Annotated in this window: 49 protein-coding genes (2 of these 49 running past the window's edge); 19 read left to right on the top strand and 30 right to left on the bottom strand. The window is 59.8% G+C overall.

The genetic code is table 11. The features are described 5' to 3' along the window. Together CXQ94_RS00755 and CXQ94_RS00750 are read left to right on the top strand one after the other, a co-directional pair. Nucleotides 1–261, top strand: partial view of a GNAT family N-acetyltransferase gene (locus tag CXQ94_RS00755; protein WP_104086317.1) — the 3' end only. The gene continues 456 nt to the left of window position 1, outside the view; only the last 261 of its 717 coding nucleotides appear in the window; the start codon falls outside the window, past its left edge; its stop codon occupies nucleotides 259–261. A 40-nt stretch (nucleotides 262–301) separates the two neighbouring features. Continuing rightward, complete coding sequence (locus CXQ94_RS00750) at nucleotides 302–2,629, top strand: DEAD/DEAH box helicase (protein WP_104086316.1); 2,328 nt, start codon at nucleotides 302–304, stop codon at nucleotides 2,627–2,629. 25 nt (nucleotides 2,630–2,654) lie between these two features. On the opposite strand, the gene CXQ94_RS00745 is transcribed toward CXQ94_RS00750, so the two are convergent. Genes CXQ94_RS00745 through CXQ94_RS00735 form a run of 3 tightly spaced genes read right to left on the bottom strand, consistent with a single transcriptional unit; the run spans nucleotide 2,655 to nucleotide 3,820 of the window. Continuing rightward, complete coding sequence (locus CXQ94_RS00745; RefSeq protein WP_104086315.1) at nucleotides 2,655–3,059, bottom strand: Rv3654c family TadE-like protein; 405 nt, start codon at nucleotides 3,057–3,059, stop codon at nucleotides 2,655–2,657. Further along, the gene (locus CXQ94_RS22370) at nucleotides 3,052–3,534 is read right to left on the bottom strand and encodes a TadE family type IV pilus minor pilin (protein ID WP_181034016.1); all 483 of its coding nucleotides are present in this window, start codon (nucleotides 3,532–3,534) and stop codon (nucleotides 3,052–3,054) included. The genes CXQ94_RS00745 and CXQ94_RS22370 overlap by 8 nt, the downstream gene beginning before the upstream one ends. 52 nt (nucleotides 3,535–3,586) lie before the next feature. Further along, nucleotides 3,587–3,820, bottom strand: a complete 234-nt coding sequence (locus CXQ94_RS00735; RefSeq protein ID WP_104086770.1) for a DUF4244 domain-containing protein — start codon at nucleotides 3,818–3,820, stop codon at nucleotides 3,587–3,589. Between CXQ94_RS00735 and CXQ94_RS00730 the strand changes: the two genes are divergently transcribed. The 3 genes from CXQ94_RS00730 (at nucleotide 3,728) to CXQ94_RS00720 (ending at nucleotide 6,980) form a co-directional block, all read left to right on the top strand. Next, complete coding sequence (locus tag CXQ94_RS00730) at nucleotides 3,728–5,227, top strand: recombinase family protein (RefSeq protein ID WP_104086314.1); 1,500 nt, start codon at nucleotides 3,728–3,730, stop codon at nucleotides 5,225–5,227. The genes CXQ94_RS00735 and CXQ94_RS00730 overlap by 93 nt on opposite strands. Nucleotides 5,228–5,421: 194 nt before the next feature. Beyond that, nucleotides 5,422–5,676: a hypothetical protein gene (locus tag CXQ94_RS00725; protein WP_104086313.1), complete on the top strand. Its 255-nt coding sequence runs from the start codon at nucleotides 5,422–5,424 to the stop codon at nucleotides 5,674–5,676. A 128-nt stretch (nucleotides 5,677–5,804) separates the two neighbouring features. Further along, entirely contained in the window at nucleotides 5,805–6,980 is a 1,176-nt protein-coding gene (locus CXQ94_RS00720; RefSeq protein WP_104086312.1) for an ATP-binding protein, read from the top strand. Between the two features lie 92 nt (nucleotides 6,981–7,072). Here the strand turns inward: CXQ94_RS00720 and CXQ94_RS00715 are convergent, their stop codons facing one another. From CXQ94_RS00715 to CXQ94_RS00695, 5 genes are all read right to left on the bottom strand, one after another. Then, nucleotides 7,073–7,294, bottom strand: coding sequence for a hypothetical protein (locus tag CXQ94_RS00715; RefSeq protein ID WP_104086311.1), 222 nt, complete (start codon nucleotides 7,292–7,294; stop codon nucleotides 7,073–7,075). Further along, a complete protein-coding gene (locus CXQ94_RS00710) occupies nucleotides 7,294–13,473 on the bottom strand; it encodes an RHS repeat-associated core domain-containing protein (RefSeq protein ID WP_104086310.1) in 6,180 nt (2,059 codons plus the stop codon). The genes CXQ94_RS00715 and CXQ94_RS00710 overlap by 1 nt, the downstream gene beginning before the upstream one ends. Further along, a complete protein-coding gene (locus CXQ94_RS00705; RefSeq protein WP_104086309.1) occupies nucleotides 13,470–16,322 on the bottom strand; it encodes a LamG-like jellyroll fold domain-containing protein in 2,853 nt (950 codons plus the stop codon). The genes CXQ94_RS00710 and CXQ94_RS00705 overlap by 4 nt, the downstream gene beginning before the upstream one ends. A 399-nt stretch (nucleotides 16,323–16,721) precedes the next feature. Next, nucleotides 16,722–19,316, bottom strand: coding sequence for a DEAD/DEAH box helicase (locus tag CXQ94_RS00700; RefSeq protein WP_104086308.1), 2,595 nt, complete (start codon nucleotides 19,314–19,316; stop codon nucleotides 16,722–16,724). Beyond that, nucleotides 19,313–21,307 (bottom strand): site-specific DNA-methyltransferase, encoded by a 1,995-nt coding sequence (locus tag CXQ94_RS00695; RefSeq protein ID WP_104086307.1) that lies wholly within the window; start codon nucleotides 21,305–21,307, stop codon nucleotides 19,313–19,315. Before CXQ94_RS00695 ends, CXQ94_RS00700 begins: the two co-directional genes overlap by 4 nt. A gap of 312 nt (nucleotides 21,308–21,619) precedes the next feature. Here CXQ94_RS00695 and CXQ94_RS00690 point away from each other — a divergent pair, with 312 nt between their 5' ends. From CXQ94_RS00690 to CXQ94_RS00680, 3 genes are all read left to right on the top strand, one after another. Next, nucleotides 21,620–22,267, top strand: a complete 648-nt coding sequence (locus tag CXQ94_RS00690; RefSeq protein WP_104086306.1) for a helicase associated domain-containing protein — start codon at nucleotides 21,620–21,622, stop codon at nucleotides 22,265–22,267. A gap of 229 nt (nucleotides 22,268–22,496) precedes the next feature. Beyond that, on the top strand, nucleotides 22,497–23,204 hold the full coding sequence (locus tag CXQ94_RS00685) for a hypothetical protein (protein WP_104086305.1): 708 nt from the start codon (nucleotides 22,497–22,499) through the stop codon (nucleotides 23,202–23,204). A gap of 18 nt (nucleotides 23,205–23,222) precedes the next feature. After that, entirely contained in the window at nucleotides 23,223–24,092 is an 870-nt protein-coding gene (locus tag CXQ94_RS00680; protein ID WP_104086304.1) for a GIY-YIG nuclease family protein, read from the top strand. 411 nt (nucleotides 24,093–24,503) lie between these two features. On the opposite strand, the gene CXQ94_RS00675 is transcribed toward CXQ94_RS00680, so the two are convergent. Then, nucleotides 24,504–25,301, bottom strand: a complete 798-nt coding sequence (locus CXQ94_RS00675; protein WP_104086303.1) for a hypothetical protein — start codon at nucleotides 25,299–25,301, stop codon at nucleotides 24,504–24,506. A 322-nt stretch (nucleotides 25,302–25,623) separates the two neighbouring features. Here CXQ94_RS00675 and CXQ94_RS00670 point away from each other — a divergent pair, with 322 nt between their 5' ends. Further along, on the top strand, nucleotides 25,624–25,842 hold the full coding sequence (locus tag CXQ94_RS00670; RefSeq protein ID WP_104086302.1) for a type II toxin-antitoxin system Phd/YefM family antitoxin: 219 nt from the start codon (nucleotides 25,624–25,626) through the stop codon (nucleotides 25,840–25,842). Between the two features lie 103 nt (nucleotides 25,843–25,945). Here CXQ94_RS00670 and CXQ94_RS00665 read toward each other — a convergent pair whose 3' ends face one another. The 3 genes from CXQ94_RS00665 to CXQ94_RS00655 form a co-directional block, all read right to left on the bottom strand. Next, a complete protein-coding gene (locus tag CXQ94_RS00665) occupies nucleotides 25,946–26,242 on the bottom strand; it encodes a hypothetical protein (RefSeq protein WP_104086301.1) in 297 nt (98 codons plus the stop codon). 92 nt (nucleotides 26,243–26,334) lie between these two features. Next, entirely contained in the window at nucleotides 26,335–26,766 is a 432-nt protein-coding gene (locus tag CXQ94_RS23005; RefSeq protein ID WP_258066523.1) for a helix-turn-helix transcriptional regulator, read from the bottom strand. Nucleotides 26,767–26,912: 146 nt separating this feature from the next. Continuing rightward, nucleotides 26,913–27,764: a hypothetical protein gene (locus CXQ94_RS00655; RefSeq protein WP_146070193.1), complete on the bottom strand. Its 852-nt coding sequence runs from the start codon at nucleotides 27,762–27,764 to the stop codon at nucleotides 26,913–26,915. 570 nt (nucleotides 27,765–28,334) lie between these two features. On the opposite strand from CXQ94_RS00655, the gene CXQ94_RS22365 reads away from it, so the two are divergent. The 4 genes from CXQ94_RS22365 (at nucleotide 28,335) to CXQ94_RS22360 (ending at nucleotide 31,087) form a co-directional block, all read left to right on the top strand. Then, nucleotides 28,335–29,528, top strand: coding sequence for a hypothetical protein (locus CXQ94_RS22365; RefSeq protein ID WP_219816965.1), 1,194 nt, complete (start codon nucleotides 28,335–28,337; stop codon nucleotides 29,526–29,528). 225 nt (nucleotides 29,529–29,753) lie between these two features. Then, nucleotides 29,754–30,116, top strand: a complete 363-nt coding sequence (locus tag CXQ94_RS00645) for a hypothetical protein (RefSeq protein WP_104086299.1) — start codon at nucleotides 29,754–29,756, stop codon at nucleotides 30,114–30,116. A 51-nt stretch (nucleotides 30,117–30,167) separates the two neighbouring features. Continuing rightward, entirely contained in the window at nucleotides 30,168–30,755 is a 588-nt protein-coding gene (locus CXQ94_RS00640; RefSeq protein ID WP_104086298.1) for a hypothetical protein, read from the top strand. A gap of 185 nt (nucleotides 30,756–30,940) precedes the next feature. Further along, nucleotides 30,941–31,087 (top strand): hypothetical protein, encoded by a 147-nt coding sequence (locus CXQ94_RS22360; RefSeq protein ID WP_181034014.1) that lies wholly within the window; start codon nucleotides 30,941–30,943, stop codon nucleotides 31,085–31,087. A 105-nt stretch (nucleotides 31,088–31,192) separates the two neighbouring features. On the opposite strand, the gene CXQ94_RS00635 is transcribed toward CXQ94_RS22360, so the two are convergent. The 11 genes from CXQ94_RS00635 to ssd form a co-directional block, all read right to left on the bottom strand. Continuing rightward, complete coding sequence (locus CXQ94_RS00635) at nucleotides 31,193–32,749, bottom strand: toll/interleukin-1 receptor domain-containing protein (protein WP_181034013.1); 1,557 nt, start codon at nucleotides 32,747–32,749, stop codon at nucleotides 31,193–31,195. Between the two features lie 888 nt (nucleotides 32,750–33,637). Further along, nucleotides 33,638–34,975, bottom strand: coding sequence for a relaxase/mobilization nuclease domain-containing protein (locus tag CXQ94_RS00630; RefSeq protein ID WP_181034012.1), 1,338 nt, complete (start codon nucleotides 34,973–34,975; stop codon nucleotides 33,638–33,640). Continuing rightward, nucleotides 34,966–35,418, bottom strand: a complete 453-nt coding sequence (locus CXQ94_RS00625) for a hypothetical protein (protein ID WP_146070191.1) — start codon at nucleotides 35,416–35,418, stop codon at nucleotides 34,966–34,968. Before CXQ94_RS00625 ends, CXQ94_RS00630 begins: the two co-directional genes overlap by 10 nt. A gap of 186 nt (nucleotides 35,419–35,604) precedes the next feature. Continuing rightward, a complete protein-coding gene (locus tag CXQ94_RS00620; RefSeq protein WP_104086294.1) occupies nucleotides 35,605–35,898 on the bottom strand; it encodes a hypothetical protein in 294 nt (97 codons plus the stop codon). A gap of 65 nt (nucleotides 35,899–35,963) precedes the next feature. Next, the gene (locus CXQ94_RS00615; RefSeq protein WP_104086293.1) at nucleotides 35,964–37,508 is read right to left on the bottom strand and encodes a phage/plasmid primase, P4 family; all 1,545 of its coding nucleotides are present in this window, start codon (nucleotides 37,506–37,508) and stop codon (nucleotides 35,964–35,966) included. Beyond that, nucleotides 37,505–37,876 (bottom strand): AlpA family transcriptional regulator, encoded by a 372-nt coding sequence (locus CXQ94_RS00610; RefSeq protein WP_104086292.1) that lies wholly within the window; start codon nucleotides 37,874–37,876, stop codon nucleotides 37,505–37,507. Before CXQ94_RS00610 ends, CXQ94_RS00615 begins: the two co-directional genes overlap by 4 nt. A 211-nt stretch (nucleotides 37,877–38,087) precedes the next feature. Continuing rightward, on the bottom strand, nucleotides 38,088–38,309 hold the full coding sequence (locus tag CXQ94_RS00605; RefSeq protein WP_104086291.1) for a DUF4244 domain-containing protein: 222 nt from the start codon (nucleotides 38,307–38,309) through the stop codon (nucleotides 38,088–38,090). 218 nt (nucleotides 38,310–38,527) lie between these two features. After that, nucleotides 38,528–39,106: a type II secretion system F family protein gene (locus CXQ94_RS00600; protein ID WP_104086290.1), complete on the bottom strand. Its 579-nt coding sequence runs from the start codon at nucleotides 39,104–39,106 to the stop codon at nucleotides 38,528–38,530. Beyond that, nucleotides 39,106–39,816: a type II secretion system F family protein gene (locus tag CXQ94_RS00595; RefSeq protein WP_181034011.1), complete on the bottom strand. Its 711-nt coding sequence runs from the start codon at nucleotides 39,814–39,816 to the stop codon at nucleotides 39,106–39,108. The genes CXQ94_RS00600 and CXQ94_RS00595 overlap by 1 nt, the downstream gene beginning before the upstream one ends. A 158-nt stretch (nucleotides 39,817–39,974) precedes the next feature. After that, nucleotides 39,975–41,237 (bottom strand): TadA family conjugal transfer-associated ATPase, encoded by a 1,263-nt coding sequence (locus tag CXQ94_RS00590; protein ID WP_258066521.1) that lies wholly within the window; start codon nucleotides 41,235–41,237, stop codon nucleotides 39,975–39,977. Then, nucleotides 41,234–42,403 (bottom strand): septum site-determining protein Ssd, encoded by a 1,170-nt coding sequence (gene ssd, locus CXQ94_RS00585; protein WP_181034010.1) that lies wholly within the window; start codon nucleotides 42,401–42,403, stop codon nucleotides 41,234–41,236. The genes CXQ94_RS00590 and ssd overlap by 4 nt, the downstream gene beginning before the upstream one ends. Nucleotides 42,404–42,594: 191 nt before the next feature. Here ssd and CXQ94_RS00580 point away from each other — a divergent pair, with 191 nt between their 5' ends. Together CXQ94_RS00580 and CXQ94_RS00575 are read left to right on the top strand one after the other, a co-directional pair. Continuing rightward, on the top strand, nucleotides 42,595–44,283 hold the full coding sequence (locus CXQ94_RS00580) for a bifunctional 3'-5' exonuclease/DNA polymerase (RefSeq protein WP_104086286.1): 1,689 nt from the start codon (nucleotides 42,595–42,597) through the stop codon (nucleotides 44,281–44,283). A gap of 27 nt (nucleotides 44,284–44,310) precedes the next feature. Then, nucleotides 44,311–45,993: an amidohydrolase gene (locus CXQ94_RS00575; RefSeq protein ID WP_219816964.1), complete on the top strand. Its 1,683-nt coding sequence runs from the start codon at nucleotides 44,311–44,313 to the stop codon at nucleotides 45,991–45,993. Here the strand turns inward: CXQ94_RS00575 and CXQ94_RS00570 are convergent. From CXQ94_RS00570 to CXQ94_RS00560, 3 genes are read right to left on the bottom strand one after another with little or no spacing between them, the layout of a single operon-like run. After that, nucleotides 45,990–46,670 carry a CoA pyrophosphatase gene (locus CXQ94_RS00570; protein ID WP_104086285.1) on the bottom strand — a complete coding sequence of 227 codons (681 nt, stop codon included), beginning with the start codon at nucleotides 46,668–46,670 and terminating at the stop codon, nucleotides 45,990–45,992. The two genes, CXQ94_RS00575 and CXQ94_RS00570, sit on opposite strands and share 4 nt — an antisense overlap. Then, complete coding sequence (gene nth / locus CXQ94_RS00565) at nucleotides 46,667–47,503, bottom strand: endonuclease III (RefSeq protein WP_258066519.1); 837 nt, start codon at nucleotides 47,501–47,503, stop codon at nucleotides 46,667–46,669. Before nth ends, CXQ94_RS00570 begins: the two co-directional genes overlap by 4 nt. 12 nt (nucleotides 47,504–47,515) lie before the next feature. Beyond that, nucleotides 47,516–48,757: a hypothetical protein gene (locus CXQ94_RS00560; protein WP_104086283.1), complete on the bottom strand. Its 1,242-nt coding sequence runs from the start codon at nucleotides 48,755–48,757 to the stop codon at nucleotides 47,516–47,518. Nucleotides 48,758–49,075: 318 nt separating this feature from the next. Here CXQ94_RS00560 and acs point away from each other — a divergent pair, with 318 nt between their 5' ends. Next, nucleotides 49,076–51,052, top strand: a complete 1,977-nt coding sequence (acs, locus tag CXQ94_RS00555; RefSeq protein WP_181034009.1) for an acetate--CoA ligase — start codon at nucleotides 49,076–49,078, stop codon at nucleotides 51,050–51,052. Nucleotides 51,053–51,200: 148 nt separating this feature from the next. Continuing rightward, nucleotides 51,201–51,662 carry a type II 3-dehydroquinate dehydratase gene (aroQ, locus tag CXQ94_RS00550; RefSeq protein WP_104086281.1) on the top strand — a complete coding sequence of 154 codons (462 nt, stop codon included), beginning with the start codon at nucleotides 51,201–51,203 and terminating at the stop codon, nucleotides 51,660–51,662. Nucleotides 51,663–51,693: 31 nt separating this feature from the next. Here aroQ and CXQ94_RS00545 read toward each other — a convergent pair whose 3' ends face one another. Next, entirely contained in the window at nucleotides 51,694–52,878 is a 1,185-nt protein-coding gene (locus tag CXQ94_RS00545) for a MarP family serine protease (protein ID WP_104086280.1), read from the bottom strand. A 222-nt stretch (nucleotides 52,879–53,100) separates the two neighbouring features. Here CXQ94_RS00545 and CXQ94_RS00540 point away from each other — a divergent pair, with 222 nt between their 5' ends. Next, nucleotides 53,101–53,778 (top strand): Crp/Fnr family transcriptional regulator, encoded by a 678-nt coding sequence (locus tag CXQ94_RS00540; RefSeq protein ID WP_104086279.1) that lies wholly within the window; start codon nucleotides 53,101–53,103, stop codon nucleotides 53,776–53,778. A gap of 302 nt (nucleotides 53,779–54,080) precedes the next feature. Continuing rightward, nucleotides 54,081–55,865 (top strand): Ig-like domain-containing protein, encoded by a 1,785-nt coding sequence (locus CXQ94_RS00535; protein ID WP_104086278.1) that lies wholly within the window; start codon nucleotides 54,081–54,083, stop codon nucleotides 55,863–55,865. Between the two features lie 331 nt (nucleotides 55,866–56,196). Here the strand turns inward: CXQ94_RS00535 and CXQ94_RS00530 are convergent, their stop codons facing one another. The 3 genes in view from CXQ94_RS00530 to CXQ94_RS22110 are tightly spaced (at most 2 nt apart) and all read right to left on the bottom strand, a layout consistent with a single transcriptional unit that may run on beyond the window. Then, entirely contained in the window at nucleotides 56,197–57,141 is a 945-nt protein-coding gene (locus CXQ94_RS00530) for an NUDIX hydrolase (protein WP_258066518.1), read from the bottom strand. Next, complete coding sequence (locus CXQ94_RS00525; protein WP_104086277.1) at nucleotides 57,125–57,610, bottom strand: RidA family protein; 486 nt, start codon at nucleotides 57,608–57,610, stop codon at nucleotides 57,125–57,127. Before CXQ94_RS00525 ends, CXQ94_RS00530 begins: the two co-directional genes overlap by 17 nt. A 2-nt stretch (nucleotides 57,611–57,612) precedes the next feature. After that, nucleotides 57,613–57,671: the 3' end of a DUF4177 domain-containing protein gene (locus CXQ94_RS22110; protein ID WP_107503899.1), read on the bottom strand. It continues 97 nt past the right edge of the window; 59 of the gene's 156 nt are visible here — the last part of the coding sequence; its start codon lies beyond the right edge, outside the window — the gene reads right to left on this strand; its stop codon occupies nucleotides 57,613–57,615.

The raw sequence follows: 57,671 nt of genomic DNA, 5'->3' as shown, positions 1-57,671 counted from the left end.
AGCGGCAAGGTCGCCGTCTATGGCGACTACGCAATTTTTGACCAGATAGAAACCCATGCCGAGCATCGGCGCCGCGGGTACGGCAAGCTCCTCATGCAGTCATTGACGGCCCGCGCCAAGGAATTCCCTGTCACCACAGGACTGTTGCTGGCAAGCACCGACGGGCAACGGCTCTACTACAAGATGGGTTGGCGCAGCATCAGCGCTGTCACCGTCCTGGTGCCCCGGGCACAGCTGGAACGCACCCTCACGAGGCAGTGACCCGGCCAGCAATACTGGCGTGCGGTGGCACAATGATGAAGTGTCCGCCAACAATTCGCTGATTTCCCTGCTGGGCCGGGGAGAGCACCCCGCCCAGCTGCAGCACGTCCACCACATCCCCGCCCGGAAGTCGGTGCCGGTGTCATGGCCGGACTGGGTCCACCCCGATCTGATCCAGTCGTACTCCCTGCTGGGCGTGCACACCCCGTGGCGTCACCAAATTGTCGGCGCCAACCTTGCCCACAACGGCAACCATGTGGTGATAGCCACCGGAACTGCATCTGGAAAATCCTTGGCCTATCAGCTGCCAGCCGTGGACGCCGTGCACCGTGCCGAGCTGCGGGTGCTGGAAAATCCGGGGAAACTTGAGCACGAAGGCGCCGTGGCCCTCTACCTCTCACCGACGAAGGCCCTTGCCGCCGATCAGCTCGCAGCCCTGGCCTCCCTTCATTTGCCCACCTTGCGTGCAGCAACGTACGACGGCGATACCGCACCGGGAGACCGTCGTTGGATCCGTGACCATGCCAATTTCATCCTCTGCAATCCGGACATGCTCCACTTCGGTGTGCTGCCCAACCATACGTGGTGGGCCAAGTTCTTCCGCCGGCTCAAGTATGTGATCATCGATGAGGCTCACAGCTACCGTGGCGTTTTTGGCTCCCATGTGGCCGTCTTGCTGCGCCGGCTTCGACGCATCTGCGCCCACTACGGATCGGATCCCATCTTCATCGGGGCATCCGCCACCTCCAGCGACCCAGCGATCTCCTTTTCCCGGCTGATCGGCGCCGAAGCCGCCACTGTCACCGAAGACAGCTCCCCGCACGGAGCCACTACCGTGGCGTTCTGGGAGCCGGAACTCACCGATTTCAAGGGCGAGAACGGGGCACCGTCCAGGCGAACGGCCATCGCTGAAACCTCCGATCTGTTGGCAAATCTTGTTTCTGCCCGAGTGCGCACTATTGCCTTTATCAAGTCCCGGCGGGGTGCCGAAACCATTGCCAGCGTGACCCGGCGCCTGCTTGACGACGTGGACCCCAGCCTGCCGGCACGCGTTGCTGCCTACCGTTCGGGCTATTTGCCCGAGGAACGGCGAGCACTGGAAAAATCCCTGCGCTCGGGGGAGCTCTTGGGCGTTTCGAGCACATCGGCGCTGGAACTGGGGATCGACATTTCGGGTTTGGATGCCGTGCTCGTGGCAGGGTGGCCGGGCACCCGGGCCTCCTTGTTTCAGCAAATTGGCCGTGCGGGGCGGGCAGGTCAGGACGCCTTAGCCGCCTTCGTGGCCAGCGATGACCCCCTGGACACTTACCTGGTGCATCATCCCGAAGCTATTTTTGGTGTCCCGGTTGAAGCCACCGTGTTTGACCCCTCCAACCCTTACGTGTTGGGACCCCACCTATGTGCGGCGGCTGCGGAGTTGCCGCTCAAGAACGAGGACTTGGCCCTGTTTCCCGAGAACACCTTGTCGTTGTTGCAACAGCTCGTTTCCGACGGGTATCTGCGACGACGCCCGGCCGGATGGTTTTGGACGCACCCGCAAAGCGCCGCAGCCATGGTCAACCTGCGCTCCGATGGTGGTGGACCCATCAACATCATCGACGCCGACACGGGGGCGCTTCTCGGCACAATGGATTCCCCGCAGTCTCACTACCAAGCCCACCAAGGCGCGGTTTACGTCCACCAGGGCGAACCTTATGTAGTGGTTGAGCTCAATGAGACCGACCACTGCGCCATTGTTCGCCGCGGAAACCCGGACTACTACACGACCGCTCGCGACGTCACACAAATCGCCGTGCTCGAATCGACGCGACACGAGCTTTGGGGGCCCGTGGAGATGCACTTTGGCGAGGTTCAAGTAACCACTCAAGTTGTGTCCTTCCAGCGCAAGGCCTTCATCTCCAATGAGGTGCTGGGTGAAGAACCTCTGGAGCTCGGCGCCCGGGATCTTTTCACTAAGGCAGTTTGGTTCACCATGGACAACCAGACATTGCTCTCCGGCGGTCTGGTGGAACCACAATTTCCCGGCGCCTTGCATGCTGCCGAACACGCAGCGATAGGGTTGCTGCCCTTGGTGGCTTCCAGCGACCGGTGGGATGTGGGCGGAGTTTCCACCGCCATTCATGCCGACACCGGCCAGCCAACCATTTTTGTCTACGACGGCCACCCGGGTGGTGCCGGCTTTGCCGAGCGAGGTTTTGCCATGGCCCGGGTGTGGCTTGCGGCAACCCGGGATGCCGTCAGTGCCTGCGAATGTGAATCCGGGTGCCCTTCTTGTGTGCAATCCCCGAAGTGCGGCAACAAGAACAACCCTCTGGACAAGGCCGGCGCACTCACCTTGCTCACGATCTTGCTCAACCACGCCAACTAGCCAGCTTCAGTTTCCCCACCGGCACCTAGGGCGCCACGCTGTCGGGTGGCGGGCCCGCCCGTGACTTCCCGTACGCAGGCCACGGCAGGCCGGTCCGCACGGAGACTTCGATCTGAACAGTGTCAGCGTTTTTGCCGACGACTTCACAAGAAACGAGAACACCGCCCTGCCTGCCCACCAAGTCTGCTGCGATCGGGCATGGTTCACCGGCGGTGAGCCCGCGGGCGGCATCAGCTGCTGCGAGCGCGGCAAGATCTGCCGAAGTTGCTGCCTTGGCAGCCATGTTTACCGCCTGACCGAGCCACATCAAGCCGATGAGGAGCGTGAGCAAGACCATGGCCAGTCCCGCTGCCAAGACAGTCCCCGCCCCCTCTTCGCGGCCCAGACAGGAGGGCTTCGCCGACCTGAACTGGGCCACTCCTTCACCCATGACGCAGCCGTAATTGTGTCTCGCCCGGATCGGGCGCCCGGACGGACCCCACTGCGGAATCGTAGTTCTCCACCCTAGAGACAGCGCGGGCAGACTGTTGCCAGGCCAGCACGGCCGACAGCGGCCCTTGCACCCGACCAATCACCGTCACGGTTGCATAGCTCCCGGAGAGGTCCACCACAATGGAGGTGTTTGAGCCCGTAAGTCGGCTGGCAGTCTCGACAGCTTGTGACATGCTCTCACCGCGCGCCATAGCCCTAGCGCCTGCCCGAGCCCCCTCTTCCAATCGGAGCTGGAGCATCCCGGCGCTGACACCAAGCAAAAGCAGCGCCAATAACACTGTGACTGCTGGCAGGACCACGGCGAATTCCGCTGTGATACTCCCCCGCGCACGCCGCGACTGTCCCTGGGCGGACTTGAAGCGGCTGTTTCTCCTCGCGCCCGTCACCGGATCCATGCTCGACTTCCGTGCCATCGGACCATCACTTCCTAACCGACCTTGGCTTTGCACACCTCTGTGTCGTACCTCAAAAACTCAAGGCACTTCGAATGATGTTCAGCAAGAAACCACGCACCTCATCGCTCTTGAGGATGACGACCAAGAGCCCGGCAAATCCGACCGCGGCCACCGTAGGGAGGCAATGACAGACTTGAACTAGAGTGGATCTATGAAGCTCCACAACCCTGATGACAGCCCACGGATTGCAATCTATGCCCGCCAGTCGGCAGACGAGTCGCAGGGCATCAGACAGCAGATCCATGACTGCCGCGCCGAGGCCAAGTACAGGGGCTGGCAGGTATTAGAAGAGTATTGCGACAATGACACCAGTGCCAGCAAGCTGCGCGGTTCCGGTACCCAGTGGGCGGCAATGCTCAAGGGCTTTGATGCCGGTGAGTTCGATGCCGTGCTGGCCAACGACGTGGACCGTCTCACCCGCAACCTAGGTGACGTGCTTGAGCTCAGCACACCGCGCCGCAACATCCGGGTGCTTACTGTTCGCGGGGGGATTGATACGGCGATCGATGACTTCATGTTCAAGCAACTGGTGTTGCTGGCCGAGCGTGAGGTAAAATTGAAAGCTGTTCGCGCGCAACGCTATGCGCTGGAGCGGCGGGCGGCAGGTCACCCAACGCCAGGAATGTCGCCGCATGGGTACAAGTGGGTTGCTAGACAGGACCGGGACGAGAAAGGCACCCGATACGTAATTGACCCCAACGAGGCCCCGGCCGTGAAGCAGATCTTCAACGAGTTTCTGGCCGGTGCGCCCCTTGGGCAAATTGCCAGAGACCTCAACGCTGAGGGGAGATTGACCCGGAAGGGCACGCTGTGGAGGTCTTCCACCACGCGGCGGATTCTGCTCAACCCGAACTACGCTGCCTTGCTGGCTCCAGCTCAGGCAAGCGGTCAGTACGACCCGACGACGATCAACATTGAGTCTTGTGTTCCTGGCGCCTGGGAACCGCTGGTGGACGTGGATCAGCTACTTGCCGCCCGTGGCAGGCTCATTGGCGTCAAGCCGAACCACGACGGCACGGCCAGGAAATGGCTACTCGCGGGGCTGGCTGTCTGCGGGGTCTGCCGTGCGCCAGTGCGGTCGGCCAGGGGTGAGACGCATCCGACAGCCAAGAAAGACGGCTCCGGCAAAGCGCCCAGCTTGCGCTACCACGCCTATCGGTGTGTCAAAGGGCATTTCATGAGGAACGGGGACCTCATCGACAGCTTCATAGCTGAGGTCTGTATCGAGCGGCTGTCACAGCCAGATGCTCTGGCGCTGATTGCGCCGCCCGCTGATACCGCGGACATCGCTGTGCTTCATTCACGCCGGGTCGAGCTCCAAGGCAGAGACACAGCCATTGCTGGACTCATCGCCTCCGGCAAGATGAGTCCGATGGCGGCGGAGCAAGCGCTTGATGACCTTGCCAATGAGCTGCGCACCGTGAACGCACAGATTGCCAAGGCCATCGTTCGGAACCCGCTAGCTGAACTGGCGGGCGTGGAAGACGTTCGGGCCTGGTGGGAGAAATCAACTCTTGCCCGTCGCCGTGCCATCGTTGACTTGTTGATGGTGGTTGTGATTAATCGTGTTGGCTACGGCCGCCGGGTCACCACACTCGATACTGCCGCTGCGACGATTGGTGTCGAGTGGCGAGATGCCCTCCGGGCCTGAGAGGCTATTGTCGGCTGCACGGCGTACAGTGATTCCACTCACCGCTGACTTCCCTCGAAAGGCCCAACCTTGATCCACTACTCGGAAGCGACCGGCAGGCACAAGGCGGCCTAAAGTGCTCTGAACAACCGTGTCGAGGCTTATGCCGTGAACGACGTCTTGCGTAATTACCTGATAAACGTGCCGGCTTGCGCATGGACGTGACCCTGGGCCTGCGCTGCCGGCAACTTAATCTGGATATCAAGCCTGGAGACGACATTTTGGTGAGCAGTACTGACGGCGATCGGAGCATTACACTGTTGGTTATCGACGCTGAGCAAGATCAGTGGCTGTGCCTGCGTGCCGGGCTTGACGGTGGCCCCGACAATATAGAAGCGGACAGCATGCGAATCCAGGCTACGTTCGGTGAAGACATCAGCACGCTAGAGGTAACTAAGCTGTTCGCTTAAGAGCCAAAGCCTAGTCCCGTTCGGTTAAGGTTCAGGAGCCAATCTGCAGGTCGTTCCGTATCGTCCAAAAGCGACAGCATAATTTCAAAATTTGAAATATGCGAAGATTCTTTGGTTAGTATGGATTCATGGAACCCGCACTAAACCCATTTGCTCCCGGATCAGGTGTCATGCCGCCAGCCCTCGTCGGGCGCCAGACAGAGATCGACGCGTTCGACCTGCTCATCGCCCGGGCCAAGGCCAACGCGGCCGGAGACCGGGGAATCCTCCTGACGGGGTTGCGTGGCGTAGGAAAAACGGTCTTGCTCAACATGTTCGCCGAACAGGCACGCCGGAACGGATGGCTGGTTGCCCAATTCGAAGCCCAGCCCGGGGCAGAGGGGCCTAAAATCGTTCGCAAAAAGCTCGCCCGCGAACTCCAGCTAGGGGCTCGGCGGCTCAAGCAGTCATCCGCCTGGAGCCACCTACGCACACAGGGCCTAGGCAGCATCTCCAACATTTCGCTGGGGCTGGGTCTCCAGGGACTCACGGCCGACATGAAATTCACCCCCGGGCGTGCCGATTCACAGGACATCGACATTGACCTGGAAGAAATGGTGGAAGATGTATCGCTGTCGATGCGCAAGGCCCGGGCGGGGTTCGCTTTGGTGATCGATGAGATGCAGGACCTCGATGACGACCTGCTAGGCGCGCTCCTGACTGTGCAGCACACCGCCGGCCAACGCAACTGGCCGTTTTATATCATCGGCGGTGGGCTGCCATCATTGCCGGGCAAGGTGAGTGAGGCACGGTCCTACGCTGAGCGACTCTTCCACTATCGAATGATCGGAAAGCTGAGTCATTCCGCGGCGTCAGAGGCCCTGACGACGCCGATCAGTCGCCTTGGCGGAATCTTGGGCGGCCAGGCACTTGATCTGGTCCTAGAGGCCGCCGGACAATACCCCTATTTCCTGCAAGCCTATGGACACTCCTTGTGGGAGGCCGCGTCTGGCAAGGAAATCTCCATAGGGGACGCCCGTCTTGCCGTGCAACTAGGCACGGAAGCCTTGGACCAAGGTTTCTTTGTTGCGCGATGGCAGCGCGCGACGGGTGCTGAGAGGAGCTATCTGCGGGCGATGAGCCAGGACGGCGAAGGCCCCACCAACACGGCGGACCTCGGGGACCGACTCGGAAAGAATCACAGTTCCCTGACCAGCCAGCGAGGGCGCCTGATTGAGAAAGGGATCATCTTCGCCCCTGAACATGGCCAAATTCAGTTCACCGTGCCCGGCATGGGCGCATTTATCTCCCGCCAAACCGACTAGACGATCCAGGTTACGCCCCGTGGAGTGGCGTACCGCTGGCCGGTAACTGAGGCGATTCAGGGTTCTGGGACGGCTCAATACAATGCAGCCCTTTAGGGGTACCACGTGATCTGATCTTCCGGAGGAAGTTCTCTCATCACTCTCCTCAGCTCCTCATGAAGAGCTTGTGCCGCACTCGCCGTACCTGTCGTTCTGGCAGGGAATTCCCAATCATCAACGTAGGCTAGCGCCTCATTAATGCAATTTGCGATCAAATAAATGTCACGAGCCATAACAGTCAGCTTTACTTCATTTCCAGTAACTTCAAATTCCATTAATCCAACCTCATGAATGTATCGAAAGCGGAGTTTGGCGGCCTGTAGGCGCTACCAAAACCGCCCCTAGGATCGTTGATTACAATTGTATCTTCATAGAGGTAACCTGTCCTTCCGCGTACCAAATTCCTCTTCATGCCGTTTTTGACTACATTGTCGATCAAGTTGGCGTATTGCCCTTTAGTCTTGATGCCCGGAAATTCTCCTTTTTCTGTCACGTGTTTTCTGAATGAGTGCCTATTGTTGGCGATATTCTGACCAATACTTGAATCGTCATCATCTGGGTTCCCTAACCCAGTTTTGGCTGGAGGCCGACCGCCACCAGAACCTCCGGATGCCTGTGTGGCCAGGTTTTCCACTCCGGTTTTGTCGACAGCTGCCTGGGACTCAGCACGCATCTTGGCATTCATGGCTGCCAGGCTAGGGGTATATTGGCCGCCACTGCCTGCCATCTGCCCAGCGATGCCAGCACCGTAGCCAGCGTTAACTCCCGGTCCGGAGCCTCCGCCGGGTGCGCCAGCGAACCCACCTGGAGTGAAGCTGAAGTTCATTCCATTAATTTGCCTGATCAGGGCTTCAATGCCACTGATTGTTCGATTAATAGAATCCATCAGGGAATGGAATCCAGCAACCATTAGGGCGGTCCCCGAAGGTCCCCAGCTCGGATATCCGTTAGGCACTTTAATTTGACTCAGGCCATAGAGACCAAGCCCCGCGGCACCAAACATGCCCAAGCCCAAGAGCGCTCCTCCGCCTCCGATACTGGACACTACTGGGGCCAAGACCGGCGCGCATACTGCGTAGCATCCTGGATCCAGAAACAATCCTGAAGGGTCGCTGTTATTGATGGGATCGGCATTCGAGTATTGATATGGGCTGAAATTTGCAGGGGTTCCGGTATCGAGGATCGGGTCCGGGCTAGTGAAGGCTCCCAGGACGGGGTCGAGGTCGCGGGCGCCGAGGTGAGTGAGGTTGCTGATGGCGTCGGCGAGTCCGCCGATGTATCCGTTGGTGGCGCCAAATCCTGAGGGGTTCGCGGCGTTGGTGCCATTACCGAGCGCTGCCAGTGGCGCGGTGGAGTAACTCCCCGTTCCGGTGGCTGTTTGGGTTGCTCCGCGGCTTAGCCCCATGGGGTCGGTGTAGCGGGTAATGGCTGTGGTGTTGGTGTTTCCGTTGGCGGGTTGCAGGATGGTTTGTGCTGTATCTACGCCGTCGCTGACTACGAAGGTGAGTTTGGTTGTCCCGGCGGTTGCTGTGCGTTGGGCGACAGTCTTCCCGGCAAAGGTGTAGGCGCAGGTTGCGGTGACTGTGGCCGTGTTTTTGGCGTTGTGAGCGGTGGTGTTGCCCAGGGTCACTGTCGTGCCAGTACCATCAACCAGGGCGACGAGGGTCCCTGCGCTGTCATAGAAGCGCTCACTGCTACTACCGGCCACGCCGGAGGCTGGGGCGGGGGGTGTTCCTTGGCCCGCGGACGGGTTCGGGTTGGCAGGCAGGTTGGATGTCCCGGTACTGGTGGCTAGGTGCCCGTCTGGGGAGTAGTTGAGTGTTTCCCCGGCACGGTTGGTCATTTGTCCGGCGGTGTCCCACACGAAGGTGGAGGTGATCGGGTTTCCGGTGGCGGGGGTTGAGATCAAGGACTGCAGTTGGTGGGGGCCTGCCTGGCCTGCTGGCTTGTAGTTGTAATCCTCCGTGAGGGCCAGGGTGCCGGTGGCTGTGAAGCGTTTGACCTGTGAGCGGTCCCCGGCTGCCGTGTAGCTGTAGGTCTGGGCATAGGGGGCTGGCCCGCCAAGCCCGGCAATACTCGTTGCAGCGGTGGTCGGTACTGTGGCGCAGTTCTTAGCCGATGGCGTCCATACTGCGGTCAGGCGGGAGGCGTAATCGTAGTCGTAGCATTGGTAGTCAGTGGGCGCACTTGGCTTGTTGGCGAAGGTGAGGGCCCTTGAAATGAGTTTCCCGCTCGGCGTGTATTCGTAGCTGGTCTTGCCCAGATCCGATACAACGGACTTGGCGGTGTTGGTGCTCCATTGGTTAGTGAGTCGGCCCGTGGTCGCGTCCCAGGTGAAGAACGTCTGGTTTGCGCCGGTGGTGTTCAGGGTTGGGCTGGAGGCGTTGCTATCGAATTGTTGGAATGTTGAGAGCTGGCCGAGGTGCGTGTATTGGGTGTTACCAGCTATGGTGTCGAAGTTCTGGTTGGCTAGTGAAGAAGGCCTGTCGAACCCTTCGTAGCCGTAGTACAGGGTCTCAGCGGGTAGTCCGCCGATGGCCGGGGTGATTTCCTTACTCAAGAGCCCCGTTTTTGTATACGTCCTGGTTGTTGTATAGCTCCCGGCCAGGGCGCCGATCACGGGGGGGAGGGTGACCTTGGTGGTTTTCGGGTTGTAGGATGCGTCGTATCCGGAAACATCGACCGTGACGGGCTGGTCATGATTGGCCCCGTTAAACCTGGTCGAGGATGAGAGCTGCCCCTTCTTTTCCCCGTCAAAGACAGTGGTTCTGATGACTTTTGTTGCTCCACCGGCTGGTGTCAGCGATTGGCTGATCACACGGTCCAGGGTGTCGTAGCTGCTGGTGCTGACCACGCCGAGGGCGTTCGTGGTCGAGGCGACCCGTCCGGAGTTGTCGTAGCTGATCGTGCTGGTGCCGCTGTCCGGATCACTTGCACTGCTTTGGCGCCCGGCCGGGTCATAGGACCATGACCAGGTATTTCCGGCGGTGTCAGTCATGGCCGTGTTGTGGCCGAGGGCATCGAAACCATAGCTGGTCGTTTCGGGGGTTCCAGTGGCAGTGGGGGCTTTGAATTGCAGGCGGGTGATGATGTTTCCATCGCTATTGACGACGACGCCGCGCGCTGCTTCCGCCCCTGGCCCGGTGGTCACAGTGGTGTCCGCACCGGTGTAGCTTGCCTGGGTGCTCCAGAGAGTTTGGTTGTCGTTGGCCAAGGCAGAGAACGTCGTCACCCGTCCGGCCCCGTCATAGTCATAGGTACTCGAAGACGGTACGGCAATGGTGGGGATCATCAACGTTCCGGCGGGTTCGGTACTCAGGAAGTAGTCGTTGTTGACCCGAGATTTCGCGCCGGCAGAGTTGTAGAAAGTGTCGGTGGCAATAGTACCGCCGCCGGGGGACATTTCCTGGGTTTGCCGCAATCGGCCCAGTCCGTCGTAAATTTCAAAGGATGTCAGTGCCTGGTTGCTTCCGTTGATGCCGGTCGTTTGCACCCACGATGGTGCACCTTGTTGGATCAGGTAGGCCGTGGCCTGGGTTGGCAGCGGGTTGGAAGCTGCCGGGCGCATGGGATCCCATACTCCGGTGACTCGTCCGGTGGCGTCATAACGGTACGTGGTGGTGCTGCCGTTGACGTCGACCTTGCTAAGGGTGCTGCCGCGGACGGTGTCCATGGTGATACTGGTGGCCCAGCCCAGTGGGTTGGTCGTGGTGGCCGTGGTGGGCACGCCGGTGGCAGGGGCGTAGCTTGTTGCCGTCACCCGGGGAGTCCCGGTGCTGCTATCGGTGGCGGAAATTACCCGGCCCAGTGCGTCATATTTTGTGTCAGGTCCGATCAACCACGACGTGACGTTACCATCAAGGACGCCAGTGGCCGTGTCTGTGCGTGTGAGATCGCCGAGGGTTGGGGCCGTGTAGCCACCGGTGCCCGGGGTGGTGCTGGTGGATGTGTCGTACAGGCTTCTGGTGTCGCGCATAATGCCCCCGTTGGAGCTGCCGTCACTGGCGCAGGCTCCAGAACGGGTTGTCGCGATTGCCGGGAGCGAGAGCAGGTTTACTGCTGTGTTGTCTGCATAGACCGTGGTGGTGCAAGTCGCCGGGTTACTACTCCCGGTCTCCGGGGATTCGGTGACCCCGACGATCCGACCGTTGGAATCGAAATAATTCGCTGTTGAGATGGTGCGGGTGCCGATGCTTTGGCCGCTGGTAAGGATCTTCGTTGACGATGCCGTTCCCAGGTGCCGGGCCTGGGCTGCCCCGGTCCCAGCCGTGCCGGTCGCCGTGGGTGCCGATGCCCAGGGTACGGTGATGGTGGTGTGGAGCCGGTTGGTGGTGTCACCGAGGAAGGCTTGGGTTTCAATCTGAGTGCCGGCTAGCCAGGGCGAGTCCGTGATCACGACTCCGTTGGATGCGGTGACCGTGGTGGCGTTTACTCCCCCGGTCTTGTTCGATGGTGTTCCGTCCAGGCCGCGTAGGTAAGTGGCCAGTGTGGTTTGATTGGCCCCGGCGGCGGCGTTGCCAACGATCGTTTTGGTTTGTGACCAGCCGGCCAGTGTCGACCAGGTGATCTGGGAACCGCCGCTGCCGGCGACATATTTCGGGCCAGCATATTTCCACCCCGGTGACCCGAGGTACTGGTAGTTCGTGACCAAGTCGGTGCTACCGGTCGCCCCCGGTCCGGCACTCGTGGCAACGGTGGCTACCGGGTAAATGTGGAAGTAGTCCATCCTGGCAGCTTGGGGTTGTGGAACCATGGGCGCCCACCACTGCGGGAAGCACCGCTTCGTATTCGATTCCGGGGAAGCCGGCAAGTTCGTTGGTGAACATTCCTGGGGCATGTAGACCACCGAGATCGTGGCCCCTGTAACGGTCTTGATCATGGAGAGCCGGTAGCGGTTCAGTTGGGCCAGACCGTCCAGGACCCATACCCTGTTTTGCAAGGCCTGACCCTTGAAAACAACGGGCGGATCACTAATCGCTCCACCGACACCGGTAAGCGTATTGGCGCCCTGGTGAGTGAGTGAATCAAGCCACAGCGCCGGGCTCAGCCCATCCCCAGGGTTGGGCATCGCATGCGCCAACGTCCACACATCAGCGTTCTGGTAGCTGCCGCTGACCAGGGTTTGGGTCGTAACACTCTGCAGTCGCTGATCGGTGAAGAACGTCGCCGAATAGGTCCCACACGTTCCGGTTCCGGCACAAGTGTAAGCGGTGGGGACATCGGTTCCAGCGGCACAATCAACCCCAGTACAGCGGCCCGTATAGGCGAAGGAAACCCGCAACGGGGCGGAGGAACCAAGCTCGGCACCCGCCCTCATCCCATAGTCGATCCGGGCCAAACGGCTCGCCCGTACATACGACTTCAGGGCACCTGTCCCGGCCTGGGATGAGTAGTTGTTCGTGTCCTGGGTGTAGTAGAAAGCCTGGGAATTCCCGTGCAGGTCCACCACATAGTCCAAGTTCCAGGCGTAGGCCTGCTGACACAAGGACGCAGCGAAGCTGCCGGCCGAGCACGGTTGCGAGGAGGTTGCCGCCCCCACCGGGACCGTGTTAGCTGAGTTCGTGGTGGCCTGACCCGCAGTCCACCCGGGTAGGCGGTTCTTCCCGAAGAAGTACTGAGTGCCGGAGCTGTCTGTGAGTTTCCAGTATCCGCCGTCAAAAGTCCCATTGGATCCAGTGGTGGTCAGGTATTCAATTTTGGTGTTGTCATCATTTTGCAGCTTGTAGACACCCGTGGCGGCGTCCTTGATGATCTTCCCGGACCGGCCGCCAAACGAAATCGTGGGTTCCTGCCCACCGGGGGCGCCGCATAGGTCGTAGGACCCGGTGATGCCCTGATCCATGCACGGGGTGAAGTTCTGTCGGATCGTCCCGGCACCTGCCAGCGACCACCCATCCCCCACCACTGAGGCCTGGTTGTTCGTTGAGCTGGTCAACCCATCCACCATGGATGAGTCATACGCCAACGCTACCGACGGCGTCCCCCCGGCAGGTGCCTCCCTCATCGTAAGCGGGTAACTCCACGTGAAAGAGCCCGTCTGACCGGAGACCCCCCACTCTCCCGAGGAAACCCCCGGCAGGGCGGCGAAATCACCAGAACCCTTGCCTCCACCGGCAGGGACAATACTCCTCAGCGACGCCGTCCTAACCTTGGCCGGATTTGCCTGCCCAACGGGGTTGCTCTCAACGGCAGTACCGCCGAGGGATTGTCCTGCAGAGCGCGGGGATTGCATTGCAGTCGTCCAGGGCACTGCCGGTACTTCGGTAATCTGGGCGGGGCGCTCCTTGGCCCACCTCATGTCAGTCTGAGGTGTGACGGCCAATGCCACCAAACCAGCAGAAGTCACGGCCAGGGATGCCGCAGTTGCCACTGCTATCGTGGTCGTGCGGACTCGTTCCCACCGCGGCGATTTCCGTGATCCGTCGGAGAGCGCAAGTCGATTCTGTTGGTTCATTTTTTGACTCCCATGACGGTGCCGAATTGTTCCTTGGCCTGAACGAACTGCAAATCGGTCAGGACACCTGCTGTGAGGATGGGGTTGAAGATCTGGCCCTTGAACTGCCCGACCCCGCCCGGACCGCTAGCACCGAGCAATACCGGTTGGGTTGTCGGTGAGGGAAGATGGGTGGCTGTATTGGTCGCTACCGTCCACGTCTGGACATAACCAGAGGTGGAGAGAGTGATGCGTAGTTGCCGGTTGATCCGATCCGAGACCGCAGCTACGTAGTACCAGGTCCCGGCCCCGACAGAATCGGCTGCACTCACTTTTTCCATCCCCGCACCATTGGCACCGGAGAATTGTGCCAACTCCGCCAACCCGCCAGCACCCAGACGCAACCCGGCACCGGGAGAGCCGTCACCGGCCATTTGCGTCACCACTGACTGGATTGTCCCGGCAGCCGGTGCCGTTGAGCAGAACCAGCCCGCCATCGAAAAGCTTTGCGAGGTATCCACCGCACCGGTGCCGGTCCGGGCATAGTCACCGGCACTACCGAGCTGCAGGGCCTGGCGAACATCAGGATCGGTACCGTCGCTATCCACGGACCCCGAACACCCATTAGATAAAGGTGTCCCGTTCGCGGTCTCAATATTCACAACCGTTGCACCACCGACCAACGACAGCGGCAGAACCGTGGAAGGCAGCATGGCTGGCTTCGCCGGAACATTGAAGGTAAAACTTACCGGCGCACTATGGACTTGGGTATTGACATTCATCGCTGTATCAAAAGCCCACACCGTCACAGTGCTCGTCTCCGCGACCGCCGCGACCGTGATCTGGGCACTACCACCACAGACCACCACGTATTCCTTCACCCGGGAATCACAGGCCAGATTCGCCGGATACGTCGGCGTTGAGGACGCCGGTGTCACCGCATACACAAAACCCTTCACATCATAAGAACCAGCACCCTTCCCCAACGAAAACGTATACGGAGTCTCCCCCACCACACCCGCCACATCCGTATGCGAGGGATTATTGATACTCCCCGTCACCGCAGAAACAACCGGAGCCGGAGGCGGCGTCGTATCCACCGTAAAATCAAAACGCATCACCCCCGACGTGGAGTTTTGTTGATCGGCGGTCTGTCCTTCTAGGAAGTATTTTCCATCGGGCAAATAGCTAGGTTTCCACATCACGTGCCCGCCAGATCCTGCCGTCCACAACGGTGAAACGGTGTAGTCCATTGCAGTGCCGGAGAGGTTGCGCACGGTGAGGTAAACCTTGATCGCCCCGCCAGCATCACCGTCAGGATCTCCGGCGATAATATCGAAAGTCGGCTGGTTGATCCGGGTCACGAACTCTGAATTCCAGGGGGTACCAGTCCAAAGGGCATTGGTTACGCTCCAGACGCCTGGAGCATTTGGTGGCGTGTTATAGGTGACGCTCAGGGTTGCATCGTTGCCGAAGCGCTTCCACCCGAGCGGATCGTATTCATTGCCAGCGGTGAGAGCCACAGCCCACTGCGAGGACCCGGACAACCATGAGGTCGCCGACCCCATATCGAAGCCTACGGTCCCGGCCGCGCAGCCCGGGTAGCCCATGGCTACAGTTTTCACATCAACGTTTGCCAGCAGACCAGGCTGGTTGTTCCAGGTGGTTCCTGAGTTGATGCCGCCGGTAACCCAAGCCTTAACTGGGGTGGGTGTGCATGAGGATGCCCAGGACTCCCATACGTTCATCCTTGCCGAAAGAATAACCTTGCCGACCACCGGTTGCGTATTGAATTGGTAGTAGGTGCGGGTGATGTGGTTCATCCCATCCCCTGACCATGACGATGGAAGGTAGCCGACATGACCGGTCGTATCGGTGTATTGGCCGTTCCAGTACGAGGTATTTGGATACCCGGAATCCACATACAAATACGACACCCGTGCAGTGGACCAATCCGGATCAACATAGATCGGAAACACCAGATCTGGTGAGGAAAGAATCTCACCCATCCCGAAAACCTGGGTCTGCTTCCCTGCCTCAGAGCCGAGACTAAGTGTGAAGGGGCGGGTCAGACCCGGCCCGCCCGAATCCAGGGCCGAGGCCCCTGTCTGGGAGGAATCCCACCACTGACCGGCGGCAGTGCGCAGTTCCGTTTCCCCGGAATCCTTACCCCTGGCCTCAAGCCCGCCAGCACCAGTGTCATGCACGGTCGTGTTGGCAGAATCAAGGAAAATCCGCATCCGCACCACCCGAGGATCATGCGCCACATCAGCGGACGCGATCTTCAACACCTGGGAAACACCAGACTTATGCGCGATCTGGATCAAATCCACACCCGGAAGCACCGAGCGGTACGTTGCAGTGTTGTCTTTGATCACCGGGACCGGTAAGTTCCCGAAGGGCCAGGACTGGTGCAGGACATGCCCGGCTTTGTCATCCAGACTCGACATTACCGAGGACCCTCCACCCCCCAGAGTCACTCCGACCGGGACCATCTCCGGCCGAATCACCTTCACACCATTCTCAACCGAGGTGACAAGATCGGTGGAGATCTCCTGCCACCCCGTGGCCGTTTCCATCCTCACCGGCTCAGTGTTGACGGTCTTTGTGAAGGTCCCGTCGGGATGAGCAACCGTCCGCTCCGTCGGAGAAGTCACCGCCTCAACAACAACATCCCGCCCCGTCTCAGCCGCCTTGGCCCCCGCCACCGCCTCAGACACCGGCGCGTCAGGCGCGGCAGTGGAATCTTCGGAGCTGGGAGCGGTCGGTGCCGTCGCTCCTGCAGGTGCCAGTCCCGCACCCACAATCAGGCCAAGGCTCAAGAGGAGGGGAACAAGAAAACGGCCAAAAAGACCCGCAGAAGCCCGCATAGGGTAGCTCTCTTCCAAGAAAAGGATTCAGCCCTATCAAGGAAAAAGTAAGCACTGCCCCCAATAGCCTGACTTATTGAGAAAAACATACCCGCGAACTGAGATTTTACCTAGGGAACAAACAGAAAAACCGAAATATGAACACAACCCAACCCACAACTAGATGGGCCCGTCCCGGTTTGACTTGCAAGGTGTGCGAGCAAGTGCTCTTGGAAGGGCGGTGGACATGCCTAGGACCTTCCAAACAATGCACTTCATGTGGACAATTGGCAGCGTGGTCCATGAGCTACCGTCCCACACCATAACGGACATTATGGTGTGGATTTGCGCCGTGCTGGGAAGTTTCAAATTTGCAGGTTGAACGCATCCTCGTCCTAGCCGACGTGCCATGGTTCCTAACTAGTAAGCTCCGCCCACTTCACGGAAAAGCTGTTCGATGGCTTCCCTAGAGGTTGCTGCAGCCAGCTTCTTTTCCAGGCTGTCATCAACCTGCCCAGAAAGCTGAATAGCCAGCAGTGCACCGGAGGTTTCTTTGATGACGATCGCAGCACGGCGGAAGTCACCGTCATGGTCGCGGACGTACTTGGCCAGAGCCGCCCATTTCGGTGCCGTGTCGGCGTAAGAATGGTTGTGTGGGTCCACTAGGTCTGTGGCCACACCGCCGTCGCCGTCATCGTGGAAGAACAGGAAGTCGGGGTAGAGGTTCTTGGACACCTGGGCGTCCAGATAGTGCACTGAAAGTGCATGGCTGCCGCCGACGGGGTTCCTGTACCAGCCCAGCAGCGTGCCAGAGTCCTGCTCTGCGGTGAGGACGTCCTCTTCCCAGCTGGTGAAATCGTCAGGAAACTGCTGGCTCTCCGGCAGGGCGTAAAGATGCCCGGCGTACAGCGGCAGCGCCTCGATGTCCCCGGTGACCTTGTTGATGACTTCGGTCTTCTGAGAAATAGCCTCAGGCATCACCAACAGGCTGGACAGGGCAGAACCGATGGGGGCGAAAATGGCTTCAAAGTCCTGGCGCTGGGTTGGCTTCAGCCGTGCCACTGAGCCGGCTGTGCTGCGCCGCCACGACTCCACCCGCGCGCCGCACTGGGCCTCCAGTGCTTCACGGGCCTCTGTTGCTCGGGCCACTGCCGCAGTCCGGGCAATGACTTCATCCCAGTCCAGCTCACCGGCAACCACCAGTGCGGTACTGTACCACGCTGCAGCGGCGTCGGGCAGTCGGCGCTTGGCTTCCTCCAGCAGCTGGCGCATGTTCTTCTGGCTCGTCGCTACTGACTTGGAGACATTGCTGGTTTCTTTGCCGCTGTACTGGTCATAGCTGGCCGTCGCAAAGCTGACCTCCAGCAGCGACTTTGCCACCGTGTTCAAGGCCACCCTGTTCTGGCTGTACACGGAGGCGAGAGTGTCCACCACAACGTCACGGGACTCCTGCACATAGGAGGAGCCTCCCGGGTGCTCGAAGCCGGCGTTGTCCAGCAGCCCGCCGAGGCGCACCAGTCGGTTCACGTTGGAGCTGAAGCGCCTGACGGGTTTCTGCTCCCGTGTCAGGGCGCTGATGGCGTCCCAGACAGACTCAGGGACATTGGGGTTCCTGGTCATGCGCTTCGGGTTGATCTGTACCGGCACTTCGACGTCGGCCGCGTCCATGAAGGACTTCACCACCTGAGCGACTTCGTCTTTGTTGAAGTGCGGCAGGTAGAGGTCCACGGCGTTCAGCTCGTCGAATTCGGGCTCTTCGATCTTTTTGGCCAAGGGGTTGCGCACCATGCGGCCGATGAGCTGGGCAATCTGTGTGTGCTCCCTGGCTGTGCGCAGTGAGACCATCACTTCGGCGCGGGGGCAGTCCCAGCCTGTGGTCAGCGCCTGCTTGAAAATCACCGCACGGATGTCTCCCGACTGCGAAATGGACGCCGGGGCAATGTACTGGATGATGCGGGGCATCTCCACACCGCTGAACCACGTCGTCGTGGTGATCGGCGCGTGCTCACCAAAAGCATGGGCCACAGAGTCAGCATGGTCGAAGGCCTCTGAAGCATCAGCCAGGGTCTGGACGATCTCGCCGATCTTTGCATCAGTGGTCATGTCCTGAACTTGGATGACCAGCAACGGCGACGGACGGTACGAGGCGCCAGTAGCTCTAGCCCACTGATCCCACTGCCTGTCGCAGCGATCCAGATCAGCCACAGCCTGCCTGATCAATGTGTCATCGCTGGGCTGGTCGTCCACTGCGTAGCTGACATTGATGCGGTCCTTGATCAGCCCCGAGGCGCGTACCTTCTGCACATCGGCTGGTATTCGAACCAGCGACCTTCCCGTGGCGTCAATCATGGCCGTTTCGAATTTCTCGGGCGTCGCCGACAAGCCAATCACGATCGGCGCCGGCGGGTTCACGATCGTCCGGGCTGTGCCGTTGTTTCCAGGAACGTCGATGGTGGCCCCGTCCAGTATCCTGCGCAGGATCGTCGGCCGGCCCCTGTCGCTGGCCCCGCGGTGGGCTTCATCGACCAGGATGATGAAGTCGCCGCCGCGCTGCTTGATGGTGTTGCCGATGGTCTCCCAGAGGGAGTACCTGCGGTTGTCGCCGGTCTTGATGTGCCTGGTGGCCCCGGTGCCGAGCTTCTGGACGTTCAAGAAGTAGATCAGGCCGGGGTTGAATTCCGCCTGGTCAAAGTCGGCTTCCACGGTACGCAGCATGGTCGCCGTGATCCTGTCCGAGGAAGTCCGGATCTTCTTCAGGGACTGCTCGTTCAGCTCAGCGTCGTCCGTCAGCCACAGGATAGTGGTGTCCGGCCGCGGGGCTGCATCTTCGGTACCGAAGAACAGAGACTCCAGCACGGCAGCAGCGATGACTGTTTTGCCGGCCCCGGTGGGTGCGCTGATGCCAATGGCTGTCTTACGTGCGCTGTTGGCGCGCAGGCGCTGCAGGGCAATGCCGAGTTCGTTGAGGGTTTCCTCAACAACATCAGTCTGGTAGTCGGCAAGGGTGAACTTCACGAATCGCTCCGGTTGATCTGGAAGGCGTCAAGGTAGGAGCCGTAGATGGGCTCAACAAGGTACTCGTCACTGAATGACTCGACAGCCAGGTCTCCCTGCTCCGAGGAATCGGTGATCACAAAGACGCGCCGGACGTTGTTGGACTTGGTGGCCAGGATGTCAGCCAGCTCGCCTGATTTACCGGCGTCGAACAGCACCGCCATCGAGGAGGTCCCGTCCCACTCATAAGCACGGGTGGGGCTGGCTTGGTGCAGCGGAGAGCCGAGGGCGCCCGACTTCAGCCAGAACAGCGCAGCCAGCTGTTCATATTCCAGACCGGCATGGACGCGGCCTTCTTCGAGGTAGGCCAGGTCCAGGAACTCCACGTTGGCTGGCAGGCCCTCAGAATAGGCCGTGCCGTCTTGGCGGACACCGGTGACCACTGTCTCGATACGCGGCTTGGTGACGTTGTGGAAGACACCCTTTGCTTCGTACTCGGCTGATCCCGGTTCGTGGCCGGCATTGCGCAACGCAGCGTCGTCCTTGGCGGAGAGCTCATTGTTGGTCACCAAGATGCACTGCCGCGTGCCCTGGTCTTCATTGTTCAGGCGGATGACAGCCTCGGCCGTGGTCCCGGAGCCGCCGAAGAAGTCTAAGATGACCGCGTCCTTGGGAGCTGCCAACCTGAGCCAGCGCATGATGACATTGAGGTCCTTGGGATTGGGGAAACGTTTGTCTCCAAAAATTTCCCGCAGATACCCGTTGGTGGCCTTCCTGTCATAGGAGAAGACCGACATCACAACCTGGCTGTCCAGTTCATCCAAAAATCGAATGCCCCGAGGGATCATTGACTCATCTGCACCAAAAAAGACGCGACCCTTTTCGATTTCTTCCTGCATACGTGCCGGGTCCTTGTAGAGCCATCCCCGCACAGGCATCTTGACAGGCTTCTGAGTAACTGGATGCTTTACCTCGTAGGCTCCGCCGCCCCCACCAGGCCACGTCAGATCGCCATAGGTATGAATCGGTCGCCCTGTATGTGACTCGAGGCGGTCATATCGGTTAACGGCATCAGTGGAAGCGCCTACACTTTTCTGCCCCTTCAACCAGACCTTCCATTCCGCATTGGCAGATTCAGCGTCACCTTTGCAGCGACCCCAAATTTCCGCGGCCTTGGCCAGAGCCTCGTCCACGCCCGACTTCTTCTCGCGCCAACGGACTCCGGTACCAGCCAAAGCTGCTTCAGAGTTCGCATAGATCAACATATAGTCGGCGCCGTTGGAGACATAACGCGAGTCGTTCTTACGACCGCCCTGCCACACGACATCTGAGATGAAGTTGTTGGGCCCAAAGACTTCGTCCATGAGCATCCGCAGCCGGTGATGCTCTTCGTCGCCGATGGCCACGACGATCACCCCTGTTGGCTTGAGCAGTTCCTTGGCCAGACTCAGCCGGCGTTCCATGAAGCTCAGCCATTTTGAATGCTTGAAGCTATCCTGCTCAGCGACGTAGTGGTCGTTGTATTGCCAGGTCTTATTGCCCGTGTTGTAGGGCGGGTCAATGTAGATCAGGTCCACGGATTCGCGGTGCGTGTAGCCGAGCATCTCCAAGGCATGGAAGTTCTCGCCGTTGATCACCACATGAGCTGCATCCTCGGGGCCGCCGGTGCGCGCTGTGCCCACTGACTTCAGCCCGGGAAAGACCACTTCGCCGAACTGCCTGGCAGCCGTGACGTTCTTGAGCTGTTCTTCGGTGACGTCGCCATTCTCATCGACCAGGGTCAGGTGGTCACCATCTATAGCCCGCACCTTGTGGAACGAACCATCTGCTTCGCGCACCACCGTGCGGCCGCGGCGGACTGGCGACTGCGGCATCCGGATGCCTTCGGGAGAGTGTCGTTCAAAGACCAGGCCGAATTTCTTGGTGGTGCGCTCAAACTCGGCTTTTAGCCTTGCACGGAGTCCTTCGTCCGTCACCTCGTTCAAGTAGACCTCGAACATGCTTTTGGACATGACCACTCCTAGAAAATCGCCGCGCGCACGGACACCAGTCCTATTTCTATCAGCAATTACTCACGGCACCTTCCAGTAGCCGAATTGCTGCGGCCAATGTCGCACTTTTGGGCCCTGTATTTCAACCCCCATATGGGTGAGTGGGCGACATGGCGCCACTATCGAGCATGCGGGGGCATGACATTTATGCCTGTGATGGTTCGTCTCAATCAATTTCACGAATGCAAGATTCCACCCCCGGCCAGTACGCGCGTCAACCAGCACGGCTAGGCTGGGCCCAATCGACGAAGAGAAGATTGGAGAGGCGCGCCGATGACACAGATTGCCGATTCGAATCACGAAGAGTGGGACCGAATGTACGCCGCTGGTTTCCCGGTTACCAGAATCGCTGAGCTGACTGGCTCCCGCACCGGGGTAATCCAGCGGCATCTCAAAGGTCGCCGAACCATTGATCCTGATCTGGCAGTCCAACGGGCAGCAGCGCCCCGAGGGCCGTCCAAGGTGTGGCACCGGCATCTGGCCGAGGTTAGAGACTTTATCGCTACCCACGGCCACTATCCCACCATCCACGGGCTGGAAGACCGCGAGGTGCCTCTGTACAGATGGCTTTCGGAACAGCGCCAGGCGCACCTGGCACAGACCTTGGGATGGACGAAGGCCCGCGAGATGGGGATGCTGGGCGATTGGATCACAACTGATCAGGAGCGAGAGTTAGATCGGCGGTGGCGGGAACAGTTTCGCAAAATACTGGAATTCGTCGCCGAGCACGATCGCCTACCCAGACATCCAACGGCAACGACCGAGGTAGAACATGTGCTGGGAATTTGGATGGCCACACAGCACCAGAAGACCCATAACCGCGAGATACTGCCTTGGCGACTGGACGCGCTCAACAATGCTTTGCCGGGGTGGAGGAAGACGGCGGAAGTTCCATTGGGTGATGAGCCTTCCGAACAGTAGCCGGCGCTGCCGGGCCACCAAAAGCAGAATGGCCCCACGCAGTGTATGGAGCCGCTCTGAAGCTAATCTCAAGCCAACGATGCCTAATCGCTGTCGCGAGCAGAGGGACATGACCAGTTGGTAACTTTCTAGGTCGACCACAGACCGGTGCCGTCTAATATTTCAAACATAACTCGAATGCAACGGCCCCTGTGCATGAAAGTCGTAGCCTTGCCCTAGTCTGGAAATCATGCCGACCATCGCACCCGTTCAAGCCCCTAATGACCTGAATGATTTCGTCGAGACCACTCCCAGGATTCAGTCCATAGACCAGCATGAGTTCAAATTAAACCTCAAGTACTGGAATAGCCGCATCGACCATCTTCCCGGCACCCCCGTCCGTGGCATTGATGGTGAAACTGAACGCGGTCGCATCAGTCGAGGGTCGTTGTTTGCCATGGCCGACGCTGCCTGTGAGGACGAATCCAACGAGGCTGCCTACGCGTTGCTCTGGAATACCCTCGCTTGGGGAACTGGTTCAAGCCACAGAAACACCAAACAACGCATAGCGTCCGTGGAGCATGACGTGCCAGGCATCGGGAATGCGCTGCGTCGTGCGGCCAACCTGTCGCGAACAGATCCCGAAGCAGCATTTAGGACGCTGCAACCCAACAGCACGTTGATCAATTGGTTGGGCCCGAACTTCTTCACGAAGTACCTCTACTTCGCCGGCGCAGGCAACCCTGAACACCGTTGCCTCATTGTCGACAAGCGAGTCCTGGCAACCCTGAGCCGTTACACCGAAGAACCACTAACCCCCAAGCGCGGCAGCAGCTACGGGTACAAGACATACTCAACTGCCGTTGAGCTCATGATCGACTGGGCCAGACAGCTCTCCACGGAAGAACGCCAAGTCGGCTTCGACGAGATTGAACGATGGGCCTTTGCCGCCCGCTAGAAAGCCAGGAACTCTTCAATGACGACGACAATTACGCAACTGCATCCAAAATCAGCGTTCGAAGGCTCCTTGACGATGGGAGAGCTCTTTGCCGCAGCCGGAATTGATCCGAGTCAAGTGGTCCTATTGCGGCACACCTACTCCAAAACGGGCCTCACAGGACCCGCAGACCTCAGCCCGGCAAAGGTCTTGGCGTTCGTTCGTGAGCAGGCGGTGTCTGGCAGCTGGTTCCCCAAGAACCCGCCTCTTATTTGGCTGAACTTCATCGCTGCCGGGGGGACGCGCGGTCGGTTCATCGGCGCCTTTGAGAACCATGGCGAAGTCATGGCCGAACGAACCGAGACAGAACGCTATTACGACCTGTCACCCTCCCCGTGTCTGGCCTCTTTCAAAGACCGACTCGTCATTGACTGGACTGGCGGTGCGATCCGGTGGACTAGGGCTGGCGAAGCGGCCGTCGGCTTCCCCGTCACGGAGATCGCCGATGCCCAGGCGCCCGCGTTCCCTGGCTTCGACGAGCTAATCCTCTCGTTCAATGAACTGCATTCGGTCATAGAGGACTCCCGCTATGAGGGCTGGCGCCAGGTTCTCAAATCAGTGCAGGGCATTTACCTGATCTCCGACACGAAGAGTGGAAAGCTCTACGTTGGGAAGGCCGACGGCAGCGAGCGGATCATGGGCCGGTGGAGTACTTACGCGAAGACCGGCCACGGCGGAAACGTCGCACTCCGAGAACTGAATGAGGTGGACATGTCCCACCGGAACCACTTTCAATTCAGCATCCTAAGGGTCTTCAGCCCAGGGGCACCAAAGGCAGAAATCGATGCAGCTGAGAACCACTACAAGAGGGCGCTGCTCAGCAAGCAGTTCGGATTGAACCGCAATTGATTGCGTGATCGCCAATGAGAATTTTGGGTCCAGTAATAGCAGGCGACTCAAACCTGTGCACATTGTCCGTTGCCGCTTAGCCCTGTTTAAAGCGTTTGGCGTGATACTCCGCGATAACGGGCCGCCTTGGCCTTGGGGGTGCTCTGCCGGACGCCACCCTGAAAACGTTTTGCCTCACTCGTAGCCGATTGCCCGAATACGGGTAAACAAGGCGGACCAAAATGAGATCGAACAAGGGATTAGGCTGCACAGCCAGGGTGCATGCAAATTCATTTACGTGAGCTACCCAACCAACTGTTCACCAGCAACGGCGGTACATCACCCTGGGAAACCTCGATAACCCCGAGGGCAGTCCACGAGAATTGGCCGAAGTTTCCACCTGCGACATGGCTGCCGCTCAACGCCGCTCCTCTAGCGTGCTTTTCCGGTGCAGGTAGCAATCGTGTAGCCGCCCGACGACGAGTTGTGGGCGACAACGACCCCATCGACAGTTATCTTGCAGGAAATCGTCCCTGAGCTACCGGTGTTCTGCGCGGAGATATACACGAAGCTCCCGGCAGGCATCTCCAAGGTCATGCCTCGCTTGCCGGACGTCTTGTTCGCAAGGGGCACAGCCTTTCCGCTTAGCTGAGATGTCCCATTGAGTGTCTCCAGAGTCAGGTCGGCTCCCTTGGCGGTACCCTCGACCTCGTACAAGACTGTGTGTGTTGCGGCTGCCTCTGCATTGGCCTTCAGCTCTTCGGACTTTCTGTTCGAGTTCCCCATGCTGGAGATTAACAAGACCGCGAGGACACAAGCCAAGGCCGCAATAACCCACCCCCGCCATGGTTTCCTGGGTTTGGCGGTGAAGTCCTTTGTCATGTTGAAACTCGGTGAGGGATAGTGTGGTGGACCAACGGTGACAGGTGGAGGCAGGGGAGCTAAAAGTTGGAATCCAGGCTTTAGGTATTCAGGCAGAACGGCCTGGGGGTTCGCCAGTTGGAAAGACTCCCGGAAATGGCCGACCATGTAATCACAGCGCTGATCAATGTCCTGGCACCCTGCCCGGTATTTGGCGTATATGGAATGTGGAGTTACCAGGCTACCGTCAGGCCAACGCTGTTCGGGGACCAGATCTGCACTGATTCTCACATACCAAGCGTTTAGCTCTTCGTACTTCGCGCCGCGGCGTACATACGCCTCTGCGAGTACTTCTGGAATCTCAGTCAATGTTTGTCCCCCCCGAACAGTTCGTTTGATTGCTCCATCATATGTGTATGGATGAGCGACCCAGTGCTGCAAGAACCGCGAGTAGGAATCATTTGGAAGGCCGAATCAACCCGCTATCAAATTCAACATTTCTCCAATGGATGTCGGCCGGCTGGCACTGTTGAGCGACGGCCCGCACATCGTCCCAGACCTGACCGATCCGTCGATGACATGAGAATTGGGTTCCTGCACACCAGCGTCGCCATCAGCTGCACCTCATTGAATAGCGAATACATCACCCAAGAGCTAAGTCGTGTTATACCTAGTACAACTAGGAGGAGCCATGTCCATAACAGCCAGCGAAGCACGCCGTGATCTCTCCGGTCTCATCGCACGTGTTAATCAAGATCAGCTTGCGGTTGAGATCGTGTCCAAGCGTGGATCCGCCGTGTTGATGGCCAAAGTAGAGTTCGATGCTCTGGTGGAGACGGGTTATCTGCTGCGCTCACCGAAGAACGCACAGCGTCTACTGTCTGCTCTGGAATCCGCTCGCCAGGGCTAGCCACTTTCGTCCTAGAGCTTGGCTATTGCCCTGAGCCCTGCCGCGCCCACGACTCCATGGTCCTACCTGACTTATGGGTGTCGAGGAACAACAACCCTTTTGCTCAATCCTCCAAGTCAAGGTCTCGCCCCACTGCATCGGCCGCCACTGTCTTGCGATTGCCCGCACGAACGTCCGCGACCCTCCAGGCAACAGCTTCAGCCTGGGCGTCACAGGCCTGATGGTCCGGCCTGACCATCGGGGGCAGCTTCATATTGGCTAGACGCTTCACGGTCGGGGACGTCTCACGGCGCAACCGTTCGTCCAAGGCGACCTTCAAGCGGGCGGCAAGGATCTCATGGCGTAGGGTAGCGAATACCTGGTCTTTGTTCGCTGGGTCGTAAGTTCTGCGGTTGGTCATCGTCTTCCTCTGTGGTGGTTCGATTCTCCACCGGAAATGGTGACGCGTCTATGTCGGCATGACCGCGCACGGACGGGCTGGAAACCCCAGCCCTAGACAGCCGCATCGAGGATCGTGACTATCCTTTGAAGTGCCTTGGGGTCTACCGGCCCCAGAGCACGGGCGGCAAAATCACGCACCTCGGCGCGCCGCGTCCTGCGGAGATCATCCAATTTGACTTCGACTTTCTCAGGGAGATTGCCGTCCGCTTCTAGCAAGTATTCAGGATCTACATCAAAAACAGCGGCTAGTGCCCGAAGAGTCTCGTCTCGGACCACTTGCTCTTTGCCGCTCTTGAGCAAGGACCATCTTGTCCTGGACAAGGAGTAGCCAGCGGCGTGTGCCGTGTCTCGGATCGTGTTGTAGTCGAAGGGCTTCCCGGAACCAGACATGACCGTATCCAACAGAAGATTGATCTTCCACGCGAGCGTTTCAGCCCGTCGCACGCCAGCGAACCGTTCTGGGGAAAGTACAAAATCGTTCACTTTTTCATACTCCAAGTTGTTGCTTTGGGAAATCAGGAAAAGCTTCGCCAGCGGCCGAAATAGAGGTTTGGGGCCGACTACTCGTGTGCCAATGCAGAGTTGTTGGCTGATCGTTTCCGCCAGCCAGCAGTGGTCACAGCTATGCGTCACGACGCCGTGGTGTATCTCCTTTTATGGATCGATGTTTCCATGCCTTTGTAGCTGCGGCAGTTCTCACCGGGGCCACTGTTGCAGCGGGGGCAAGTGCGCGCTAAAGCAATCCCATACTCTTCCCCAAATACTCGCTCCTCCTCAGCCCAGATCCGCTGACGATCCCCAACCAGAACTTGCTCTGCCACCAGCTGTGGAAGGGTGGAGTGGTGGCTGATTCCGTCCGCGTAAGTTAGTGATAGTTCTCTTTGGCCTTCTGCAAGAGAAGCGAGCCAGATGATCTGCTTGGGAGTTAGTGGGGCACCCTTGGTAGAGCACCATGATGCTTCTTGTACTTTCCGTCCGGGAAATGCAGGCGCCAAGAGCGCGCCGCTACCAACAAGTTCACCGGCTTGCTCGAGCAGTGCTACTTCTTCACTAACTAGGTGAAGGGCTTGCTCAACGCTTTCATACGCACGGCGTAGGTTCAATCGTGTATTGACCCCAACGAGCATGTTCAAGACTTGGCGCAAAATGCCAACGGCCATGCCAGCAGATTCGACCAGCTCAGGAATCGTGCACTCGATAGCATCGGGAAGCTGGGTAGAGGATTGGGGTTCCTCAGGAAATACCCAGTGTTGAACATTCTCTGTATAGGTACGACTGACGGCATCTAAGACATCAGGGTCCAGTATCCAGTTCGTCCGGAGATCACGGAGGAAGTCATCAACTACGTTGCCGTCCATCAGCGCCATCTCCCATTTCAGTATGGAGAGCATCACTTCGCGACTGGTCACTCCCTGGAGGTAGCCGCCAATAAGATTTTGCATGCGGTTGCGGGCCCGATCTGTCACAAGTGTCTGATTCACAAGTGAATCGTAGCCACCCGCAGCTGCCAGATTTGGCCGTCCGACAAAGGCGGATCCTTGAAAATTGGCTAGTTTCTTCTGGTTTATCAGCACATCAGGTGTCAGCCGCCCCCTTAAGTGACGTTGGTGACGTCTAGCCCCCTAAGTTCTCATACGCACACACGTAGGAAGTTAAGGTTTAGAACGTCACAAACGTCACCCGGTTTCCCCTGAACTCTAAGTCAGCCTGGCAAAATCGGCCAAAGGCCGGCCTTTGCTGACTCTAGGTTGCTCGCGTGGACTGTGCAGGTAAGTCAAATGGGACCGCCCGGGGTTTCGTTGACTCTCTGAAGCAAAGCTGCGTTCGAGCCGCCTATTCATGAGTCAACGCGGTCAATGGACTCGCGGAATGATCACGGCTACGCTCAGAGCACGGCAGTCTGGTCTGCCTTCCTCTGAGTCTGAGTTCCCACGTAACGACGACGCCGAAGACAACTGCCACAGATCCAGAATCGCAGTTCTTTTAGAGACCTCTCTTTCATCAAACAGGGCTCGCAAACGTGGGATGTGATGCCCGCATTAGAGATTGAGATGAAGTCCAACATTATCGAACTACGCAACACTCGCGATCGTAAGATCAAGCAAGATACACGCGCCTGGGCAGCATTTACTTCCACGAATTACACCACCGCGCTGCGGCAGGTTGAGTCGCAACTCACCCAAGGGATACTCGGCGACCAGGTCAGCGCACGGCATCTGATCAATACCCTGAACGACCACCCCCTCATCGGCGCAGAAGGTGGCGACTTCATCCTCGGTGAGGATGGCTACTACGGAGACACCCAGTGGAGCCTCAAAGGGAAAACCGACTTCACCGAATTGGCACTGCTCGTTGACTTCCTGAGGATGTTCACGCCCATCACTCCAGGGGAAAAACCGGAAGTCAGCAGCAATTCTCTGAAGCACGCCGCCGAGGATTTCCTTGGACAGCACTACTCTCCCGCCTCCTATGTTTCCAACGGCCGACTCATTTGGGCTGCGGCCGCCTTGGGACTTCAGCTAGCTGAGCAGGAAAGTGCCAGCCACTACTTGATGATCGGTGTTTCAGAGCGGGAGCACGACTATGTTAAACGAATGGTCCGCGCTGGCCACACCAGGCCGCAAGCGGACCAACACCGTCCCGCTGGATTCACGCACTTGCAGACAGAGCTTGAAAAATGTGCTATTGGTGAGACGGTCATTGGTCGCTGGGTCCGGCCGGCTGTCCTGGCAGAATCATTTCCGTTCCACGAGTGGCTGATTCTGCTCGCTGATCGTGCTGGTGAGGTTGGTCAGTTCGCCAGCGACTACGTCGCTGGAATTCGCGACAGCGACCATCGCGTCGCTCGCAACCCAGAGGATCTGCTGGCAATCCTCGAAGCAGTCCCGTCATCGCCCCGGACGGACGATGTCGCCAAGAGCGTGATCGCGGAGTGGAACAGGGGCTCGTTGCCGACGCCAGAGCTACCTGTGGACAGGAGCATACGTACTGCGCGAATCACCAGCAGCAACGAAAATGCACCGGGATGGGGCGCTGACTCAGGGACGATTGAGTTCTACGAGTACTTGTGCCCTTTTGGCGAGGGCAAAATCATCGAGGAACATGACAATACGCCCGGGTTCCGTGAACACGATCACTGGATTCGCTGCGACAAGTGCGAAGCAGAGTGGAAGTTCGCAGATGGTCTCTCTGTGAGGGAATGGCGCGTGGAGCCTAAACCCGTCGTCATCAGAGAAGCCAGCTGATAGTTTCAGCGCAGATCTCCTCCACCGGTACAACGACAGCCTCACCTCGTCTTCGGATCAGGTGGGGCTGTTCGCTTTTCGTGGGGTAATCTGGGCCAGATTCCGGTGATTTCAGTGATGTCCAGCTGCCAGCAGGACGCATCTGACCTCAAACCGATAGACAAGTGAACATGTATGCCTGTATAAATTGAGAAGGTACCAACTCAGACTATTTACGGAGCAGCTATGGTTCGCCAAACACATGACACTCGGATCGTTCAAGTGACCCTCAACGGTCGCACGCCAGCTTCAGCTGACGATGAGCTTGGGCGGAAGTATGTCGGCTGGGAAGAAGGTATGACGGTCAAACAATGCTGGGAAGCCGGGCGAGGCGTGTGGAAGATGAAAGCTGAGCGCGCACTCAGGGCCGAGGAAGTAGAGGTCATCAACTGGCACGGCACGGTCGTGGCTGTCGCTACCGACCTGTATGTCCGCGCAGGCAAAGATGGGCGGGTCATGTTTTTGGGAACGCTGGATGAAGATGATCCACAAATCGGTCAGCCAACCACTCACCGCAATAGCTCCCGGAATCCTGTCGCATATTTCTAGCCACCGACCCCTTTGCACCGTAAACAATCCACCTACCAAGGAGCATCAACCATGACACAGGCTGCCCACGAGAACGTTCCTCTGGCGCCTTCACAGGTCCACTACTCGGCCAATGCCCTTGTTTCAGCCCTGGCAGCAGGGGCCAAGAAATACAAGGGCGTCGACGAGCGACCCATCGAGACTCTGTTGTGCTTGGCATTGAATATGAACAGCTGGCTCGGACCCGAGTTTTTCGGCTTTCCGAAAGGCCTGCAATACCGCACCCAGAACATCAGCGGGCTCGCTGACGTCGCTGGCTTTTCCCCAGAGACTGACTGGGTGAAGGGTATGACACCGGTCGCCCAGATCGAACTCAAGCGAGACGCACAAATGAACTTCTCGGAGTCTAAGGGCTACCAGCTGGATTGGTACGCAAAGAATCACATCCACTCAGACCACTTGGTTGTTCTTCTCCCTGGATTCAAACTACGCCCTTTTCAGCGTGACATGGACAAGCACGTCCACCATTCCGAATGGTGGCAAGTCATTACCTACGAGACCATCCTGGAGGCGCTAACTGACCACGGAGTCGCTGAACTTGAAGCGGGGCCGACTCGCACCTTAGTCCTGACCATGATCCGTGCTCAGAATATTGGCTAGACCTACTCCGCTACTGGCCGCCCCGCCTGTTCTTCGGACTAATCGGGGCGCTTCTTTTGCCGATCCAGAGGGGTTTGTCCGACGCGAGCATTCACTTGGTCACACGGCTGTTGACAGTATTTTGATGCTCACGACCTAACATTCCAAAGACCGGCGAGCCCCGTCGGTACAAGGAAGGATGGAAAATGAAGAGGCTTGGAAAGTACCTTGCATCGAGGGCCAAGAAGGCCGCGGTCAAAGCCCAATTCATTTGGCCGATCATGAGTAGAATTACGATGATTCTGGCACTTGCCAGCCAGGTCCTGAACCTCGTCGACCACTGGCCGACTTAGTTTTCAGCCCAAAGCCAACGGCTCCAAAATATGCCCCACCTTTATCCTCGGACCAGGTGGGGTGTATCTTGTTCGTGGGAGTCCGGTACTTGATTGCAGCTGGCCCTAGTAACCGAAGCGATGCCTTTCAAGGAACACAGGAATTGCCTCGTCGATGACATGAGTATCAAACTCACCAAGATTTAACGATCCGGGTACATGCACACGCCTCGTTCCAAGGAGGCCGTGCTGGATGGGAGCCCAATGCTGTCCTTGCGCCCTGTACTCGTCCGCTAGATGGGTATCCGGGCCAGACCTGGAGTACCGCGGCTTCCACATATAACGCGCACTCCAGTTGCCAGCACCAGAGTCATAGCCGCCATCATCAGTCGTCTCGATTTTCGCCACACACGCTTTCAGCCCCAGAAGCGCCTCGGCGTGATCAAAGCGCTCCTCGAAGTCGTCGTCATCGGGGAGCATATCGGCGAAAATGGGTCTGAGGGCCGTAAACAGGTAGCTGGGTAGTGGCGTGAACTTCCTACCCAGCCGCCCAGTTTTGAGCGCCTCGATCAGTTCGGGAGTTACGGGCTGACCTTCGACACTGTAGGAGAAGGCGGAAGTCACCCAATCCTCGGCCTGGTTGAACACGTAGGCAGGATGCAACACGGCTATCATTCGGTCAGTGCCAAGAACCGACCGGATGGGCGTATCCACCAGTGCTTCTAGGCTGTAGAAGTTCGACTTCTCCACGGACGCAACTGCGGAGACGTAGGAGAGGTACATGGGAACGAATTGTTGGAGGGCAACTAGCCTGGCATTCCCACTTTCATAACGGAGATTCAGAATGAGCTTTGCTGCCCGTCGCCAGAGTTCTGCGTGCTTTTCTTCACCCCATGCGCCCGCCACTATAAGGATCTTCGCGAATGGCTCCAGTACTTGCTGGTAAGCGGCCATGCGGTTGATGGCTTCATGGACGACGCCGACATCATCTAGTCGGGCACCCGTTGATTCGACTGAAAATTGCGAATCGTCTTTTAGCTGGGTTCGAGTCTTTGCTGCAATCCCCATGACAAAGTCATCCAGATCGATGTCCCGGCTTGTATCACGAAGCATGCCCTTGACCACCTGCCCGGGGTCCTCAGGAGTTACAGGAGATGGATTTGCGTACCTGACTTGCGGCGCGCTCTGGACGCCAACTGTTCCTGAACTCGGACCAACGAGCTGTGCAACAGCCTGCACCAACTTCATGAGGTCGCCGATGTGTTCCACTCCGAAGAAGTCAGTCCGATGGATGGAGTCCAAGGTCCTTCCAGCTCCCAAATCATAGTCCGGCATGGCAACATCGCTGAATCGCACAGGGAATAGCCATGATCGAGCTGGCGGATGCTGACGGAACTCCTCGGCCGCGAGGACAAGTTCTTCGAACTGGTAAGACTTCTCTCGCGCTGCGGTCGCATCCGAGAAGCAAGCGATGAACGCCAGGCTCCCCTGGGTGATGGCATTACGGATCTCGGTCTGCCAGTTGCTCCCCGGGAACAGGTCATTTTTGTCACGCCACACCTTTACGCCGGCGGCTTCGAGAGCCGCCACCAACTGGTCTACACGCTCTGTATCCTCGTGCATGTAGGAGATGAAGGCGTGCTTCTGCATCTGCGAATTGGATGCGGCGCTGTCGGTCGTCATGGTTCCATTATCCAGTGCCACTGACCGTGTAGAGGCGCTGAAACGCTCGCGGCATTGAAAGTGGGCCATTCTTGCTTGCGACACATATTGGCCCAAATTTGGACAATTTTGGCTAGTTTCTGGCCCGAAATGGCGTACATTTTTCGCCAACGCAACCCCCTGTCAAGAAATAGCCCAAATATTGGCAGATTACGGGCATTTCTTGCCCATTCTTGGCCAAACTAATTTCTTCTTTACTAACGAGGAGCCAAATTTGGTCAGATTCTAGCCACCCTGGGCCAATCTTGGACGCATTCCGGCCATAGGACTCAGAGGTACCTCTGTTTCTAAAATTTCGCTCAATCTCACCTCATTCTTCGCTTATCTATCCGGCTTTTACCCGATCCGGGACCCGTCTTGGCCAATCGCTGGCCAAGATGGGCAACTTTCTACCTACAAATTGGCAGCCTTCGGGCTGCCAATTTTTCTTCCCGGTTCTCTCACGGGCGCCATGCTGGAGGGTACGCAGAAGGCCCTGCTACCCGTTTAGTTGCCCCGGTCAGCAAAAGCTGGCGGGGAGGCCCCGTGACGTTGGTGACGACCAGTTCCCTAAGTTCTCATACGCGCACACGTAGGAAGTTAGGGTTTAGAACGTCACAAACGTCACTCGAATTCCTTTGAACCCCCGGCCCGCCTGGCAAACTTGACAGAAGGCCGGTAGCTTCTGACGCTATGTTGCTCGCGCGCACCGTGCTGGTAGATCACGATTGCGCCTTGGCGACGATACGGAAAGGCTGGAGTCTTGGGGCACCAATACCCAAGACTCCAGCCTTCTTTTGTGTCTAAACGGTGGAATGACATGGGCGTTCCTGAACCACTCCGGCGCCCAAATAGCGAGACAGTCTCCTGCTACAACGAACGATCTTCCTGTGCATCCATTCTCATTTGATTGGCAATTCTGGCGAAAGCCAGCTTCTGCCTTGGGCTCATGACTACCGGAGTGGATTTCACAGGCTGAGCGTGCGGCAGCGGAGGGGTTTCCCGGTGGCTGGAAGCCAGAGCAGGCTGCTCCAACGCATTGGAGGGGAATGAGAGACCCACAGCGTCATCGAGGACTTCCCTGGGGTGCGCAGCCGCCGCTTCACTGTGAAAACTTGCGGTGCTGAGGGTCGCTGGCGCATCTGCGGGGGTCGCTCTGAACACAATTGGCTCAGACACCACTTTTGACGGAACTGTGTCTTGTTGTGGGGCTACCACAGGCATCGGTGTGACACTCAAGGGCTGAGGCACTGTCTGGCCCAGGGCAATTTGGTTGAGATCCAGCTTCGCCACGGTGGCATCCCGCCCAAAGGCCGCGCCCAGACCATGAACGCCTAGTGCGCGCGCCTGACGTGCTTTCCCTTCCGCATCGATAAATCCATACGAGAAATGCTTCTCCTTGCCCCGCTCCCGCAACTCCACGCGCCGTGCTGCAAGCCGGTCTCGGAAGTCACCCACCGATACCGCAAGCGCTTGTTCTTCGCCGATGACCAGTTTCAGGTCATCGCGCCAAACATACTCTCCTTGTTCGCGTTTGAGCCGATCATCTTTGGTCACCCTTTCCGGCGGCGCTGTCATCAGCGCCTTGTTGTTGTATGCCTGCAAACCTTGGCCCTGCATGAACTCCATGTCCGCCAAGAGCTCGTCATTGACATGCGCCAAGCGATGTCGGTTTCCCATTGCAGATGAGAATGCCCGCCCAGCGGGACGTTCCTCACGTACTTCAATTAGCCCATCAGGACTGTTCTGCTTTAGCAGTGCGAGCTTGTCGCCGAATGAATTTCTGGGCACACGGCGATAGACTAACGCGGCGTCGCGGTCTGAGATATTTGAAACGACAATATGGTTATGAAGAAGCCCAGACTTGCCGTCCCGCTGCGTGACGACAAGTACCTGATGGCCCGGGAAAGTACGCCGGGCAAGTTCCAGCCCGAGCTCATGAACACGTTCCCCGGATGCCGTGTCATCCATGTCGAACTCATCCCTGCCAAACGACTGAACGATTGAGTACGCCTGCCGAATGACACTCTGTTGACTGCGCACTGTCCGAGTGATCGCGAAGGCCTGTGCCGCGATCGGCGCGAAACATCCGATGCCGGAAGCGAACACATAGCGACGGTCTCCACTGCCATCGTGGGCTTCGCCGCTAAGCACGTAGTTGCATAGTCGCGCGGCACTTGTCGTCGCGGTGATCGAGGTTACGGCCATGACTCTGACTCCTCCAAAAGCACACTCATTCCCCGCATGCCCATCATCTGTCCAGGCTTCTTTTCCAGCACCCATTGCGCGCTCATGAATTCCCGCTGGCAGGCCCGAAGCGCCTGACCTGCCTCCGCATCCACGGTTGCACCAGCGTTGACCTTACGAGCAATCTGGTTGAGCAGGACACCCTGTCTGTCGAGCGAGCGCGACAGCAAACCAAACGCCCTCACAGCATCGTCCAAATCGTCACGGAGCTCCTGGATGACCGGCGCGGCATTCACCGCTGCCACCCCTCCATCAGCGCGCCTGAGCATGAGCCGGGCGGCTCTTGAAGCGGACACACCCAGAGTGTTCGCGACATGCACAAGCAAATTCCAATCTGACTCCGTCAGCCGCAAAGTCATGACGTGGTCCGCTCGCTCCTTCGGCATTTTCGATTCCTTCGTCATCGCATCTCCCTTGTATCGTTCTCCCCACGTCATTGCCCACTTCCTACTCACTGTCTCTTCGGTATTGGTGTGAGTAGGATCTGAACTGGCAAGCATCGACTTTGTAGTCATTTCGCTTCGCTCATTCCTACAAAGTCGGCTTGCCAAGGGCCGGGGCTCCGCCCCACCCCTGGACCCCAACCCCAACTACACAGGCACCATTTCGCCGATCAGCGCATCAAAGATTGCATTGCGATTCTTCGCTGACCATTCGCCTCCCAATCGCTCAGACGCAACCTTGCGGAGCACCATGAGCTCCTGTTCGACCCGTAACTGTCGCTTGCGCTTTCGCAGCAATTCCTCAGCTTCAGCTACCCGCTTGGCCGTGGAAGACACCGCCCGCTTCACTCTCTGCGTTTCACGACTCAAACCGTTCTCAAAGGAGAGTTCTTCAAGCACTCCGGGCGGCGTCGTTGCGTGGTTCTCAACTTCGAACATCATGTGTCTCCTTGACATCTAGGGTGCTATTCATTGGCCTGTTCTCGATGGGCCCGGTGCCTCTGGGGTTACTTGCTGTACGGGACACCGTGGCGGGCGGTGGCACCCTCGCACTGTTCCCCTCCGGAGGTGTTGCCCGTTCGTGGCTGTGGCTGGGCGAGCTGAACGATGAGTCCACTGCCCTCCAGTCCTAATCCAGTTCGTACAGCGCCACGATTGGTCTTCTTTTTTGTATAACCGAGTTTGTCGAGGGCGTGGCCGAAGTCAGTCGACCCGAGCAGATGAGGTTTCGCGATTCCCTCACTGGCTGCCCAATTCATGTAGGCGTCGTGCAGGGTCATCGTGGTGTCACCCCCGTTGGCAGGTGAGTCTGTGCAGATCTCTTCGATGAACAAGCTGACTTTGTCCTGCGACTTTGCGTACTTGCTGGTCGCCTTCAATACCTCCTCTGGCTCGCCTAGGCCGTTCGCCTGATAGGCAGCCAGGCCCTGCACCATCCATGTCAGAATCCCGTCGGCTTCAAGCTCCAGTTTCTCTCCCAGCCTTGTGTCACGCTCCCCAGGAGGAATGACAACATCGAAAGGAATTACCCGCGTGCGATCCCACACAGCAGGATCGTCGGCTGGAAGCGTGGGAAGGTGATTCGTCACCAACAGTGATGTGTGCGACGGTAGGAAAGTAACGGCCCTTTTCTCGTAGAGGGAGCGAGCCGTGATCGGGTCACCGCCCGTGAGCCTTTTCATCAGGGCTGCATCAACCTTGGCAGTCTTCGCTGTCTCCGAGAGCACTACGAATCGGGCACCCCTCAGGGCAAGAAACGCCGGACTAGCTGCGTTAGGGTTGCTCTTCACTTGCTCGAATAGGCTCGGATCGGCAATAAGACAGTAGTCGCCCAGCGCGTGCGCGATCGCTATATAGGCGACGCCCTTGCCGTTGCGGCCTTCACCTGTTGCGATCGTGAAAACATGTTCGAGTACCTTGCCGATAAGGGCGAGTCCTCCGAAACGCTGAAAGTATCCCCTTACAGGTGCGTCCGGCAGGCTCTTTTCCAGAAACGTATTCCACAACGACGCGGTCCTAGACGGGTCGTATGCGGCCCTGCACACCTTCGTTATTCTGTCGGTCGGGTCATGGGGTCGCAGTTTATGCTCATGCAGATCGAGGGTCCCGTTGGCACAGTTCAGCAGATGCGGGTCAGCGTCGAGTTCATCGGCATGCACGGCAATTCCCGGCAGGCTCGACGCGAGCTGCAACACGCCCTTGATGCCGTTCGCGCTCTGGGACTTCACCAGATCGCCGAGCAATTCTTTGTCGCCTATCGCATAGCCCGCCATGAGGCGGATCGTCGCCATAACGCTATTCTGCGACTTCTTGTCGCCTGCGTCCTCTGCCCAATGGCTGCCTGTCCAGACGAACCAACCCATACCGGTGACGTGCATGTGCTCTGAAACGTTGCTGGCGGCGAACTCATGAGCGATGCGTACTTGTCCTCTGTGCAACATCGCTATATCCTTCAGCGATTCCGTCTGTTCCGCGATACTGTGACTATCAGTGCCGCCAAACGCTTTTAGAGCCGACTCGTCACCGACGGGGCGGCCATTTGTTTCAGTCATCGAGACGCGCCACCCAAGATCACGGCAAGGCGCTCGCGCTGCTCAGGGGTCAGAGGCGGGGCCTTGGCGACGACGCGTTGTACAGAATCGGCCAGGTCGTCGAATAGACATGGGGGTGCCTCGGCGACTCCCGCCCCAAGCGCAGGTTCCGGTGGCTCGAACTCCGGCTTCTGACCAAGTCCTTTGGCTTGGAGCCATGCGTCAACTGCTGGCCGTTCGTAGCGAACAGTACGGGGGCCAATGCTGACAAAGGCGGGGCCAGTACCATTAACGCGCATTTGTCGGACGTGCCTGGATGAGGTGGCGATCAGATCGGCCACATCGTTGGTGGTTAGGAAATCGATTGCGGGGGCCGTTAATACGGGCATGGGCGAACCTTCGAAAGAAGTTGTTCGCCGGTTCGCAGTTTCCATGGTCCGCTGCGGTGACTTCCCAGTCCATCGTGCTGGGCTCCCGATTCTTACCGGGTTCAACTCGCCCTATGTTCGGGCGGTTTGGTCAGCGGACCACGTTTCGTAGTCTGCCTAATATAGTTATAGCACCCCTATTTCCGTTAATGCCAATAAGTTACACAATCGTCTAAGTATGTTTTATGCGACATACGGCGGCCAAAGTGGCGACGGCATACTCCGCCGTTGCCATCCCGGCATCCGAACCAAATCTGCGCAGGTCCCTGAGCCGTCCGCGGTTGGCCACCGGCACCTGGTTCGTGGCGCCCGGATAGATCTCGCGAACCTTGCTCATCTCCTCAACTCCCAATCGGGCATTTGCTGAATCACCGAGGAATTCGTTGCTATACATGTCAGCTCCTAACGTTGTTTGATCCGCTTCCCGGATCCGTTTCTTGGGTCGCCTAGCCAGGTACCCAGCCGCCTTAACACCGGCGACAAATCCAACTCTTCTCGCTTCAAGACCTGTAAAAAAGCCCCGTTCGGCCATCGGTGGGGCCCGGTGCTCCCAGGTCCCGCTGTGGAGGAGTTAGAGAGGCAAAATGTTGGCTTTCCCAGCAGATTTTGGTCTCAGAAGGCGGGGATCATGGCGACCACCACGGGGATCACGCCAAGACAAACGAAAGCCGGAAGGGAGCACAATCCCAGCGGGATTACGAGCTTCACGCCCAGTGCCGACGCACGCTTTTCGGCATCGCGGTGGGACTGCCGTCGGCGTTGACGCGCCTCGGCGTACAACAGTGGCGCAGCCGGCGTTCCGGTCATGGCCGCAAAACCCAAGGCAGAATGCAAGGCTGCTAGCTCCGCCGTGTCACGGGAGCCCGCCCACGAGTGGTCCCACGACGCCCCCATCTCAAGACCAGCCACCACGTGGGACAAACTCTCCCGAATAGGTGAAGTGGCCACCCCCGCCACAAGGCGCAACGCCCAGGGTATGGAAAGTCCAGCGTCTAGGGCCGCACCCAGAAGTTCCAAGAGCAGGGGCACATCTGCAATCCCCGGGTCGCCGGCCTCACCATTGACATGGTTGCCACCCGGCGGTATCTGGCCTGCCACGATTGCTCGGCCACGCCACCGTTGGCCCTGGACGTTTCGGCCAAGACACCCAACGGCCAAGACCAGCAGGGCAAATATGGCAATGGCCAGCATTATCCAGTCCTGTCCTTGACAGCTCGGCCAGAATCGAGGCCCTTGATGAAAGGGTGGGTGCCGTGCAAGGGGTCGGGGCGTGACGCGGCCGAGATCAAGCCATTGGCCCACCACCGTCCGACTATTAGAAGTGCGATTCCGGCTCCCAGGCACGCCCAGCCCACCGGGGTGCCCAGCAACATCCCCACCGGATTCACACCCATCAGCATCCCCAGTCCCAGGCCCACAAATGGCAACCAGGTCAGCAGGCGAACTGTGGCTCGTGGACCGGCCAGGGCCGTCTCACGCATGGCTGCTGCGTCCTCCTCGGCTTCCAGCCTGTCAGCCAAACGCAACAAGACAGCGGCCACGGGTGCGCCGCTGGTTTCGCTCACTTCAAAACAAGCAGCCAAGTCCCGCCAGGTGTGCATCTGTGCCTCAGAGAGATGGCCCTTCACGGAATGATTGCGCAAGGGGTGAGCGGCGGCACCCTCCTGCAAGGAGGCCAGCCTCAACGCCTCGGAGGTGGGGAAGCCCAGCAGGCTGGCTCGTTGCACTGCCACGACCACCCTGACTGTGGGGTGGGTTGATCCGTCGTCTCCTTGCCCTCCACTTTCCTGTCGGGACAGGGGAAACTCACTGGCGAGGACTCCTGCGAGCGCACCCCACACGGCAGCGCCCCCATGCCCGGCCGCCAACAGGGCCGCCAGCTGGCGCACGAGTTGGGGCATGGCCACGTCCTTGGCCATGCGGGCACCACGGAATCGGAACTGGCCGGGGGTTGGCCCTCCACGGGAATTCGGCACCGCTGAACTTATGGGCCACGGACGCCGTCGAGCAGTGAACAATAGACAGGCCAGCGCCGCCAAAAGGAAGATGCAAAATTCGGTCAAGGCGCCCCTCCGCCCATTAAGGGATCAAGTCCTAGCCGCAAGGCCAATTCGGGCCAGGCCGGACCCCGGCGAGGCTCCGGCCACACACGCCCGCCGGCCGTCACCACTTCAGCGAAAGACTCAACGCTCACCGCCGTCGCCACCTTCAGTTGCCCGTCGCAGAGGGACATCACCCCGATTTCCGAGACCATGCGTCCCCGCGCCGTTCGGTCCACATGAATCACCACATCCAGCGCGCTGGAGGCTTGAAGAGCCACCGCCTCCGTGCTCATCCCGGCCAGGACGCCGAGGGCAGCGAGCCTGGCTGGAACATCGCCAGCACTATTCGCGTGGATTGTTCCGGCCCCTCCACTGTGTCCGGTGTTCAGTGCCATCAGCAGCTCCCGAACCTCCAACCCCCGGCATTCCCCAACGATCAGGCGGCCGGGATTCATGCGCAGGGCCTGGCGTACCAGCTCCTGCAAGTCAATGGTTCCGGCGCCTTCGGCATTGGCGTGGCGGGCCTCCAACGTCAGAACGTGGGCATGATCTGGTGTCAGTTCTGCCGCATCCTCTATGAGCACCAACCGTTCGGATGCGTTACACAGGCCCAGAAGTGTTGACAGCAAGGTGGTCTTGCCCGCACCTGTGGCACCGCTGATCAGAAAACTGAGCCGGCAACCAATGATGCCGCGAAGGACGGCGCCAATCATGGGGTGAACGCAGCCCGAACCTTCAAGTTCAGCCAGGGTAAAGAGCTGTGGGCGCTTGATGCGAATGGATAGCAAGGTCCCGGTGGAAGATATGGGCGGCAGGACGGCATGAATGCGGTAACCCGGGGCGACCCTGACATCAACACAGGGTGAATGATCATCGAGGCGCCGTCCCCCGGCGGCGATAAGCCGGGTTGCCAAGGCTCTTAGTGAGCCTTCGCTCTCAAAGCACACATCCGCTTCCTCGGGGCCGAAACCACGATCGATCCATACGGAGTTGGGTGCATTGACAAAAATGTCCGTCACCTGTGGATCCAAGGTGAGTCCTTGAAGGGGCCCTAGGCCTTGCAATTCCGCGCTAATCCGGTCCATGGCAAGCAACGAACCGGCAGCGCCCAAGAGCCGTCCGCTGTCCCTGACTGCAGCGGCCACTCGTAGATCGGTCAGCGGGCCGGACTCGGCCAGTACCCTTTGCCGGACAGTTTCCAGCAGCTCAGGGTCCACCCACGCGGCACCCGCACGTGTGCGCGCTTCCTGTGCCGTCTGGGCGGCAGCATGCCGCGTCACGCGGATGCCCGCCATGGTTGTGCCGGGGCAAACCCAGATCCGCCACGGTCCTCCAGCCAATCCAACAATCCCGCGTTCAGGTGCCGAACCTTTCGACGTTTGAGAAGTCCCAGCAGGTGTCCGTCGTCGAGCACGTCGGCTATTCCTCGCAGTTCTGGCATCACGCCAATGCAGGGGATGCCCACGGCGGCGGCCACCACCTGACTGTCTACACCGTCACGGAAGGGGCCCCTGACAAGCAGCCCAACGGGCGCTGGGGGTAAATCCCGGACTAGGCGCGCTGCAGCGGCCGCCGCTTGGAAACGGGACGGGACCACCACCACAAAGCCGTCGCAGTGGACCCCTAGTGCTGCAAGTGATTCCGGGGACCGCCCAACATCGATTACTACCAGCCCGAAGGACGACCGCGCCGCCTGCATCACTTCGCCGATGGCTGCCGTGGCCCGGAAATCCAGGTGGCCGGGGCTGTCAGCGGGGGCTCCAGCCCATGCCAGTAGGGAGATTCCTGCAGCCTTGGGCAGCGCGGATGCAAGTTGTTCTGCGTTGATTGGCCCGGAGGCGTTGAAAAGGTCCGGCCACCGCAATCCGGGCAGTTCCCCCGCATCCATAGCAAAATCGAGGCCGCCACCCCATTGGTCCCCATCAACGAGAAGCACCGGAAAACCCCAGGCCGCTGCACCTGCGGCGAAAAGAATGGACAGTGTAGACGCGCCCGCACCGCCACACCCACCCACAATCCCCACAACCACCGCCCCCGCTGTCGGCTCACGCAATCTGGTGAGATAGTTCGCCAACCACTGCGCCGACGCCGGAAGCACCGCCACCCTGTCTGCCCCAAGAACCGATGCTTGCAGCCACATCCGCTCCAAATCCTCCGCCGGACCCACCATCACAACGGGCCCCCGCCAGCCCGGTAGTCGCACTTCCACGTCACTGCCAACAAGGATGGCCGCCATGTTCTCCCACTGCCCGCTACCCTGTTCCACGCTCTGCACAATGACGAGTCCGACGGCGGCGGCCGTGGCAACCCGACCCACCTCACCGTGGAGAGCGGGCGAACCGGAAATCACCATGATGGAGGTTTCCTGGCCAGGCAGCCAGGGCCCGCCGTTGGTTCTGGCGTACGGTTGCCCTGGGCCGTGCCGGGCACCTTTTCTTGTGGTCATGCCACCACTGTGCGCTCCTCGCCCATGGTCGGCCAGAGGGTGAAGACCGTTTGTGAACAAAGTGGGGTGGTGACCCTTCTGTGGAGGAATGAACTCCCGGTTGTCACCGTTCCGGCGTCGACATTGCCGCATACACCCTCAGCAATGCCGCAAATATTCGAAAACAGTTTCCCATAGCGGACAATAGAGAAATGTACGCGTTAGTAGCCTCGGCTCCCGAAAATTCAGCCGCAACAATTCAGCTGATGACAGCCGAAGGAATTCTCGCGGGCCCCGCGCAAACCGTGGCGCGCAGCGATCTGGCCGGTGTCGTATCTTCGCTGGAGCGAGAACATGCACCTCGGTGGGTTTGGGACAGAGCACAGAATTGGTACCCGGAGCTGCTGGCAGCCAATGTGCGGGTGGAGCGTTGCCACGACCTGGCGCTCCGCCAAGCCATCTTGGTCCATTCGGCATTCACCGCTGAGACCGGCTACGGCGACAACGCGGCGATGCTGCCTCCCGAAAATGAAGCCTCGCAAGCGGGAAGTACCTCAACCCAGGGAAGCCTCTTTGAGCAGCTTTCCGCAAGTACCGGCTGGGACCTCGCAACCGTCACGGCTGAACTGGGCGCGCAAAAAGCGGCCATTGCCTCCTCCACACACCCAGCCAGGCTCACACTTCTGACCAGTGCGGAATCTGCGTGCGCTTTGGTGGCCGCGGAGATGCAATATGAGGGTATACCTTGGCGTGAAGACCTACACAGGAGGTTGCTCCATGAACTGTTGGGACCGGAACCCACCGGGTATGTCCACCCGGAAAAAATGGATGAACTGGCCGCCACGCTGCGGGCCGCCTTGGACGCCCCGGCACTGAACCCGGATTCCCCGCAGGAATTGATGCGGGCCCTGCACCGGGCCGGGATCGACGTAAAGTCCACCAGGTCCTGGGAACTGATGGAGTTCAAGCACCCTGCCATTGAACCGCTCTTGGCTTACCGGAAACTGAGCCGGCTTTTCACCACCAACGGCTGGACATGGCTTGAGCAGTGGGTCCATCAGGGCCGCTTCCATTCCGAATATGTGGTGGGCGGGGTGGTTTCCGGACGATGGGCCTCGCGAGGCGGCGGCGCCATGCAGATCCCCAAACAAATCCGCGGCGCAGCACGCGCCGATCCCGGTCACAAATTCATTGTCGCCGACGCCGCGCAGCTGGAACCTCGCGTACTTGCCGCTTTGGCACAGGATTCCACCATGGCGGCAGCAGGAAGAGACAGCGACCTGTATGCAGGCATTGCCGCCCAAGGCTTTGGGGGCGAGAGGGACATGGCCAAAGTGGCGTTGCTGGGTGCCATTTATGGCTCCACTTCTGGCGAGTCGGGCCGTCTCATGCCGCAGCTGACGCGGATGTATCCACTCGCCGTCGGCTTTGTCGAGGAGGCAGCCCGGGCAGGTGAGCGCGGCGAAACGGTCACCACGCGCTTGGGGCGAAGCACTCCCCCGGTATCAGCCCAATGGCGTGCAAGCCAACGAAGCAGCACGGCCGAGGAACAGCGGAGGGCGGAATCTGCGGCTCGAACGCGAGGCCGTTTCACCCGGAACTTTGTGGTTCAGGGGACAGCCGCCGAATGGGCTTGCTGCTGGCTGGCGGAACTCCGCCGACGCCTGCGTGCCTTACCGCTTGAGACTGTTACAACATCCGGCACACAGGCAGACCGCCCGGCCATGGTCTTCTTCCTCCACGACGAGGTCATGGTGCATTGCCCCGACGCGTTGATTGAGGTCGTAACGAAAATCGTCCATGACTCCTCGCGGGCGGCAACTCGGCTACTCTTTGGGGAGATTCCCCTTGAGTTCCCCGTCAATGTCACAGTTGTTGAAAACTATGCCGACGCCAAATAGTTTCGACCATCACTTGGAGGCTACGCCTTGACTGAATCACAGGCCGCAGATCATCACCAGGATCAAACCTTCGTCAACGGCAGCATCCTCACCATGGACGGGCCTGTACCAAGTTATGCCGAAGCTGTCACCATTTGCGGGGGAAAAATCGTCTTTGTGGGCGCCGCTGCTGACGCCCGGGAACGCTTTCCCCGGGCCGAACTGCGGGACCTGGAGGGGGCGGCGATGCTGCCTGGCTTCATCGACGCGCACAGCCACCTCTCCTTTGCCTTTGAACTAGCGGGACAGGTCAATGTGGGGGCTCCCCCCGTGGGCCCGTGTCAGGACATCCCTTCGATTATTGCCACGTTGGAGAGCTTTCGTTCGGCCCGCAATGTTCCCGAAGGTGACTGGATCATCGGATACGGCTACGACCAAGAGACCCTCACCGAGCGCCGACACATCACCAAAGATGACCTTGACGCCCAATTCCCGCACCATCGGGTGATGTTGGTTCATGTCTCCAGCCACGGCGCCGTACTCAATTCGGCGGCCCTGGCGTGGGCCGGCATTGATGCAACCACCCCCACCCCCGACGGCGGCATCATCTCCCGGGTTCCGGGCTCCCAGGAACCGGCCGGGCTCCTGATGGAAACCGCCTACATCCACCTTGTGGCAAACCGCATGCCCCGCCCGGCCGAGGCCCAACGCCTGCAACTCCTGGACGGGGCCCAGCAAATGTACGCCTCGAACGGTTACACGCACGCCCAGGATGGGTTTGCCTCCGTCGCAGATTTGGAGTTTTACCAGACGGCGGCGGAGGCGGGGCTGCTTTATCTGGATGTGGCCGCGCTGGGATCGTTCCTGGAAGCCGGGCAATGGGTGGGCAATCCCCGCTATCCCCTCAACGGATACTCCAGCCGAGGCGAATCTGGTGGATTCAAAATTGCGGGCATGAAGATCCTCCATGACGGCTCCCCCCAGGGCCGCACCGCCTACATGCGCGAACCGTACCTGCAAGGCGGCCCGGATGGTCAGTCGCCCTGGCGAGGGGAGTCCACTGTCCCCTTCGAACAGCTCGCCGCCGTGGTCCGGCAGGGGATCGACGCCGGTGTTCAGGTCTTCACCCACGCCAACGGTGACGCCGCCATTGACGACGTTATCCGGGCCCTGGACCTCACCGGCGTCACGTCCGTCGATGATCGCAGGACTGTGGTGATCCATTCACAATTTCAGCGCCCGGAACATCTGGGTGACTACGTCCGGCTGGGCATCTCGCCGAGCTACTTTACGAACCACAGCTATTTTTGGGGTGATGTCCATATCGCCAACGTGGGATATGAGCGAGCTTCTTTCATCAGTCCCCTCAAGTCAGCTCTGAAGCACGGCTTGACGGTATCGAACCACACGGATTTTCCTGTCACGGGGCTCAATCCGTTCTTCGTTTTGTGGTCGGCCATGTCCCGCACCACTAGAAGCGGGGTAATTCTCGGCGCAGAGGAGCGGATCGACGCCTATGCGGCACTGGGAGCCATGACCACTGGCGCCGCCTATCAAATGTTTGAGGAACGCCGAAAGGGCCGCATTGCGGAGGGTCTGCTGGCAGATTTTGTCATCGTCTCAGCCGATCCCTTACACGTGGACAGGGACAAGATAACCGAGCTCACGGTGCTTGAAACCATCAAGGAAGGCGTCACGGTTTTTAAGGCCCCAGGCGGTTCCAAGAACTAGATCGGGGCCGGAATTTCCCGGCTCTCATCCCAGGGAACCGACCAGCCCAGCTCCTCAAGGATACGGTTGAGTATCCCCGCGGTGAATCCCCACACCACCACGCCGTTCACCCGAAATGCCGGCCCCCGGAAGGTTTGGCCGGAGTGGTTTATGACTGTTGTGACGCGGTTGTCAGGATCAAGGAGGTCGCGGACGGGCACCCGGAACACCTGGGCGGACTCGCCGTAGTCAACAACATCCACTGGGGTCTGTCTGGCCCACCACCCCACGACGGGGGTCACCATGAAGTTGCTGACGGCCAGTGGAACGGGAGGCAGAACCCCCAAGATTTCGACGCCGGAGGGGTCCAGGCCGGTTTCTTCTTGCGCCTCACGCAGGGCCGCCGCCACCACGGTGGCGTCCTGGGCGTCCACACCGCCCCCGGGGAAAGCCACCTGTCCCGGATGGTCGTTCAGCGTTGCCGCCCGTTCCACGAGCAGGACGTCCAAATCGGCTGAGACTAGCGGCTTGTCCGAGACAGCGGGAATGGTATCGAGCGCACCAAAAAGCAACAAGACGGCCGCCTGCCGGGCAGACTTTTCATCCATTGCTGCATCCCAGCGCCCGGGGCGGGCTACAACAAAGTCACCGCGCGCACCCCGTGCCGCCAAGTTCGCAAGATCCGTGTACGCGCTCATGCCAGCTGCTCGCCGCCGGATTCCGGCAGTTCAGCCACGGCTACGCCCAGGCGTGCGGCCCGTTGCGACTGTTGCCGAAACAGCGCGGCCTGGCCAACATCGGCCATCATGCGCGCTAAAAGTTCCTCCTGGCCCGGCGCCAGCTCGTACTTCAACAACTTGGCAGCCTTTACGGGGTCCACTTCCCCGTCACCATAGGCGGGACAGAGATGTGCAATGGGACAGACTCCGCAGGCGGGTTTGCGTGCATGGCAGATTCGCCGCCCATGGAAGACCACCCGATGCGAGAGCATCGTGTAGTCCTTGGGCTCGAACAGGGCGCCAACATCTTCCTCAACCTTCACCGGGTCTTGCGAGTCCGTCCAGCCAAATCGGCGGGACAGGCGCATGAAATGTGTGTCGACGGTGATGCCCGGTACGCCAAAGGCGTTGCCCAACACCACGTTTGCGGTCTTGCGTCCCACCCCGGGCAGCGTGACAAGAGCGTCAAGGGATCCCGGCACCACGCCGTCGTACTCATCAACAATCCGGTTGGCCAAGGCAATCAGGTTGGCCGCCTTGGCCCGGAAGAATCCTGTGGGCCGGATGATCTCTTCCAATTCCATGCTGCTCGCCTGCGACATGGTCAGCGCGTCCGGATAGCGGCTAAACAGTACCGGGGTGACGGCATTGACGCGCACATCGGTGGTTTGCGCGGAGAGCACGGTGGCCACCAGCAGCTCAAACGGGTTCCGAAAGTCAAGCTCCGCATGAGCATACGGATACAGTTCCGCAAGCTCGCGATTGATCTTTCGGGCGCGCCGTTTGAGTGCCAGCGCCGATTCATTCTCCACCGATTTCAAGTACTACTGGCTTTCCGGCGCCCGCTCAATCCCGACCAGATCCAGCAGAACACCGGTCTTTCCGTGGCTGTCCTGGACCAGGTAGCTGGTGCCACGATCTTCCAACGCCAAAATCCAGGAACCGGGCGTCAGCTTGAACACGAACAGGCGGGTGATTTCATCGACCACGTTCTGCGGGCGGTCCACGGCAAACCAGAACGGTTCGGCAACGACCGGCGTGCGGCTGGCTTCGGGGTCAACCGTGGCCCCGATGCTCTCCGCCACGGGTGCCGGTGTTTCCGCCTCGATAACTTTCGGGTTCAACATGGTTGCCGGGGCGTCGGCGGTTGATTCCTGCGAAGGAACGACGCCGGACTCCCCAACCACGGCCGCGGCTGGCTCCGGGGAAGCGGGCGCAGCGTTCTGTGCCTCGTTGGCTGGCGGGGAGGCATGAACCGCGGTAGCAGGTGCGGACGTCGCAGCAGTTCCTGCGGCTGCTGCGGAGGCTGCAGCTGCGGCGGAGTAGGGCGCCGGTCCGCCCGTAGCGGGCGTGTAAATTTGTCCACCGGGTGTGTGGGAGGCGTTCGACGGTGCCGCGTTCCAGGGGGATGTCGGCGCCGACGCGTCCGCCCCTTGACCCTGCCCGGCAGTGGCGGGCATCGCATAGGGGTTTCCGGCTGCTACTGGCGCGCTTTGGTTTCCGGCACCGATGGCGAGGGGCGGCTTAGGCGCGGCCGGACGCGCAACGGCGGGAACGGCGTCGCGCGCTGCTGGATGGGCGGGGACCTCGGTGCGGCCGGCAAAATCGGCGGCGAAGGCGGGAATCCAGGGGGCCAGGACGGTGGCTGCGAGCAGCACCAGTGCGCCGATCAATCCCACCAGGTAGGCAATGTCAAAGATAATGACGGTGCTTAGGAAGAAATAGGCTGTGGCGAAACCTGCCACGACGGAGGCAAACTGATCCACCGACAAGGAGCCGACACGCAGCTTCACATCCGGGCTCAACCGGCGAATGGTGAATAGTGCGCCAACCAACAGCGGCAGGATCACGCCGATGCCGATGAAGTACATGCCGCTCACGCTCCACAGATTGCCCTGCAGCCCAAAGACCAAGGTGATGGGCAGCACTGAGGCCACAAAAATCACCAATACCGCACCGAGGACTGTTAGGTCGCGGGCGGTGAGGGGGCCAAGAAGGGCTTTGCTGATGCCCGGGCTCTTGCGTTCTGACGCCACCGCGGTGGTTGACGCATTGTGCTCTGTCATTAAGTCACTCCTTGTAAGTCACGAATCAGTTACAGCCTAATGAACGCGGGAGGGCAACACTAGCTGACTCCGCATAAATCGGCATAAAAGCGCCCCGATGGGGAGAAGTACCCACCCACAGAGACTATCCCCGCCCCTGCCTTTGGGTGCGGATATGACCCCACTCACATGTGACCGCGAACACGTTTACCTCCGCAAGGCGATACAGTGAAAGCTGGAACAAAACGTCGTGCCGCCCCCGTCCATTCCGTGCTGGCAACAGCTGGCGAATCCTAGGGCGCTGGCATCCGTAGACAAGGAATGAAGGGGTTACTTACGATGTCCAAGGACACCACCACAGCGGCACAAAGCGTCGGCGACGCACTGGAGAATCTTTCGACGGAGAGCCGCAAGTTCGCGCCTAGTGCCGAATTTGCCGCCAATGCTGTCGTCACCGCGTCCGCCTATGCCGAGGCCGCTGCCGACCGCCCCGCCTTCTGGGGCAAGCAGGCCAGCGAGCTGCTCACGTGGAGCAAGCCGTTCACGAAGACCCTTGACTGGACCAATCCCCCATTTGCCACCTGGTTTGAGGACGGCGAGATCAACGCCGCCTACAACGCGCTGGACCGCCACGTGGAAGCCGGCAACGGCGACCGCGTCGCCATCTATTTTGAGGGCGAGCCCGGCGACACCCGCAGCTACACGTACGCGCAACTGACCGAAGAGGTCAAGAAGGCCGCCAACGCCTTCGAAGCCCTAGGCCTGGCCAAGGGCGACCGCGTAGCCGTCTACCTGCCCATGATTCCGGAGGCCGTCATCACGCTGCTGGCCTGTGCCCGTATCGGCGCCATCCACTCCGTGGTCTTCGGCGGCTTCTCCGCTGAGGCCCTGCGTTCCCGCATTGATGATGCGCAGGCCAAGCTGGTGGTCACCGCTGACGGCACGTTCCGCCGCGGTAAGCCCAGCTCACTCAAGCCCGCCGTGGATGAGGCTCTCAGCGTCCCCGGTCACTCGGTGGAGAACGTCGTGGTGGTCAAGCGCAACGGCGAAGACGTCAACTGGGTCCAGGGCCGTGATAACTGGTGGGACGACACTGTTGGGACAGCGTCCACCGAGCACACCGCCGTCGGGCATGCCGCCGAGCACCCGCTGTTCATCCTCTACACCTCCGGTACCACGGGCAAACCCAAGGGCATCTTGCACACCACCGGCGGCTACCTGACCCAGGGCGCTTACACGCACAAGGCCGTTTTTGACCTCAAGCCCGAGACTGATGTGTACTGGTGCACGGCCGACGTCGGATGGGTCACCGGGCACTCGTACGTCACCTATGCGCCACTCATCAACGGCGCCACGCAGATCATCTACGAGGGCACCCCGGATTCCCCGCACCAGGGCCGCTTCTGGGAGATCGTGGAAAAGTACAAAGTTTCCATCTTGTACACGGCCCCGACAGCCATCCGCACCTTCATGAAGTGGGGCGAAGACATCCCGGCCAAGTACGATCTCTCCTCGATCCGCGTGCTCGGTTCCGTCGGCGAACCCATCAACCCGGAGGCGTGGATGTGGTACCGGCGGGTCATTGGCTCCAACAAGGCACCGATTGTGGACACCTGGTGGCAGACCGAGACCGGGGCCATCATGATCGCCCCCCTTCCCGGAGTGACGGAGACCAAGCCCGGCTCCGCACAGTCACCCATGCCCGGCATTGCCGTGGACGTGGTGGACGAACTGGGCGTACCAGTTCCCGACGGCCACGGCGGATACCTGGTGATCCGCGAGCCCTGGCCGTCGATGCTCCGCGGCATCTGGGGCGACAACGAGCGTTACAAGGACACGTACTGGTCCCGCTTTGACGGTATGTACTTCGCCGGCGACGGCGCCAAGAAGGACGAGGACGGCGACGTCTGGCTCCTGGGCCGCGTGGACGACGTCATGAACGTCTCCGGACACCGCCTCTCGACGACGGAGATCGAATCCGCGCTTGTCAGCCACCCGTCCGTGGCCGAGGCAGCCGTGGTCGGCGCCGCCGATGAAACCACCGGGCAGGCCGTGGTGGCGTTCGTGATTTTGCGAGATTCCGCCGTCGAGGACGCCGACATCGTCACCACCTTGCGCAACCATGTGGGTCACGAGATTGGGCCGATCGCCAAGCCGAAGACCATCCTTGTGGTGCCGGAACTTCCCAAGACGCGATCCGGGAAGATCATGCGACGCCTACTCAAGGACATCGCCGAGGGCCGTGAGGCTGGCGACTCCTCAACGTTGGCGGACAACACTGTCATGAACCAGATCGCCGCGTCGCTGAAGGCGTAGCCGCCGACCGCGCACGGACGGCCCAGGCCGGAAAATATTACGCAGCTCCTGTGGGTGTTAATCAAAAAACATCCACAGGAGCTGCTTAATTTTTTCGCCGATGAGTCGCACCCGCACCTTGACCCCAGCCATGCGGCATTATTAACCCATGACTTCCTCCATTAGCGAACCCCGTCGCGGCTCCATCCTGGTCCTGAACGGCCCCAACCTGAACCTTTTGGGTACCCGTGAACCGGCCATTTACGGGAGTGCGACGCTGGATGATGTCACGGAACTGACGAAGACTGCGGCCAACGCGGCTGGGTTCGCTGCGGAATGCATCCAGTCCAACCACGAGGGTGCACTAGTCGATGCCCTCCATGCCGCCCGGGGCACAGCGGTGGGGATCATCATCAACGCTGGCGCCTACACGCACACCTCGGTCGCCATCCGGGACGCAATCGCCGCCGTCGAACTTCCCGCCGTGGAAGTTCACATCTCCAACGTCCACCAGCGCGAAGACTTCCGCCACCACTCATACTTGTCAGCCGTGTGCGACGCCGTGATTGTTGGCGCAGGCATCCACGGCTACGAGCTCGCCGTCAGCTACCTAGACAAAACCCTGCCGTAACTCGGGCTTGCCCCGGGCCTGGGCCCACGGGCTACTTCACGCTGCAGGACCCCGATGCTACAGCGCTGCTGAGCATCGGTGCGGCGGCGATCACGGGCCCCACCTCATCCATGGTGAAGGCGAACCCCACGGGTTCGGAAGTGGTGGTTTTCGCGAAGATGACGCCCACCACGTGGCCGGCTTCATCGAGCAGCGGCCCTCCCGAGTTGCCGGATTGAACGTTACCGGCAAGCTGGTACACATCGATCAGAGACTTGCTTGTTCCGGTGATGTCCGGGATCAGTAGCGGACCCGAAGAAAGCACGGTAGCGGGGCGAATCTGCAGGGGTCCTCCCAACGGGTATCCGACGAATGCGGCGGCGGCGTTCGCTGGCAGGTTTGCGGCCGTGGGCAGGGGTTGCGCGTCGAGACCGTCGACGGCCAGGACCGCAAGGTCCTTGACCGGGTCAAAGAAGACCACTCTGGCCCGCAAAGCACCTTGTGTCTGGGTTTGCACCATGGGCATAGCCACCCCGGAAACCACGTGGGCGTTGGTCAGGACCCTGTCCTTGGCGATAACAAAGCCGGTACCCGTCTGATTTTGACCGCATTGGAAGGCAGTCCCGGAGATCATCAACACCGATTTTGCTGCGTTGTTCCAGGCAGGCGTGTCGGTGCTGGCAGTGGGTGCCGCAACTTCAGCATTGGGTCCGGAGGGGTTGAGGATTTGCGGAATCCCCTCCTCCAGCACCAAGGAACGCAGCTGTGCCGCAGCAGCCTTGACCGGGTCAGGGGTCAAGGCGTCGATCTTGGAGATCACCAAGGAATCGCTGAGCTGCTTGGAGACTGCCGGGATCCCCAAATTGGTGACACCGAATGCCAACATCGACAGGATGAGGGCACCGACCACCACGTTGAGAGCGCCACCAAGAATACGGTTCACGGAGCGGATGGAGCCGGATTTCACGTGCTTTCCTATGGCCCGGCCAACCCTGATTCCGAGTGCGTGTCCAACTGCGATCAAAATTACAGTCACGCCGATGACGAAAGCCGTCCGCCAGTTAGGCCCGGGTGCGTATTGGTTGACCAGCGGGGCAGCAAAGAAGGCTGCGACGGCGCCGGCAACGAATCCAGCCAACCCTCCCAGGCTCACCAACAGGCCAGCCCGCAGCCCGTAGATTAGCTGCCACAACAGCCATAAAATCAGCAAAACATCCAACCAAGAAAAACCCAACACCGTGTACTTAGCCCTCCTCAGCAGTGGCTAGCGCCCGACGGCCATAAGGGACAGCCGCGCAAGCACATATTACCGGGCCAAACCGTGTAATCACTGTGGCAGAATCAGGTAAAATCCCCTCAAAGAACGCGGCGGATGCCAAATTGGTCACAAAATGGGCAAATATCTGAAAGAATCACTACTAGGTCACAACTGTTTAGTTACATACTTCAAGGAGATTTCATGGACATCGAGGTACTGCGCCGGGCGCCCCTTTTCACCACGCTCGACGACGAGGCATTCCGCCTTTTGACTGACGAACTGGCCGAAGTGGACCTCTCCCGCGGCGCGTCCGTCTTCCGTGAAGGCGACCAGGGCGACCAGCTGTACTTCATCGTCTCCGGCAAGGTGAAGTTGGGCCGCACCTCGCCCGACGGCCGTGAGTCCTTGGTTGCGATCCTGGGCCCGGGCGAGCTGTTCGGCGAAATGGCCCTGTTTGACCCGGCCCCGCGAAGCACCACCGCCACGGCCGTCTCCGAAACGCGTCTTGCCGGTTTGAAGAACGAATCCCTGAACTCGCTGTTGCGAAACCGCCCCGAGGTCTCCATGCAGCTGCTGCAGGCCCTGGCACGTCGCCTGCGCCGCACCAACGACAACCTCTCGGACCTGGTGTTCTCGGACGTACCAGGCCGCGTGGCCAAGGCCATCTTGGATCTGGCAGACCGGTTTGGCCGTCCCGCCACTGACGGCATCCTGGTTGCCCATGAGCTCACGCAGGAGGAACTGGCCCAGCTGGTCGGCGCCTCGCGCGAAACCGTCAACAAGGCACTGGCAGAGTTTGTTCAGCGCGGCTGGCTGCGCCTGGAAGCCCGCGCCGTTGTCATCTTGGACGTCAACCGACTGCGCCAGCGTTCCCGCTAAACCCTAGCGACACAGCTGCGCGGCCTGCCCGCGGTTGAGTATACAAAGATGCCGATGTTTCCTTGGAAATATCGGCATCTTTTGTGCACCCATCCCGGCGGTGCAGCTCAGAATCGCAGCACCTAGGCGTTGGCTCTCAGCCCGGCTGCCGCGCCATACACCTGCCCTGCCGCGGACCGTAACTTTCGGACTTTCGGCCGCCTTGCGGGGCATTGGCAATCGATGGCCGCTAATCTGGGTTGGGCTTTATTCGCGGTGACGACGTACCCGTCCCCCGCTTACTCCGAGATAGGGATTTCACCGTGCGTTTTCGCTCCATTGCAATCACCATTGTCGCCGCGCTGGCCTTAATGCTCGGCGTGCCGGGTACAGCTTTCGCCGCAACTCCGACAGCCACCATCGTGGTGGCCGATTCGACACTCGCGATCGGTCAAGCAAGCCACGTCACAATCACCTTCTCCGAGGCCGTTGACGACTTCAACAACGCCGACCTGACCATCCCGCACGGGACCTTGACAGCCGCGAGCAGCTCTGACGGCAATATCACCTGGACTGCCACTTTCACCCCGTTCGCCAGCATCACCGCCTCCGCCAACGTGATCAGCTTGGATATGACCGGGGTGAAGAACAAGGCTGGCGACTTCGGCGCCGGAACCATCAATTCGAACGCCTTCTCGATCGACACCGTGCGTCCAACGGCGACAATCGTCGTGGCCAATCCGCGACTCGGAATTGGAGCGACCTCCGACGTGACCGTCACCTTTTCCGAGGCAGTTGTTGGCTTCAGCAACGCCGACCTGACCATCAACAACGGCACCCTCTCCAACCTGGGTACCTCCGACGGCGGCGTCACCTGGCGCGCCACGCTCACCCCGGCTGCTGGCATCAGTGCCTCCACCAGCTGGATCATCCTGGAAATGAGCGGGTTGACGGACAGTGCAGGCAACCCCGGGACCGGCACGACTTCGTCCAACGCGTACTCGATTAGCTCTCAGCGACCGACGGCGACAATCGTCGTGGCCAATCCGACACTTCATGCAGGTCAAACTTCCCTCGTCACGATCACTTTTTCGGAGGAGGTGACAGGCTTCGACAACTCCGACCTGAGCATCCCCAACGGAACCTTGTCCGCCGTGAATAGCGACGACGGCGGCATCACCTGGACTGCCACCTTCACCCCGACTTCTGGCGTCGATGACACCACGAATCTGATTACCCTGAACAATACCGGGGTGAAAAACCTTGCAGGCAATGCGGGCACCGGCCTCACCGACTCGGGCAACTTCACGATCAGCACCATACGTCCAACGGCGACAATCGTCGTGGCCAATCCGGCACTGCACGCAGGTGAGATCTCAACCGTCACCACCACCTTCTCCGAGGCCGTTACCGGCTTCGACACGGACGATCTGGCCATCCTCAACGGCACCTTCTCCGACATGAAAAGCTCTGACGGCGGCACCACCTGGACCGCCACCCTGATCCCGGGGGCCGACGTTTTCCAGGCACGGAACGTCATCACGCTTGACCTCACAGGGGTGCGCAACCTCGCTGGCAATGCCGGGGCCGGAACGGCCAGCTCCAACGAGTACGCGGTATACACGGCACCACTTACGCTCACCATCAACGTCTCAGCCACATCAATGGGAGCGGGTGAGACTTCGCTGGTGACGTTCCGTTTTTCCAGGGCAGTCACCGGTTTCTCGAATGCAAACGTGTCCGTGCCCAACGGGACCCTGTCGCCGTTGGCTTCGGCGGACGGCAGCTTAACATTCACCGCCACATACACGCCAGCCCCCAACACCACCGCAAATGGCACTGTGATCTCCGCGAGCCTGGTGGGTGTGACGGATACTGTGGGCACAGTCGCCGACCCCAAAGCTGTTGTGTCAAATGCTTTTTCAGTCGTCACTGCAGCCAACCCAGCACCGCCGATCACAGCGGCGCCTGTCCCGGCACCGGTAGTCGCCTCTTCCCCGCTCGCTGCAACCGGATCCACGGTTGGGGGTGCCTTGGCCGCCAGCATCCTGCTTCTGGCCCTTGGCACCGCGACGTACCGTGCCCGTCGGACACGCACACGAACTTAACGGCCAGGCGCGCCGTTGTCATCTTGGACGTCAACCGACTGCGCCGGCGTTCCCGCTAAGCGGCACAGCGCAATGAAGGGTGGATCACCTGATGGTGGTCCGCCCCTCATTTTTGTCTGGGTTCTGATCCGCCCTGACGCCGTATCACTTTTGGCGCCATTTCTGCGGACGCGGTATCACCTTCGGCATCGATTTCGACAACGCCGTATCACTTCTTGTAGGCAAACCCGGATGCCGCGCGTTCTGGTGATACCGCGTTCCGGAAAAGTTGACCAAAAGTGATACAGCGTCGGGGAAAAGGCGCCAAAAGTGATACGGCGTTGCTGGCGGGCTACCGCTCCCGGCAGGCTGCGCCTTCGGAGGCTGGCGCCACCGACACTTCCAGCCCAAAGGATCCGTCGGGCAACGTCACCAATTCTGGCTTGTATTCGTTGCTGGGCCGCTTGTGGTTCAGGTAGGCGATGCAGCCGCGTGCAGCGGCCAGCTTCTCCAGGATGATTTCCACGGCGGGGACGCTCAGCTCACCAAGGGTCAGACCTGCCGTGTTTGGCAGCCCGATCTCATCGCCCAGCGCCGCGGTGCCGCGGGCAGCCAGAACGTCGGCGGCACAGGCCCACCGCCCCCACACACCCTTGCTGTCCAGAAGCTGTGGCTGCTGACTGACAGGGCGGACGGCGGCGAAGTAGCGGGTGTCGAAGCGGCGGTGCGCAAAATCGGGGCTCATCCAGTGGCTCAACGGTTTGAGCAGATCGGTGCGCAACGCCAAACCACGCCGTTCCAGCACCTGAGCAAAGGTGGTGTCCTGGGAGGCGATGGCCTCGCGCGCCTTCATCCATTCGGGTCCGGAGACGCTCTCCACCAGGGAGGACGCGTCGGGTCCGGCCAGCAGGATCCCGGTTTCCTCAAACGTTTCACGGATGGCGGCCACCACATGGCGCTTGGCCAGATCCACGTTTGGGGTGCCCAAGCTCTTGGCCCACTGCAGAGGTGAGGGTCCTACCCAGTCGGTGACGTCGTCGTCGGCGGGTTCAACGGTGCCGCCGGGAAACGCGACGGTCCCCAAGGGTGAACCGCCGGGCCGGTAGGTCATAAACGCCTGCAACCCGGTGGGGCTGTCTTTCAACAGCACCACCGAGGATGCAAAGCGGGGCTTGCTGGGTGTGCGTTCGCCAAAATCAAGCCAGGCCTGCGCGGCCTCGGACTGATCGGCATTTAGCGGAAAGGTCCGCTTGCCTGCGGGCCGGATGCCCGCGGGGTTGCTACTGGAATTCGGCAATCAACTCAACCTCAACAGGCGAGTCCAGGGGAAGTACGGAAACTCCGACGGCGGAGCGTGCGTGAACTCCGACCTCGCCGAAAACTTCACCCAACAGTTCGGATGCGCCGTTGATGACGCCCGGCTGGCCCGAGAACGAAGGGTCGGAGGCAACAAAGCCAACAACTTTCACGATCCGGGTGACACGATCCAGGTCACCAATGACGCTTTTAACTGCGGCCAAGGCGTTGATTGCGCAGACGGCGGCAAGCCTTTTTGCGTCCTCAGCGGAAACTTCGGCGCCAACTTTGCCGGTGTCTGTGAGTTTGCCGTCAATAAAAGGCAGCTGCCCCGAGGTGTAGACATGGTTGCCTGATACCACGGCGGGCACGTAGGTGGCCACGGGCGCGGCGACGGCGGGAAGCGTCAAACCGAGCTCCGCCAGGCGCGCCTCAATGCGGGAAGTTCCTTGAGTCTTTGCGGTTTCCATGGCTATGCCTTCTCTCGCTTCAAGTAGGCAACGAGGCCGTTGCCGTCAGGTCCGGTGACAA

Source organism: Arthrobacter sp. GMC3 (genome assembly GCF_002929305.1).
Taxonomy (GTDB): Bacteria; Actinomycetota; Actinomycetes; order Actinomycetales; family Micrococcaceae; genus Specibacter.
This window is presented reverse-complemented; position numbering and strand designations above follow the sequence as displayed.

Excerpts from the sequence above, each read along its gene's own strand:
- CXQ94_RS22365 (WP_219816965.1), top strand. The coding sequence starts at position 28,335 with ATGAAGTCCAACATTATCGAACTACGCAACACTCGCGATCGTAAGATC.
- CXQ94_RS00730 (WP_104086314.1), top strand. The coding sequence starts at position 3,728 with ATGAAGCTCCACAACCCTGATGACAGCCCACGGATTGCAATCTATGCC.
- acs (WP_181034009.1), top strand. The coding sequence starts at position 49,076 with ATGTCCAAGGACACCACCACAGCGGCACAAAGCGTCGGCGACGCACTG.
- CXQ94_RS00685 (WP_104086305.1), top strand. The coding sequence starts at position 22,497 with ATGCCGACCATCGCACCCGTTCAAGCCCCTAATGACCTGAATGATTTC.
- CXQ94_RS00605 (WP_104086291.1), bottom strand. The coding sequence starts at position 38,309 with ATGTATAGCAACGAATTCCTCGGTGATTCAGCAAATGCCCGATTGGGA.
- CXQ94_RS00540 (WP_104086279.1), top strand. The coding sequence starts at position 53,101 with ATGGACATCGAGGTACTGCGCCGGGCGCCCCTTTTCACCACGCTCGAC.
- CXQ94_RS00720 (WP_104086312.1), top strand. The coding sequence starts at position 5,805 with ATGGAACCCGCACTAAACCCATTTGCTCCCGGATCAGGTGTCATGCCG.
- CXQ94_RS00560 (WP_104086283.1), bottom strand. The coding sequence starts at position 48,757 with ATGACAGAGCACAATGCGTCAACCACCGCGGTGGCGTCAGAACGCAAG.
- CXQ94_RS00665 (WP_104086301.1), bottom strand. The coding sequence starts at position 26,242 with ATGACCAACCGCAGAACTTACGACCCAGCGAACAAAGACCAGGTATTC.
- CXQ94_RS00570 (WP_104086285.1), bottom strand. The coding sequence starts at position 46,670 with ATGAGCGCGTACACGGATCTTGCGAACTTGGCGGCACGGGGTGCGCGC.
- CXQ94_RS00615 (WP_104086293.1), bottom strand. The coding sequence starts at position 37,508 with ATGACTGAAACAAATGGCCGCCCCGTCGGTGACGAGTCGGCTCTAAAA.
- CXQ94_RS00690 (WP_104086306.1), top strand. The coding sequence starts at position 21,620 with ATGACACAGATTGCCGATTCGAATCACGAAGAGTGGGACCGAATGTAC.
- CXQ94_RS00695 (WP_104086307.1), bottom strand. The coding sequence starts at position 21,307 with ATGTCCAAAAGCATGTTCGAGGTCTACTTGAACGAGGTGACGGACGAA.
- aroQ (WP_104086281.1), top strand. The coding sequence starts at position 51,201 with ATGACTTCCTCCATTAGCGAACCCCGTCGCGGCTCCATCCTGGTCCTG.
- CXQ94_RS00610 (WP_104086292.1), bottom strand. The coding sequence starts at position 37,876 with ATGCCCGTATTAACGGCCCCCGCAATCGATTTCCTAACCACCAACGAT.
- CXQ94_RS00670 (WP_104086302.1), top strand. The coding sequence starts at position 25,624 with ATGTCCATAACAGCCAGCGAAGCACGCCGTGATCTCTCCGGTCTCATC.
- CXQ94_RS00595 (WP_181034011.1), bottom strand. The coding sequence starts at position 39,816 with ATGCCCCAACTCGTGCGCCAGCTGGCGGCCCTGTTGGCGGCCGGGCAT.
- CXQ94_RS00630 (WP_181034012.1), bottom strand. The coding sequence starts at position 34,975 with ATGGCCGTAACCTCGATCACCGCGACGACAAGTGCCGCGCGACTATGC.
- CXQ94_RS00525 (WP_104086277.1), bottom strand. The coding sequence starts at position 57,610 with ATGGAAACCGCAAAGACTCAAGGAACTTCCCGCATTGAGGCGCGCCTG.
- CXQ94_RS00640 (WP_104086298.1), top strand. The coding sequence starts at position 30,168 with ATGACACAGGCTGCCCACGAGAACGTTCCTCTGGCGCCTTCACAGGTC.
- CXQ94_RS00620 (WP_104086294.1), bottom strand. The coding sequence starts at position 35,898 with ATGATGTTCGAAGTTGAGAACCACGCAACGACGCCGCCCGGAGTGCTT.
- CXQ94_RS00715 (WP_104086311.1), bottom strand. The coding sequence starts at position 7,294 with ATGGAATTTGAAGTTACTGGAAATGAAGTAAAGCTGACTGTTATGGCT.
- CXQ94_RS00645 (WP_104086299.1), top strand. The coding sequence starts at position 29,754 with ATGGTTCGCCAAACACATGACACTCGGATCGTTCAAGTGACCCTCAAC.
- CXQ94_RS00580 (WP_104086286.1), top strand. The coding sequence starts at position 42,595 with ATGTACGCGTTAGTAGCCTCGGCTCCCGAAAATTCAGCCGCAACAATT.
- CXQ94_RS00600 (WP_104086290.1), bottom strand. The coding sequence starts at position 39,106 with ATGCTGGCCATTGCCATATTTGCCCTGCTGGTCTTGGCCGTTGGGTGT.
- CXQ94_RS00735 (WP_104086770.1), bottom strand. The coding sequence starts at position 3,820 with ATGGATCTGCTGTCTGATGCCCTGCGACTCGTCTGCCGACTGGCGGGC.
- CXQ94_RS22360 (WP_181034014.1), top strand. The coding sequence starts at position 30,941 with ATGAAGAGGCTTGGAAAGTACCTTGCATCGAGGGCCAAGAAGGCCGCG.
- ssd (WP_181034010.1), bottom strand. The coding sequence starts at position 42,403 with ATGACCACAAGAAAAGGTGCCCGGCACGGCCCAGGGCAACCGTACGCC.
- CXQ94_RS00725 (WP_104086313.1), top strand. The coding sequence starts at position 5,422 with ATGGACGTGACCCTGGGCCTGCGCTGCCGGCAACTTAATCTGGATATC.
- CXQ94_RS22370 (WP_181034016.1), bottom strand. The coding sequence starts at position 3,534 with ATGGCACGGAAGTCGAGCATGGATCCGGTGACGGGCGCGAGGAGAAAC.
- CXQ94_RS00745 (WP_104086315.1), bottom strand. The coding sequence starts at position 3,059 with ATGGGTGAAGGAGTGGCCCAGTTCAGGTCGGCGAAGCCCTCCTGTCTG.
- CXQ94_RS00710 (WP_104086310.1), bottom strand. The coding sequence starts at position 13,473 with ATGAACCAACAGAATCGACTTGCGCTCTCCGACGGATCACGGAAATCG.
- CXQ94_RS00680 (WP_104086304.1), top strand. The coding sequence starts at position 23,223 with ATGACGACGACAATTACGCAACTGCATCCAAAATCAGCGTTCGAAGGC.
- CXQ94_RS00705 (WP_104086309.1), bottom strand. The coding sequence starts at position 16,322 with ATGCGGGCTTCTGCGGGTCTTTTTGGCCGTTTTCTTGTTCCCCTCCTC.
- CXQ94_RS00625 (WP_146070191.1), bottom strand. The coding sequence starts at position 35,418 with ATGACGAAGGAATCGAAAATGCCGAAGGAGCGAGCGGACCACGTCATG.
- CXQ94_RS00635 (WP_181034013.1), bottom strand. The coding sequence starts at position 32,749 with ATGACGACCGACAGCGCCGCATCCAATTCGCAGATGCAGAAGCACGCC.